The organism is Metabacillus sp. GQ13, assembly GCF_059758525.1.
Genome location: NZ_JCAXET010000020.1, coordinates 57672 through 105689, shown reverse-complemented (window position 1 = coordinate 105689; position 48018 = coordinate 57672). Strand labels below are relative to the sequence as shown.

Below are 48018 nucleotides of genomic sequence, written 5' to 3'. Positions count from 1 at the left end.
AAAAATGTTTGAAAAAACACTTGAAATATTCTTTTAAAATTGTATAATAATCTATGTCATAATTGTCTGGTGGCGATAGCGAAGAGGTCACACCCGTTCCCATGCCGAACACGGAAGTTAAGCTCTTCAGCGCCGATGGTAGTTGGGGGTCTCCCCCTGTGAGAGTAGGACGTTGCCAGGCTTCAAATTGATCCGCAGTAGCTCAGTGGTAGAGCTATCGGCTGTTAACCGATCGGTCGCAAGTTCGAGTCTTGCCTGCGGAGCCATTTGCTTCCATAGCTCAGTAGGTAGAGTACTTCCATGGTAAGGAAGTCACCGACCGTTCGAGTCAAAACCTTGGAAAGACAAGACTTTAAGCTAGTTTGTGTTAAGTGGTCAAGATGACACCCTCACAGCTATAAACTTCACAACTTTACATATTGAATGATACAAACCACTTTTCTTATGAGGTAAAACTCACTAGGAAGGTGGTTTTTTTGTGTTATTAAGATTTGCTTACAAAGAATTTTACTCTGATAAGGAGCTCCAAGGATTAAAGAAAGAGACCTCTCTGAAAGCTTATGATTTCCTTTTCAGTGACTTCATGGAGTGGTGTGAAAAAGAGGAAGTAACCCACGTTGAAAATATCACCTCAAGGACACTCAAGAAGTATCTCACATATTGCAAGAATGAGCGTGAAAATAACAACTCATCTTTGAATACAAAAGTTAAGCTTTTCAATACGTTCTTTGCTTTCTTGATGGATGAGAAGCTTTTGGATGATAACCCCACGAAACAAATAAAGAAGTTCCAAGAAGATATAACGATTCAGAGCTTTTCAGATAATGAAGTTCAACAAATGCTTTCCCACCTCAGAAGGAACAGAAGAAGAGAAAATGACTTGCATTCAGTAAGGAACTATACAATTTTTTGCTTGTTGCTGGGAACTGGAATGAGGATTGGTGAAGCTGTCAACCTCAAGTGGTCTGACATTCATTTTAATCAGGGTTATATCACTGTTTTTGGAAAGACGAGGAGACAAGAAGTTGTTCCAATGACTGAGAAGGTTGCTCTTGAGTTGTCCTATCTTAAAACGTTCTATGAGAGTAAGTTCAAGAACGTCTCTTCTCACGTATTCGTTAACCAGCAAAACAAGCCAATAACAGTAAATGCTATTAAGTGCTTTTTCAAGCGTCTCTCTTCAATAATGGAGTTCCGAGAAGCCAGAGTAAGTGCTCACACTTTGAGACATACGTTCGCACGAAAATTTATTGAGAATGGTGGAGATGTCTCTGTTTTGAGTCGTATTCTCAGACACCAAAACTTACAAACAACTTCTCGTTATTTAGCTTTCTTCTCAAATAAACTTGCTGAGGATAATAACAAATACAACGCTCTGAAGGATTTTAACTTATGAGAGAACTCTTCAAGAAGCTCTATAAGTGCAAGCTCAAAGGGATTCACAAATATGAGGTGTCAACTCACAAGTGTTTACGTTGTGGACATAAGAAGAGGAGTGAGAGCTATGGGAGAAGTTAATGAGCAAGCTGTTCTAAACATGGTTTCAATGGGGTTCACTGTTGAGGAAATAGCTGTTTTATTTGAGTATTCGACAAGAGACGTTAAAAGGGTTCTTAAGGAGGAATATAAGTGACTGTTGACTGGTTCGAGTGGGTTGAATTGTTATCAGAAGCCAAGGAACTTGGATATTCACCAAATGAGGTAAGTGCTATCATAGAGCAACTCAAGAACAAGTAAATAAAATAGAAAGAGCTACCTCTCCAAGTTTGGTCGCTGGGAAGAGATAGCTCTTGAGTAAATCTGAGGTTGTGACCTCTTCTCTATTATACAAGATAGTAGACTGGTTCAGCAACCTCCAAACAATGGAGGAGAAACCATGCAAGAGCTGAGAAAATACATAAGCTTTGAAACCGTAAAGGAAATGGATGAGACAGTGAACAAGGCTCTCACAAGCTATAACTTAAAGGACAGTGAAAGAGCTGTCCTCTTTGTACTGGCTCAATACAGTTGTAAGTTTGTTGGAGTATCATACATGAAGGTGAGTAAGGTTGCTGAAGGAGTTGGACTCTCCGAGAGGACTGTCAAACGCTGTCTCAAGGCTCTTGGTGAGCTGGGTATCATTACAAGAGTAAGCCAATTGAGAGTTGTCAGAGGTGGCTGGGGAGCTTCCATTACGGTTATAAATAAAGCTGAATGTCATCTCGAATTGTCACAACGTAAAGAGGTTGCAACTCCAGAGGAGACAAGCACTCAAGAGCCAACTCTAAAAACTGAAACCATTCTTTCTAAAGCTAAAAAAGCATTAAAGATAAAAGAACGTAAAGAAGACGTTGAACTTGATTATTCATACTTAGAGAACTCACATATTCCAGAGGAGTTTATTCAAGCTGTTAAGCCATTCATAAGCACAGCGAAGGAAATATACACTCTCTGGGGTAAAGTTCTTCTGACATCTAAAAAGTACGCTCCAGACGTTCTTGATTACACTGAGATAGGTATTCAAGCATTTAAGCAAACTGTTTTCGCTCATAAGCTCAACAAAATAAAGAAAGACTTCAAAGGTTATTTCTGGGGAGTACTAGCTGGTATGTTTTCAGTTGAACAGAGAAGAGCTTCAAGGGTTGAATTGTGGAACTGGCTCGAATAATATTAAATACTTCCTTTCTCGGTGTTATAATTTATATTAAATTACCTTAACAAAATTGGGGAAGAGGGGAATCTAATTGGATTTAAGTTATAAATATAATGCTTATAAACACGCTATGAGTTTCGAGTCGACTTATGGTTATTATGAAGGGCTTTATAAAGTGAGAGATAACCCAACTATTTGGAGGTACATGGATATCTCTAAGTTGGAATCTTTATTGAGTAATAAAGCTTTGTTTTTTGCTAAACCAAGTGCGTTTATAGACCCACTTGAAGGAAGTTATTCAAAATGGGATATTGAGGAATTTAAAGACAATGGTGAAATTACACATGAAACTTCAAGGGAGTATATGAGGAAAATTCAAGAGTTTTCAGCTATCTCATGTTGGCATATGAATGATCACGAGTCAGCTGGTATGTGGGATTTATACTTGAAATCTGAAGATGGTATTGCAATAAAAACAGATTATAATAGTTTGCTAAACAGTATTAGGGATTTACGATATAGAATTTTCTCTGGCAAGGTGCAGTATATAGACTTTCATAAGGAAATGACGAGCAGAAATATTTTTGACACACTATTTTATAAAAGAAAATCATTTAACCATGAAAATGAACTAAGATTTTTAATTATTGCAGGGTTTAGGGAAGATCAGTATAAATTAGAAAAGATTTTTCATGGAGAAGATATACACTATAAAAAGTGGCAATCCAAAATGGATAAGCTGGAAGAAAAGTCTTATAACTTTTCCTATGAACATGGGACTATGCTTGAATGTGACCTTAATGAGTTGATTAGTAAAATATACGTCTCCCCAAGAAGTTCTAAAGAGTTCGTTGATGAAGTTAATTCAATGGTTAAGAAACATGGACTGGATCATGAGAAAGTTGTTCAATCAGACTTGTATAACGACTTTATTTATTAAGGAGTTAAATTTATTTTTAATTGAATTATAGTTTAGTTTGTATAGGTTAAGAACTTATAAGTTAAATTCACAAGGAGAATCTAGTAATTATGGCTAATTTAAAAAGTAGAAAATTTTGGTTCTCAGTTGGAGCTGTTCTTGTTGCTCCAGTTATACTCAACTCAACAATATTTCAATTCACAACTCCCTTAACTTATGGAGATGGAGATGAATGGCTTTCCTTTTGGGGAAACTATTCTGGTGGTCTAATAAGTGCTTTTGTGGCTTATTTTATTGCTAATACTCAAATAAAGAAACAGTTGGAAATTGATAGACAAAAAGAAAATAATTCAAGAATAATTAACCAGCTCCCAGCCTTGATAAGGGTTGAGATTGAATTGGAAAGAATAATAGTTTTTTTAGAAGAGGTTACATCAATAAGGGAATTTACAGAAAAAGAAGTAGGTAGATATGAGAGTGACATAGGTAATTATTATGTAGATTTACTTAATGAGGAAAACTGGCATTACTTAGAACACATCATTAATATTGATTTGCAAATACAATTAATAAAATGCAAAGAGTTTTACAAGGACTTTACAGAAGGATTAGCTTTTAACCTTCAGGTTGCTACTGATAGAGCAGAAGAGCTTGCTATAATGACAGATCGTTTAAGTTCAGTAAATAAAAAAGATTCTTCATTGGAAAGAGACTTTCACTCTGTATGGGATGAGAGAGTTTTAATGAGAAGAAAGAAAATAGCGGGATGGAAAAAACTTGAAAATGAAAACTACCTTCAGACTATTAGAGAACTACTTAAACATGTTCAAATAGAAATTGAAAAAGCAAAAAGTAAGAAGGAAGCTTTTCAAGATACTAATTGAACTAACTTGTAAGTATTTTAGTTTAAGCATTATTGTTTAAAAGGGGAAGAGTAAATGTTCAATAAAAAGAAACAAATCTTTTGGATAACCTTCGCAGTTGTTCTTGTTGTACCAGTTATTTTGAATTTGACTATTTTTCAGTTTGGAACTCCCTTAACCTATGGAGATGGTGACGAATGGCTTTCTTTCTGGGGGAACTATGCTGGTGGCATTTTAAGTGGTCTCGTTGCTTTTGGTGTTGCTAAAATAACCTTGAATGAGGATAGAAAGAAACACAGCTATGATTTAAGGGTGAGCCAGTTACCTTCAATGATTAGAATAAAAATGGAAATGGAAAAAATCAGAGCGAACATTAAGAAAGCATATAAGCAGAAAGCTGACATCACAATGTGGAGAGGAGATAGAAGAAGTAATTTTAATGTTGAGGAATATCCTCTCCATGTTGAGCTATTAAACCAAGAAAAGTGGTCTTATATAGACAAGATTCAAGATATTGATTTACAAGTTAATCTCATTGAGATAAAGGAATTTTACGATACATTTTCTAATTCGCTTGTTTATGATGGTCTCTTTGAAAAGGAGAGATTAGCTGAGGTGGTTATTGCAATTGGCTTAAACCTCCCAGACTATAACTCAGACAACACACCACTTGAACAAGCTGAAAAGTATAGAAAAATAGAAAATGAGTTATTGTATCATGACCATACAAGGCAACAGTGCTGGAAAAAGCTTGAGGAAGGTTTCGAGCAAACTATTGAAGATACATACCAAGATTTATTGAACGCAATTGAAGAAGTGAAACAAGAGAAAGCAAAGTTTGAACAAAGATAAACAACGCCACCTCATTGGTATTTATGTAATAAATAATTACAGCAAACGAGCATTTTTATTTGAGTTGTCCTTCCCTTGGTGTGATTGAAAGTGGCATATGCTTGAATAACCTTCTAGGGTGGAATTAGATTGAGCACACTAATGAGCACAGCTTCAGAGCCAGTCTTGAGGGTAGCTCTCTTGAGGTTCTAGCATAAGAACAAGAATAAGAATTGGAACAAAAACAAAAAGGAGCTGTTAGCTCAGAAGGTTAGTCTCAGAATACGAGCTTTAAATATATGAGACAGAAATAAAAAGAGACTGTAACTAATTTACTTCAGCTAGATAGTAAGAACTTATGAGCCAGAATATGAGCTGGAACTTGTTAGTTATAACTTATTGATGGGTAGAGAGTGAGCTGGACTTCAGAACTTACTCCAAAAAGTAGACTCCAAAGGTTAAAACCTCCCCCTCGATATGGTCACTTTCCAGTATAACTCAAAGAGAACTATGTCTCTGATATATGAACAGTTCCCTCATTAGTACACCCCACAAGAACACTCAGAGCCAGCTTCTTGTCTCTTTGATTCGATTCAGAGTATTTGACTGCATAAGCTACGTCTTGAGGAAATTCTGAAGTCACCTTGAAGAGACCACTTCCCCAGCTGGAACACCCTTATTAGACCACTTCCCTCACGACTTAAAAGACGGAATATTGATATAGAGCCATTCTTTAGACCACTTTCTATATGAGGAAGTAGTCTGGAGAGGTTACTCTCTGGAGTTCCCAGCTCAAGGAAATAACAAAGAATAAAAATGAGTTTACTCTCTGGAGGTGACAGCTTCTCTCTTCTTTTGGTTGCTATGAGGTGGACTCTCTGGAGCTACCTCTGGGAATTCAGCTCTGGAGTTCATATGAGAGACAGCCAGCATTCTCGACTCCTTCTCTGAGCCACCTTGAGAGCTTCTCTCTTGTGTTGGTGCTATGAACAAGGACAACGCTGGAGCTACCTCTGGGGATTCCTCTGAGGTGCTTGGATAGTTCCCAGCTCAAAGGGATAGTATGAGCCAGAGCACTGGAGAGAGTACCACACAAGAGCCAGCACTAGAGACCCAGCTCACAGACAGAACACGAGGAGAGCACTGGAGAGGACACTGAGAAGGCTGTCTCATTAGTACCATGAACAAGGTAAGCTCCAGAGGTAGCACAAGAGAGGAGCTGTTGAGGTGGCTGGCTCATATACCACAAACAAGGACACTCTCTCTATTCTTTGTATGGCTTATGTATTGGCTCTATGAGGAAGCTCATGAGGTGCTGATGGGTTTTTATGAGTACAACACAAGAGCACAACACGAGAGAAGGAGAGCTGTCTCATGTATATGATGAAGGGTGTCACTGGTTCATAATACAAATAAAGAAAATAAATAATAAAAAGATATTTATTCAGAGTAAAAGTGAGGAGGACTGTCAAGGGAGCACAAAGTTAACTCAAAGTTAAGCTAAATATTCTGACCATAGGGGGGTATTAACATAACACATGGTGACATTTTTACAAAGTATGAAAACAAATAAGTTTTTCCTAGTTATTACCATTAGAGTTCCACCTCTTGAGGTCACGCTCTGAAGTTCTCCTCTGGAGTCCAGCTCACACTCCACCACCAACAAGCTCACCTCATAAAGAAGCCAGCTCATATATTTTATTAAATTATTTTCACGAATAAAATTTTCTCAAGTACACCACTCAAGAGGTGCTCTCATTGTCTCCCACTCAAGGACACTTCTCTTTATTTTTGAACTAATGATATAGCAAAGATAAAAAAAGAGGTTGACTCCAAGAGTTCCCTCTTCATGCAACTTATTTTTATTTATTTTATATCCTTGATTCAGATAAAAAGGAGTTGTACTCAAAGTTACCTCATTTTCAATTCCTTTGGATTCCAATAATAAAAAGAAAATAAATGTATTTACGAGATGGAAACAAAAAGACCCTTTTTAGTTACTCCCTTTGAGCCAGCTTACTTATAAGATATAAGAAGTTTTCCCCCTCCAAAAGCGCCTTCGTGCTTACTCTCCCAAGGGATAGAGACACTTTCTAACTGGGTCATATTTGATACCGGGAAACAATTCAGACAATTCTATAAGTAAACTAATTGAGGTTAAGTGAGCTAGTTATAAGATATAAGAAGCTTTCCTTTGTCAAAAGTGCTCTCAAGCTTACTCTACCAAGGGTTTGAAGCACTTTTTAAGTGGTTCATATTTGATACTGGGAAGGCTCTAACTGGGTCATATTTGATACTGGACTACTTTACTCGGAATAAAATGACTCTATTTTTCTGACCATAGGGGGTACTTACAAAGTCACACCCAGCCATATTTACAAAGTATATTTTACGATTAAAAAGCTTCCCTTTGAGCCAGAACCCCAGAGGAAGCTCTCAGAGCCACTCAGAGAATCTTTAAGCCTTCAGAGTGTAATTGGTTAAGGTGAACTTAAAAGGACACTTGTGAGTCATTCTGAGAGGTCTTATTCTAACCCATAAAAAGAGGTCACACTTAACTGGTATATATAATGAAGAAAATATTTTTAAAAGTTATTTATTATAGAAGGAACTTGGAGAAGTAGCTCCTGAATAACTCCAAAAGACAGCTTGAAATTAATTTAGAAAAAAAGTTTGAATATTTTTGAGCCTTACTCTCCCAAGGGGTTCGAGCTTATGGAGTTCCACTGAGATAGAAAAAACCAGAAGTGTAGGCTCAATTCCTTAGCCACTACTGGCACATCTATTATGTAGGGACTTTTAAAGAAATGTCACACTTGCTTCATAATATATATGAAGGCACAAAAAGGAAGCCACACCTTAAATTTTTTATACTAAGGTTGAAAAGAGCACAAACCATCTAGCTCTTTATGAGCTGGCTTCTTTTACTTCTCTCTGTTAGTTTACTCCTTTAATTTGTATTGTCTGAAGCATACAAAGCTGGGAACTTGCTTTAAAGTTCCACTAATCAGCTCCTTTTGGAGCATTTAACTTCTTTGTGAGATAGCTTGCCACGACCTCCCCCCAAGGAGCGAGCGAGTGATTCTCACACCCTATTAAATTTTAATTCATTGTTTTTAATTATCTTTCAATCATTAACTCTAATATATGTCTTTGAAGGAGCTTGACGAAGCTCTTTTTCTTTTGGAGAAAGGTTGAAATAAATACAACAAAATGGAGGATTGATTGAAATGTTACAAATTAGAGAGACAAAGAAAACAAAAAGATTCGAGCTTGTAAATGAAGCTGGTGAAGTAGTTCAAAAGGTTTGTCAAACTTGTGAGCGACTGAAGCTCACTGAGGACTTTGGGAAATACGCTGAAAGACTTCTGAGACCAGATTGCAAAGATTGCTTTAATAAGAAGCAAAGAAAATTCCTTGCTGAAAACAAAGACAAAAAAGCTGTTTATAGACAAAGAGCCAGAGCTGTTGAGCTAGGACTTCCAAGCTTATTCACTGAAGAGGATTTCCAAGAGCTAAAAGCTTTTGCTGGTGGTCATTGTATGTTGTCAAATGAGAAGGTTGACTCTCTCCAAGTTGACCACGTTCAAGCTCTCTCAAAGAAAGGACTTGGAAGCACAAAAGGAAACATGATTCTTGTTTCTGAGAAGGTCAACCAAGCTAAAAGAGCTTTAAGCTTATTCGACTTCCTCAAGAGTGAACGCTCAAAAGGTCTTATTGATAAGGAACAACTGGAAAGAACATTAAAATACTTGGCTCAAGCTAATGACTTGGAGCTGGCTCGCTACATTCACTTTCTAAGAGATATGGAGGAGCTAGCAGAAAAGCAAAGAGCCTTCTGGGGGTGAATGTAGTGACAATTGAAATTTATGTTGATATTAACAAGATTCTAAAGAGTCGAGGAATGAGCTTGACTCAACTTGCTAACAAGACTGGACTTGAGAAAGGACACTTGAGCAAGATTTGTTCAACAAAAGCTATTACGTTTATAACGCTTAACAAGCTTGCTAGTGGACTTGGTGAAAAAGACCCTATGAACTTATTGAGCGTGAAAGAAATACAAAAACAAAACTAACTTAAATGGAGAGTGATTTTAAGATGAATTTACTAAACGTATTCAAAACTAAAACTAAGACGGTTGAGACTAATGGAGCTAAGCTTCAGAAGGCACAAGAAGAGCTTAATGCTTTACAAACTGAGCAAAGTCAAAAGAGCACTGAGAAGTCACAAGTTCAAAACGCACTTGGGGTGATTCAAGCCAGCTTGATTATTGATTTCAAAGATTCAGAAGCGAAAAAAAAGAAAGCTCTTGCTGAAAAGAAAATTGCTGAGCTAACAATTGAGATTAACGAGCTTGGAACGAAAATTCAACAAGTTACTGAGAAGGTCACAGAAGCTCGAAAGGCTGTTGCCAAGTCAAAGGGTGAAGTATTCAAACAAGAACGTGTGAAAGAAGCCACAGCTACTAAGGTAGCTCAGAAGCTTGCTCAAGAGTTTAACAGTTTCAAAGAAGGAACTAGCTTCAATGGTCACGATTGGAACAGCTGGGCTGAAGCTTATGGCTACACAGTGAATAACGAGCGAGTTGTGAGTCCGTTAATTGGCATGACTAACAGCTACCATAAGAAGCTCGTTAATGAAGCTGAAGTTATTCCAGTGTTAAGAGTTGAGAAAGCAGAAGTTGAGGAACTTTCCCAAGAGAAAGCTGATGAGCTTACTCAGAAAGTCTTTGCATACGCTCAAGAGCTTCTTGAAGCTGAAGGGATTGAATTGAAAAAGAAAAGTTACTAATTGGAGAGGGTTGATTCCCTCTCTATTTTAATTCAATAAATTGCATAAAAACTCAATGGGGTGAAGTTATATGTTCAAGAAAGGAGCTGACAATTCAACGATTAGAAAGCAATACATGGAGAGGGAAATGGAGTTATTGAGATTTTCTTTGGAACGTGAAAGCGAGATGAGAAACTTTCTTTCCAAGCATGAGCTTCAAATGATGAAGTTACAAACAAAACTGAGTAACTAACATAAACAATTCAAGCTGTTCGCCAGCGGGAGAAGAGAGGAATGGAGAAGATGAATTTTAATGAGATGACAATTGATGAAGGAGTGAGAATGGGAGGACAATTCAAGACTCCCTCAAGAGTACGCTCTGATGAAGCATACAAGAGGATAAGAGGGAACGAAAATAAAGAGCACTTTACAAGTGTTTCTGATAAGGAGTGTTCAATGGTGTATAAGACAATAAACCTTGAGCAAGCTGGAGCACTTTTAAATATGTTCGCTTACATGGAACTTGGTGACAGTGGCTTTTTGAAATATGAGGGGAAGAAGCTTGGAAAGACAGAGCTTGGAAAACTCATGAGAAAGTCAGAAAGCACTATGAAGAGGATTCTTGGAGAGGTTGAAGCTTTTGGATATATTGAGAGCCATAAAGAAGGAAGAAGGAACGTTTATTCAGTGAGCACTCAGCTGGCTACACGAGGAGAAAGAGTTGGTGGAGGTTACTTCACTAAACTTTATATTAAACGCTTGAGAGACGCTCTGAAGGTCTTGACGCTTCAAGAAGCTGGGTTATTGTTCTTTATGATTCCACACTTTAACACAAGAGGTTTTGTCCTTTGCTCTAACCCTTATGAGCTGGACTTCCAAAAGGTAAAGCTTTGGGGTAGAGAAGAGCTTGCTGAAGCTTGTGGGTTGTCACTGGTTCAAGTAAAAAGATTGACAGCCAGCTTAAAAAAGAAACAAGTCCTTCTTGAAGTTACAACTCATAGAAGTGCAATTATTTTAAGCCCAGAGCTGATAAGCAGAAGCACTCAGAAAGTAAGCGTTCATGAAATTGGAATGATTCTGAGAAATGAAGTCAATGGCTCTGAAGTCACTTGGTAATAAAACAAACGAGGTGAACACTATTGGAAAACATTAAAAATAATTATGAAGCTCTCTTAAGGGAGTATGAGACAGCCAGCAACTTCTTTCAAGAAACTGGTTTGACTCGTTTAATGGCTCATTCACTGGAGAACTTGGAACGGTTTGAAAGGTCATTCATTGAGTGTTACTCGATTGAGGAGCTTATGAAGCTTCAAGGTGAGTTTAATGCTCAAGGACTTTTAATAGTTTAATAACACAAAAAATATGAGGTGATTGATTATGTTAAGCAAAAAAGAAGGACAGAGACTCAATGAAATTCTTGAGAAGGCACTTAGCAAAGACAACGAAGGAGGTTTAAGTGCTCAAGAGGTGAAAGAGCTTCAAGCAATACTCAAGAAGCTGGAGACTGAAAGAAACAAAAAGAAAGCTGAAGCTTCAAAAGAAAGCTTGAGTGAGATTATTTCTTATTCAATGGATATTACACTTGCTAAGACAGCTCTTGAAATGGACAAAAAGAGAAAGTTTAGCCAGCTCTCTCTCAAGGACAAAGCGAACGCACTAACAGAGAGCTTCAACAAGCTTGAGAAGTCCAAAGCCTTTCAGAAGCTCTCTAAAGAGCAAGCTCAGAAGCAAGAACAAGATGACTTTGAAGCTTTGTACGCTGAACATTCCAAAAAGTTTGGAAATGACTTGGACTTGAACTTCAGTGAGAGAGACCTTGAAGCTGACTCAGAAATGAGTGAAAAGGATAAAAAGTTTTATGAGGATTATGTCAAGAAAGTTGGCTACTCAACAATATAAAAACTCTGGGGAGATTGCTGAGAAGCATCTCCCTTGTTAAATACTCTGGAGGTGAAAAAGGATGGCGAAAGGAGATTACATTAAGAAAACTGGAAAGTTCCCAAAGCTTGAGCCAGAAATTCAAGAGCTAATTCTTGAAGCTGAAGAAGCTAAGGAAGAAGCCAAAGAAGAAAAGCTCCAAGAGCTAAAGAAGCAACTCAAGAAAGTTCCTAAAATATGTGGGAGTATGCAAGGCACTGGAAAGATATGTTTACGCTCTCCGCTAGAAGGTTCGAGCAGATGTAACGTTCATGGAGCACGCTCAAGCGGAGCTATTACAGAAGAAGGGAGGAGAAAACAAATGGCAAATTTAAACCCAAAAGCAAAATTGATTCATGGTGCTTATTCAGCTGACTTGAAAAACAGCTTAACAACTGAAGAGGTGACTCTTTACAATGAAACTGTTGACTGGTTCTTTGAGGAGACAAATGGAGATATTGACCCAATAAACTTGTCTTTACTTGACCGCTATGTCATGAACTTCATTAAGCAAGCTCGGAAAGATTCAGCAGACTTTTTGAATGACTCACCAAGCTATAATGATTTTGAAATTAAGATGGTGAGATTCTCTGAAAGTTTGGGTCTTAATAGAAAGTTCAAGCTTTCCAAGGAGAACAAAGACAACGCTTCTGGAATTGACTTGTCTATGATTTTCGATATGGGAGACAAGGAAGAGAAGTAATAAAAGACATGTTCACTGGCTCTCCTCTGGAGAGTCTTTTTGAGTTTGGCAAGGAGGAGGAAATAAATGGACTTTGCACAAAAGATTAAGCTTGTTGTTTTGCTGAAAGACTTGGAGCAACTTGCAAAGGAAGCTGAAGAACTGGCTCAAAAGACTGGCTCAAGAAACATTGAAAAGTTAAACTCAAAGGACTTTGAGGAAAGCTCAACAATAGAAAAAATGGCTGACACACAAGAGGAAGTTGCTAATGATTTACGCTCTCAGCGTGACAGAGTTTTGAAGTATATTGAGACAGAAGCTCCAGACGTTTTTGAAGCATTAAAAGAGCCTTGTTATGATGTTTGGAAAACTGTTGAAGGCTGGGAAACAGAACGAGAAAGAAAAAGTCGTAAAGTAATTGAAAGGTTAATGAGTAAGCTTGACGAGGAATAAAGCCAAGGAGGTGGGAGCTTTGGAAGCTTCAAAGGTAATTGAGATCGCCAACGAGCTGGGAACACTCTTGGAGTTGTTAAAAGCCAAGTATGACCACTATAAAGAGCTTTACTCTCACTCGAATTTGGAGCACAAAGAAGAGAAAGCTATGGGATATTACTGGGAGATGGTTGACACTGATAAGCAACGTCAAAAGATTGTTGCTCTCAGAGCTGAAACCATTAAGCTTCACCCAGATTACCCAGACTTTGAGAAGGTGTTTAACAGCACAACTCGAAAAGCTGAGACGCTTCTCAAAGAAAACAAATAATAATAATGAGCTGGAACAACTAAAGAGGAGACGCTGAAGGCTTCACAGCTGGAGTCAGACTCTTTGGAAGTTCTATCTCTCAATCAAAGCTCAGAACGAGCTTAAAACTTTGAAGGGGGTTGATTCGTTGAAAATTCAATACGTTAATAAGGTGAATGTTTGGAAGCTGGCTCACAAAAGCTTTATTTTCATAGCACCCCAAAAAGGAAAAACTCAAGAGGTCAAAGACAACCTTCAAGAAATAATTGAGATGGTTATAGCTCAAGAGGAATACTCTGAGGTGTTCACAAAAACGAGCATTGGTTGTATTGCTATTGAAGTGGAAGGGAAAATAATTGATTTTAGAGAGGGTCAGCTAATTAAATAAGCTGGCTCTTTTTTTATGCTCTTTAATAAAAGATGGCATTTCTTGTTAAAAAAAGTGTCGGAAAAACACTAATTTTTATAGTAAGATAGAGGAGGAATGATAATTTAGAAGGTACAGGAAGCGGTGTAACAAAAAAATGAGCACAAATCTATCAAAACAAAAAAGGGAAGGCTTATTGGAGAATATTAATCAAATCAAATCTTTTATTGAAAACAATTCAAATGATGAAAAGGGAAGGCAATTATTAAGCTACTTAGGTGAAATCCAAAAAGATATTAAAGGTAAGAAATATGGACTTGTTTTTGAGGAGCACAAAGAAAGCATAGATAAGATATTGAAAGAAAGTATCCCTGTTATAACTGAAGAAAGAGATTTGTTTATAAATAACGGAGGAGATATGAACTTTTTAATCGAAGGTGATAATCTCGCTAGCTTAGAGATATTAACAAAAACACATAAAGAGAAAATCGACTTAATCTATATTGATCCTCCATATAATACTGGAAATAAAGACTTTATTTATGATGATGAATTTGTTGATAAAACCGACGTGTTTAAGCATAGTAAATGGTTATCATTCATGGAAAAAAGATTAAAATTAGCGAAGAAAGTACTGTCAAAAAACGGTGTAATCTTCATTTCTATTTCAGAAAAGGAACAAGCTCAATTAAAACTTACTTGTGATTCCATTTTTGGAGAATCTAATCTAATTAGTAGTATGATTTGGCAAAGAAAAACTGGGGCATCTGATGCAAACGGGATTGCAACGATAACAGAATATATATTAGTTTATATGAAAAATGCGGAGAATGCAGAACGGGTTTTCTCGAAAAATTATGATTCATATGATATAGATCGCTATCGAGCAACAGATGAATTTTATAATGAACGTGGACCGTATTATCTAGATAATTTAGATAGAGGTACTATACAATACAGCGATAGTATGAACTACCCAATTGAATGTCCTGATGGAACTATTGCTTATCCTAATGGTAGAACGGAGTTTGAAAAAGATGGTTGGTTATGGAAGTGGAGTGAAGAAAAAGTAAAGTGGGCTAGGGATAATAAGTTTATTGAATTTAGACCTTCAAGTAACAAAGCAAATGGATGGGCTGTTTGTTACAAGATTTATCTAAAAGTTGATAACGAAGGTAATCCAATTGATAGAGGCGCTCCTTACAAAAATTTAATCTTAAATATTTTAAATGCAGAAGGCACAAGTGAAATGAATAAAACCTTTGGGAAAAAAGTATTTACTAACCCAAAACCTTCAAAACTAATTAAAACTCTGATAAGCATGATTGAGGATAAGAATATCACGGTATTAGACTTTTTTGCTGGTTCTGGTACAACAGGCCAGGCAGTAATTGAACTTAACAAAGAAGACGGTGGGAATAGGAAGTTTTTACTGGCTACTAATAACGAAAACAATATATGTAGAGAAGTAACTTATGAAAGAAACAAACGTATTATTAATGGCTATAAGTATAAAGGTAAGAAAACTACCACATTGTACGAAAAAAAGCTTACTTTTACCGAACTTAAAAGAAGTGCAACCCTAATAGACGATATTAACAAAATTAAAGAACAAGAAGGAGATAACTACGACGAAATAAAGGCAACAGTAAAAGACGGCTATTTAATGTTAAATGGCAGTAAAAGCTATGAGGGTTATACAGAAGGAATTAGAGCCAGTCTAAAATACTTTAAAGTAGAATTTCTACCTATTTCTGAACGTTTTTATTATGAATACGCCAATGAACTCTTAAATTATATTAGGGAATTAGTTGAATTGGAAAATGCTATTGATTTTACTGAAAACAAAGAAATTGCAATTATTTTAACTGATAGAGAATTAGAAGGATTAATACAAAATAAAGAACTGAGAGAAGAATGTAAAGTAATTTACCTAGGACATGATGTCCTTCCAAACAATGAACAAGAAGCTCTTTTCAACAAGTACAAGATTAAAGTTAATATTATTCCAGATTACTATTATAAAGATAAAAGGGGATAAGAAACGTGGGACTTGCAACATTCCAAATTAAAGCTGTTGGGGAAATAATGGAAAGCATGATAGATTCAAACAAAGAGGTTGTTTTTAAAAGTCCGACTGGTTCGGGGAAAACTATTATGCTTACACACTTTATGAGTGAGTATGGAAAGGGATCTTTCGGTAATATTTTTGTGTGGTTGACTCCTGGAAAGGGTGACCTTGAAGAACAAAGTAAAGAGAAAATGGATAAATATATCCATAACAGCCAAACTAAACTTTTGCCAGACGTTATGGCTGACGGATTTAAGGAGAATGATTCCTGTTTTATAAATTGGGAGAAGCTAACCAAAAAAGGTAATAACGCATTGAAAGAAGGAGAAAAAGCTAACTTTCAAGAGCATATTGTACACGCTCATAATAATGAACTTGAATTTATCATAATTGTGGACGAGTCTCACCAAAATGATACATTGAGAGCGGATGATATAATAACCCTCTTTAATCCAAAAAAGATTATAAGAACTTCAGCAACTCCAAAAGATTATTCAATCGCTACACTTATTGAAGTAAAAGATGAGGACGTAATTGCAGAGGGTCTTATAAAAAAAATGTTAGTAATTAATGAGGACTTTGGTCATTCAGTTGAGGTAGAGAGCCAAGTGAGTTTCCTTCTTGATAAAGCTTTAGATAAACATCATGAATTAAAGTTAGCTTTTGAAGAAAGAAAATCAATAGTCAACCCTTTAATCGTTGTACAACTCCCTAACAATAGTGAAGTCATGCAAGATGAGGTTGAGCGTTATTTAGCAACCAAAGATGTTACCTATGAAAATGGTTTATTAGCAGTTTGGTTGAGTAAGCAAAAACAAAACCTTGAAGAAATCGAAGAAATGGACGCAAAACCCATTGTTGTAATTATAAAACAAGCAATCGCAACTGGCTGGGATTGTCCACGAGCACATATTCTAGTAAAACTTCGAGAAAACACAAGTGAAACATTTGAAATCCAGACTATTGGTAGAATTAGACGAATGCCAGAATTAAAGCACTATGAAAACGACTTACTAGATTCTTGTTATTTATATACCTTCGACGAAAAATTTACAGAAGGTGTTAGATTACATTTTAGAAAAGGTGCGTTAGACGCTATAAAATTATTCTTGAAAAAAGAACATAGGGAAATCACTTTAACCAGTGAGCAAAAATCTGTAATTGGAATATCTAAGGACGCAACTCAATCATTGAAAACAATGTTACTTTATTACCAGAAAGAATATGGAACGTCTACAAAAACAGTAGAAAACAAGACCCGTATGCAGACAAAGGGTTATATCTTCTCTGAAATGATTATTAAGAATACTTTTACAGGTCAAATACATACTTTAACCCTTCAAGAATTTAAAAATCTCGGAAGCGTAGATATGATTGAACCATTAAACACACACAAACATGGACGTGAATATCACAATCGTGTAAGTACATTGGGTGTAAAATTGAGTTTACCTTATGAACAAATGAATACAATTATTCGTCGTTTATTTGATAACAATGTTCGCTTTGAAAATAAGATTTTACGTTTAGATACGAGAGAAGTCTATGCTTTTGTGATTAACAATTTCGAAAAATTAAAAGTAGACTTTCGTTTGGCTATGTCGAGTCCTATATTTCAAACTTCATTTGCTTTACCAGTGATATCAGAGAAAGAATTTCGAATTCCACAAGAAGTTTTATTCACTTATGATTCAAAAAACAAAGTCCAAAGGGAATATGAAAGTAATGTGTATAAGGGGTATCTTTCTTCAGCTGAGGTTCGTTCAGATTCAGAGAAATCTTTTGAGAAGTATTGCAATGAGTCTGATGACATTGATTGGATTTATAAAAACGGGGATAAAGGAAATGAATATTTATCTATTGTCTACCAAGATAATTCGGGAAAACAAAGGTCATTCTATCCAGATTATATTGTTTCAAAAGACGGAGAAATATGGATAATTGAGACTAAAGGTGGATTTAATAGAAGTGGAGAAAGTGAGGATATAGATAAGTTTTCTCCTAAAAAGTTTGAAGTTTTAAAAAGTTATTTGAATAAGCATAACTTAAAGGGTGGGTTTGTAAGAAAAGACAAAAGTAATAATGAATTGTTCATTTGTATAAATACATATAATGACGATATTTCAAGTGATGAATGGCAATTGTTAGAAGACGTTTTGTAAACCTCACAAGGATATATTAAGAATTGGTTGAGAGTCATTCATTGGCTCTCTTCTTTTAAGATGGGAAAAATGAGCTGGCTGACTCAAATGGATGTTGCTGAGAAGCTCTCTGTTGCATTTATCTTTTCTGAGTTGGGTAACTGGTCAATTAATTGCTTCACAGAAAAACCTCAACTAAGCTGTCTTTTAAACTTTAACCACCTTAAAAGATGTTATACTCATCATAAATGACCAAGGAGGTGGGGGAAATTAGCAAGAGCACTGTTTCACTTATTCGAGTTTGGCACTCCAAGAGGGAAGGACATAATTACTTTAATGTTAAAATTGAAGGTCTTAATGTAATGCTTTCAGTTAATGAAAACAAGCAACCAAAGAGTTATTCTCGAATTAAGGAATGGATAGAGTCTGACGAGCCAGAGATAAACCCTATTTTGTTCTCTAATAATGAAGATTAATTATTTAAACAGCTCATTAATTTTGCTTAAAAATGCTCCTCGAAAAGCTCAATTCTAAAAAAATATGCTGGTAAATTGCTTGAGTTACAAAGTTTTACACACGAATAAAAACTTTTTTAAAAAAACTTTTAAAAACCCCTTGCAAATACTTTGAGACCCCTTTATAATAAATCTTGTTCGCTTCACAAGGAAAGTGGTTTTGTAAAGCTGAAGGCTTCAAATCTTGCTTCCATAGCTCAGTAGGTAGAGTACTTCCATGGTAAGGAAGAGGTCACCGGTTCGAGCCCGGTTGGAAGCTTAGACAAAGAGAAAAAAATACTTAAATGGCCCGTTGGTCAAGCGGTTAAGACACCGCCCTTTCACGGCGGTATCACGGGTTCGATTCCCGTACGGGTCACCATATTGGAGGATTAGCTCAGCTGGGAGAGCATCTGCCTTACAAGCAGAGGGTCGGCGGTTCGATCCCGTCATCCTCCACCATTTTTATTGCTAAACATTACACCTAGATTTTGCCGGTGTAGCTCAACTGGTAGAGCAACTGACTTGTAATCAGTAGGTTGGGGGTTCAAGTCCTCTTGCCGGCACTGTTTCACATATATGGAGGGGTAGCGAAGTGGCTAAACGCGGCGGACTGTAAATCCGCTCCTTTGGGTTCGGCAGTTCGAATCTGCCCCCCTCCACCATTTACATAAAAACAATTATGATAAACGATGAAAAATGGTATCCATTTCTCAAATTGTTTATCTTTGATTATGTTTAGAGAGTTATTTGAATAAGTTTTAAAAGCTTGCTAATAATAAGCTTACATAAAAGGTGAAATGCAATCAGTCACTTATAATCTCAATTTATTTAAACATTTTTATTGGGCTATAGCCAAGCGGTAAGGCAACGGACTTTGACTCCGTCATGCGCTGGTTCAAATCCAGCTAGCCCAGCCATTTTTATTTTATTTATTCTCATTTTTTAGAATGATGAATGAGCCATTAGCTCAGTTGGTAGAGCATCTGACTTTTAATCAGAGGGTCGAAGGTTCGAATCCTTCATGGCTCACCTTTTTGCGGAAGTAGTTCAGTGGTAGAACATCACCTTGCCAAGGTGGGGGTCGCGGGTTCGAATCCCGTCTTCCGCTCTTGAAAAAGTAAAAATGTCCTTGGGGCCTTAGCTCAGCTGGGAGAGCGCCTGCCTTGCACGCAGGAGGTCAGCGGTTCGATCCCGCTAGGCTCCACCAATCTATATACATACAAACATAGACTACTGTCTATGTTTTTTTATAGTTTCAAAATATATAAAATCTAGAAATAAGATAGTGAGTCTACATTAGGTTACAAAAGTGTACTGTTGTGAGATTCTATTTATCTAGACATAAGCAAAGCTTCTTAGTTAAACATTCAGTCACACGTTGATTTTTCGGTATTTTGAACTAGTAACTATGATCCAGAATATACTGAATGAAATCTCCTTTGAAATAAAAAAACTTTAAATGTAAATACATATTTCTACCTCTTTGAGTCATCCTTTACATTAGGAAAGATAAGAAGGAGGTTAATATTCAATGAGAAGGAACATATCAATAATTGGTATGCCTATGGATCTTGGACAGACGCGCCGTGGTGTTGATATGGGACCTAGTGCAATAAGGTATGCTGGAGTAATCGAAGAGCTCGAAGCATTGAATATTAAAATTGAAGACCGTGGTGATATTGAAATCGGCCGCCCTGCAATGGAGACATCAAGTGATGGGTTAAGGTATTTAAAAGCGGTTCTGAAGTCCAATCAAAAATTATCCTCTGTTGTAGATAAGATTATTGAGTCCGGGTCATTTCCGTTAGTCCTTGGAGGTGATCATAGTATTGCGATCGGCACACTAGCTGGTGTATCCAAACACTATAACAATTTAGGAGTCATTTGGTATGATGCACATGGTGACCTTAATAATTTGGAGACTTCTCCTAGTGGAAATATCCATGGAATGCCATTAGCCATAAGTATCGGAATCGGTCATAAGGATTTAGTCGAAATTGAAGGGTTTTCTCCTAAGGTTAAACCTGAGAATATCGTCATTATTGGAGCACGCTCCCTTGATGATGGGGAGAAGAAACTAATTAAGGAAAAGGGCATAAAGGTATATACAATGCATGAAATTGACCGACTTAGTATGACTAGGGTCATGGAAGAGACAATAGACTATTTAAGGGAGAAAACGGATGGTGTTCATCTATCTTTAGATCTAGATGGATTAGATCCACAAGATGCTCCAGGGGTAGGGACTCCAGTTATTGGAGGAATAAGCTATCGGGAAAGTCATTTAGCTATGGAAATGCTTGCAGAATCCAAAATAATTACCTCCGCAGAATTTGTTGAGGTTAACCCCATCTTAGATGATAAGAATAAAACAGCAGCAGTTGCAGTTGCATTAATGAGTTCATTATTTGGTGATAAGCTTCTTTAATAAAGAATTTTTTTCTAAAAGTTTGTTCGATATTACAAGGTAATATCGCCCTTTAATCTTTTATTTGAAATTAGGAGCTATTCTAAAAGGAGTGGCTGAATCATTTAACGAAAAGAGTATGTAGACAAGCTAAATGCATATAGATGTACTCGAAGAGCGAAATCAGCCTTAAAGGGCTAATAAAAGCCCTTTATTTCTCGTTTTAATTCTGAAGTTTTAAATAGTTGTAAACTTTTCCCCTAAAGTTCCCCAAAATTTGTTAAAATGTTTTTAACAAACATAACTAGCTGTATTCATCCTCCATTTAATGTAGACAAGGTAAATCAAACTAGATAAAGAACGGTAATAAAAATTTAATTAAAAAAAATGAAACTAAATGAAACCCTTATACGTATATAAAGAGACCCGCAGAGTGCGGAGGTATGGTAAATGGAAACGATAGTAAAGATGCGGATAAAGCAAGTAATGAAAGGCGATCAAAATGCATTTGCTGATATAGTTGAATTATATAAAGATAAAATATATCAATTATGTTATCGAATGCTAGGAAACACCCATGAGGCAGAGGATATAGCTCAAGAGGCTTTTATTCGAGCATATGTTAATATTCACACTTTTGACATGAATAAAAAGTTTTCGACTTGGTTATACCGAATTGCAACGAACTTATCGATTGATCGAATACGTAAAAAAAAGCCTGATTATTACCTTGATGCAGAGGTTGCTGGAACAGAAGGTTTAACTATGTACTCCAAAGTTGCTGCAGATGCTGCATTACCTGAAGATGAGATTGAAACAATGGAACTTCAACATACTATACAAAAAGAAATTTTGAAGCTTCCAGATAAGTATCGAACGGTTATTGTCTTAAAGTATATTGATGAGCTATCATTAATCGAAATAAGTGAGATTCTCGAAATCCCAATTGGTACAGTTAAAACTCGTATTCACAGAGGAAGAGAAGCCCTTAGAAAGCAATTAAGGCATTTATGATGAGGTGAGAAAATATGAGCTGTTCTTCTGAAGTTATTCAGCTTTTGCATAAATATATGGATCATGAATTATCTAGTGATGAAGAGAAAAGGGTTAAAATACATCTTCAAACTTGTGAGGAGTGTTCCAAACGGTTTCATGAGCTCGAAAAAGCTGTTGCATTTGTTCAAAGTACATCACATATTGAAGCACCTAAGGATTTCACCCAAGCTGTTATGAATAGTCTTCCAAAGGAAAAGCGAACTGTCTCATGGAATCGTTGGCTAAAAGGCCATCCTATGCTTGTAGCGGCATCTTTGTTTGTTATCCTTATGACAGGGAGCCTATTTTCTGCGTGGAATGAGGATCAACACTTTAGTGTCTCAAAACAGTCCAATTTAGTTGTAGAGAACAGTAAGGTTACCGTTCCGGAGGGTGAAGTGGTGAAAGGTGATGTAACAGTTAAAAATGGATCGTTAAAGATTGAAGGTACAATTGAAGGTGATGTAACAGTTATCAATGGTGCTTACTTAGCATCAGCAGGGCATGTTACTGGTGAGATTGAGGTAGTAGATGAGATGTTTGAGTGGCTCTGGTTCCACATAAAGTCCCTCTCACAGGATGTAGTAGGGTTCCTCCGCTAACACATAGACAAAAAAGCTACTTTTATAGAAAATGCGTCATACTGCCTTCTATAAACAAGAGGTCATCGTAGTGATGGCCTTTTTACTTTTCGATTTAGAAAGGATATAATAGGATAGTTAATAAATAACCCTTATTTAAGGAATATAAGTGTAGTAAAGTGTAGCTAAATCCACGTGCGTGACTAGGTCAAGGGCGAAATCCTTGCACTTTTCTATCTATAAAAGAGTTTAACTCATGGAGGACGAGAGAATGGGATATGAGGATATACCAATATTGCATTACCTCGGCATAGCTGTTGATATTCTCCTTGTGTGGTATGTCATCTATAAATTGATTATGGTCGCTAGGGGAACCAAAGCTGTACAGCTATTAAAAGGAATTACCGTGATAATTGTAGTCCGAATGTTGAGTTATTATTTAGGATTAAGCACATTGCAGTGGTTAATGGACCAAGCCTTAACATGGGGATTTCTCGCGATAATTATCATTTTCCAACCAGAGCTGCGCAGAGCATTAGAACAGCTAGGTAGAGGTCATTTGTTTTCTCGAGGTGGTGCACTTGGAGAAGAGAATTCCGAGATTACTATTGAGGCTATTATTAAGGCTACTGAGTATATGGCGAAGCGTCGTATTGGTGCTTTAATGTCTATTGAAAAAGAAACAGGAATGAGTGATTACATAGAAACGGGGATACAACTACAGTCTAGGATTTCCTCTGAATTATTAATAAACATCTTTATTCCTAACACCCCACTTCATGACGGGGCAGTGATTCTACAAAAGAATCAAGTAGCAGCTGCCGCTTGCTATTTACCGTTATCAGAAAGTCCCTTTATATCAAAAGAACTTGGTACAAGACATCGAGCTGCAATAGGGGTAAGTGAAGTGACTGATAGTCTAACAATTGTTGTATCTGAAGAGACAGGCAGTATCGCGGTTGCTAGAAATAGCGAACTACATCGGGATTTATCGTCAGATGATTTAAGAGAGATTCTTCAAAAGGAATTAAATGCAACAACTAAAGCTGTTTCCTCAAACCGTTGGCAATGGAGGGGAAAGAAAAATGGATAAGTTGATAGAAAATCGTTGGGTAATGAGAATTATTGCCTTATTTTTAGCGTTGATGCTGTATGTTTCAGTTAATATTGATTCAAGCACTCCAACCAATCAGCCAAAACCTCTGTTCGGTACGTCAACTGCTTCAGACGAGGCAATTGTCACGGATGTGCCAGTGGTTACATATTTTGATCAAGAAAACCTCGTTGTAACAGGTGTTCCTGAAACAGTAAATGTCAATTTGGAGGGTGTAACTAGTTCTTTAAAAAAGGCTAGACAGTTAAAAGACTTTGAAGTTTATGTGGATCTTACAAACTTATCAATTGGGACGCATAGAGTTAAACTTAAGTATAAAAACTTGGCAAATGACCTTAAAGCTAGTATAACACCAGTTACCATTCCGGTGACTATTGAGAAGAAGGAAGCTAAGGACTTTCCAGTGGAGGTCGATTTTCTAAATGAAGATAAGCTTGAGGAAGGTTATACACCAGATCAACCAATTGTGAATCCGAACAGTATTCATGTAACAGCATCAAAGGAAATAATTGATCGAATCGCAAGTGTAAAAGCAACAATTAATCTTGACAATGCAAAAGAAACGGTAAATAAGGAATCGACGATAACTATATATGATGATGAAGGAAACATCCTACCGGTTGAAGTAGAACCATCGGTTGTCGATGTCACTGTACCAATTAAAAGTCCAAGTAAGATTTTGCCTTTTAAAATTATCCGAGAGGGAGAGTTGGAGAAAGGTTTAAGTATCTCAAGCATTGAACCTGATCCAAAGGATATAACTGTATTTGGCCCATTGGACGTTTTGGAGCAGCTCGAATTTATTGACGGAGTAATCGTGGATTTAAGCAAAATTAAGAAGGATACCGTATTAGAGGTCGATATTCCTGTACCAGAAGGGATAAATAAATTAAGTCCAGAAAAGATTAAACTCAATATAGATGTAGATGAACAAGAGGAAAAGTCGTTTAATGATCAGGAAATTAAGGCAGTCGGGCTATCAGAGAATAAACAGCTCGAATTTATTGACCCTGAATCTGGTGTGCTTGATGTGAAGATCTTAGGCGTATCAAGTGTCATAAAGGATATAAAAGCATCTGAAATAGAATTATATGTAAATTTATCAGACCTAAGTGATGGAGAACATGAAGTAGATGTTCAAGTAAATGGACCTCAGAATATTACATGGTCCTTACAACAGGAAAAGGTAAAAGTGAAAATTTCTTCAGCCTCATAAGGCAGAATAGATAAAGGAGCGATACCAATGGGAAAGTATTTTGGTACAGACGGAGTACGAGGAATTGCCAATAGTGAATTAACGCCTGAGTTGGCTTTTAAAATAGGTCGATTCGGTGGGTATGTATTAACAAAGGATACAGATAGACCTAAGGTGATTATTGGTCGGGATACTCGTATATCAGGTCATATGCTTGAAGGTGCACTTGTTGCAGGACTCCTATCAATAGGAGCGGAAGTTATGCGCTTAGGTGTTATCTCAACTCCAGGTGTAGCATATTTAACAAAAGTATTAGGTGCACAAGCAGGCGTTATGATATCAGCTTCACATAATCCAGTCCAAGACAATGGTATCAAATACTTTGGTCCAGACGGTTATAAATTATCTGATGAGCAGGAGCTTGAAATTGAGGAATTAATGGATCGTGAAGAAGATACACTACCTAGACCAGTTGGAGAACAGCTAGGACAAGTTAATGACTACTTCGAAGGCGGACAAAAGTATCTTCAATTTCTGAAACAAACAGTTGATGAAGACTTTACGGGGATTCACGTAGCATTGGATTGTGCACATGGGGCAACCTCTTCACTTGCAACACATTTGTTTGCAGACCTGGATGCAGATGTTTCAACAATGGGTACATCTCCAAACGGACTAAATATCAATGATGGGGTGGGTTCAACACATCCTGAAGCAATGTCAGCGTTCCTAAAGGAGAAAAAGGCTGACATCGGTTTAGCTTTTGATGGGGATGGCGATCGTCTTATTGCAGTTGATGAAAATGGTGAGATTGTTGATGGCGATCAAATCATGTATATATGTGCTAAATTCCTAAAGAGTGAAGGTCGATTGAAAAAGGATACAGTTGTTTCCACAATTATGAGTAATCTTGGCTTTTACAAAGGACTGGAAGAACATGAAATTAATAGTATCCCTACTGCTGTCGGTGACCGTTATGTCGTAGAAGAAATGCGAAGAAATGACTATAACCTCGGTGGAGAACAATCAGGTCATATTATTTTTCTGGATTACAACACGACAGGTGATGGATTGTTAACAGGTTTACAACTTGTGAACATAATGAAGAGTACGGGTAAACCATTATCTGAGCTAGCGAATGAAATGAAGAAATTTCCACAATTACTTATCAATGTGAAAGTGACCGATAAATACCATGTTACTGATAATGAAAAGGTAAAGCAAATCATTCAAGAAGTTGAGCAGGAAATGGACGGTAACGGACGTATTCTAGTTCGACCTTCGGGTACTGAGCCATTAGTTCGAGTTATGGCAGAAGCTCCAACAGAAGAACAATGTCGTGTTTTTGTTGAGCGAATTGTAGGAGTAGTTAAACAAGAAATGGGTATGGAATAAGTATTGAGAGGCGGGGATTCCTCGCTTCTTTTAATAGCACCATGCATTTTATAACATATAATATCGTAAGCAATTCATTATGAATTGTTAGTGATTGGAAAAAAGTGATTGACGAATTATTTTAGTATGAGGTATTATTAAATTTGTGTTTCTACAAAAAATAGAAGGGAGCATCAAAGTAGGTTCATATAAATTAAAGCGCCTGAACTAAGTGGACGAAGATAACTTAGTTGACGAGGATGGAGGTTATCGAAGTTTCGGCGGATGCCTCCCGGTTGATTGGTTACAACCGAAAGTTTTTCCTTAAAAGCAAAGAGGTAACTTTTTGTACAAAGGGAAAAACGTAGCCTTCCAAAATATAAACATGTGTGAGGGGACAGAGAATGTCTCCGAAAAGACTTCCTGTCCCAAAGTTCACACTATGGGAGGAAACTTATAATGTGCGGAATCGTAGGATTTATTGGACAACAAGACTCTAAAGAAATTTTATTAAAAGGGTTAGAAAAATTGGAATACCGTGGATATGACTCTGCTGGGATCGCAGCAATGAATGTTGAAGGTGTTCATATTTTTAAGGAAAAAGGCCGAATAGCGGACCTTCGCCAAATTGTTGATACAAAGGTTGAAGCATCAACTGGTATTGGACATACAAGATGGGCGACACATGGTGTTCCTAGCCAATTAAATGCACACCCACATCAAAGCACAACAAGTAGATTTACCCTTGTGCACAATGGTGTTATTGAAAATTATGTGATGTTAAAAAAAGAATATCTTCAAGATGTTCAATTAATAAGTGATACAGATACAGAAGTAATTGTTCAAGTGATTGAACAATTTGTAAAAAAGGGATTAGAGGTTGAGGAAGCGTTCCGTCAAACGTTATCAGTCTTAAAAGGCTCATATGCTATCGCGCTTTTAGATGAGCAAAATCCTAATATGATTTATGTTGCAAAGAACAAAAGTCCACTTCTAATTGGTTTAGGTGATGGTAGCTTTAACGTTATTGCTTCAGATGCAATGGCTATGTTACAAGTAACTGACCAATACGTAGAGATTATGGACAAAGAAATGGTCTTTGTTGAACGTGAAACGGTAACAATTAAAGATCTACAAGGAAACGTTATTGAACGTGCACCTTATAAAGCTGAGCTTGATGCTAGTGATATTGAAAAGGGCACATATCCTCACTACATGTTGAAAGAAATTGATGAGCAGCCTTTAGTTATGAGAAAAATTGTAAGTAAATACCGTAATGAAAACGGTGGTTTATCAGTTGAGCAGAATATCATTGATGCTGTGAATGCAGCTGATCGCATCTACATCATCGCAGCAGGAACTAGTTACCATGCGGGTCTTGTTGGTAAACAGTTCATTGAAAGTTGGGCTAAGATCCCAGCTGAAGTGCACATTGCAAGTGAATTTTCTTACAATATGCCGTTGCTATCAGCTAAACCACTCTTTATCTTTATCTCACAAAGTGGTGAAACAGCGGATAGTCGTTCAGTACTTGTTCAAATTAAAGAGCAAGGTCATAAAGCACTAACAGTTACAAATGTTCAAGGATCTACACTATCTCGTGAAGCAGATTATACGCTTTTATTACACGCTGGTCCCGAAATTGCGGTAGCCTCTACAAAGGCATATACAGCGCAATTAGCGGTACTATCTATTCTTGCAGCTGTTGCAGCAAATGGAAAAGGGCATTCTTTAGAGTTTGATTTAACGAAAGAACTGGGGATTATTGCAAATGCAATGGAAGTTCTTTGTGATCAAAAAGAAGAAATGGAAGCTATCGCACGTGAATATCTCTCAACAACACGAAACGCATTCTTCATTGGTCGTTCTGTAGACTATTATGTAGGCCTTGAAGGATCTTTAAAACTGAAAGAAATCTCTTATATTCAAGCGGAGGGATTTGCTGGAGGAGAGCTTAAGCACGGTACAATCGCTCTAATCGAAAATGGTACACCGATTATTGCATTAGCTACTCAAGAGCATGTAAACCTAAGCATTCGTGGTAATGTAAAAGAGGTAGTAGCACGTGGAGCGAACCCATGTATTATTTCAATGAAGGGCTTAGAAGAAGATGATGATCGTTTTGTTCTTCCAAGTGTCCACGAGCAACTTTCACCACTAGCAGCAGTTGTTCCATTGCAACTAATCTCATACTATGCCGCACTTCACCGTGGTTGTGACGTTGATAAACCACGTAACCTGGCTAAGAGTGTGACTGTTGAGTAAGAGGAAATAGTAGATTGTTATGTTTGTGTCTCTTCGCAACCAAGTTCTTCCCTATGTAATTCAAGTTCGTACCTGCTGTAATTAAGTTGGTATCTGAACAGGAGAGAAAGTGGGAGCAATTACAACATTTTGTATGCTTATTTTAGAAGGATCGGGAAACGTACCGTTGGTACGTTATCTCGGTTCTTTTTTTGTGTGATGAAAAGGGTGAAAAATCGTGATAGAAAGGTTTGAACAAATAGGGGATAAGTTGTGAATAAAGTGAAAGGAAAAGAGAAGGGAATACTGCTATATCAATAGAATATACACAGATTAGGGATAAGGTTAGTGGAAAAGCATGGGGAAGAGCGAAGAAATGTTAGATATCAACAGGTTATAAACAAGTAAGAAAAAAGGCGTGAAGAAAAGCCTGCAAAAAAGAATGATCAACCGTCTTTTTAACCTTAATCCGTACTCCTACTACGGAAGAACTTAATTACATTTTCACCTTCCTTTCTATTCCAATTTCGGTACGGTTTTTGCCCGAAAGGGTGTTTTTTATGGAAGAACTTGAATTACAGAAAAGAGGTAAGGTTTATGGGTGAGAAAGAGCGTGGAGGCAGGCGGGAGAAGGGATTGAGGGGAATTGAAGAGAAGAAATGGGGAGATACCAACTTAATTACAAAAGGACAGTTTGTAGGATTGAAATAAAGTCGTACCGTTTATAAAAAAGATGTATCGTTTTGAATAAAGTTATACCGGTTGTAAAAAAGTTGAACCGTTTTACCCCTTTGGATTATAGTGATCTAAAGGGGTGTTTTTTATGTCTTAAAGAACTAGAACATCTAAAGTCGAAAAGTGGATTAAAGAAGGTCGTGGCTCTGGAATTGGAGCTGATTATAAGCCATGGTTAAATATTCAAGATATCTCTTCGTTAGGAAGATCCACTCGTTTAAAAGGTATTAAAACAAATAGGCAGCATGAATTTTTATCCGATTTGGAACGAAACCACTTTTATTTAACTGAGTATTCAGATTTCGTTGTTGATATTCGAGAAGAATATCCTTTATTACCGTTGGAAGAAACGATTGTCATTGCAGATGAGTTAGGTATTAAACATCCTACAGACTCAAAAACGAATGAGCCAGTTGTAATGTCAACGGATTTTTTATTAACAGTAGATAAGGGTGAAGGGTTAGTAGAACTTGCTCGGACAATAAAAATGAAGGACGAGCTTTTAAAAGAGCGAGTTCTTGAGAAGTTTGAAATCGAGAGAGTTTATTGGGAACGAAGACAAATTGATTGGGGCATAGTAACAGAGCTAGAAATTCCCAAAGAAATGGCGAGGAATAATTGAAAAATTACGGAGACGATTACTTATTAAGTAATCGTCTCTTCTTCATATATGACTAAATACTGCGCAGTAACTATTTCCATAATTTCGGAAGATATAAACGCCAATACGAAATATATTTGAATTCACTAAACCGAAAATTATATAGGTATGAGTCTAAAGGGGAAATTGTTGGTTGTATAGGTATTGAAATTATTAGTTTAAATAGGTGCGGAATTAAACATATTGCAGTATCTCCAGTCAAAAGAGGAAAAGGTATTGGTAGTAAAATGGTTAAATATATTTCTGATAAATATCCATTGATTATTGCTGAAAAGAATAAAGAAGCCGTTGTTTTTTATCGAAAATATGGTTTTAAAATAACATGCCTTGGTGAAAAGTATCCAGGTGTCGAGAGATTTCTAGGAAGTATAAAAAACAATGACCTTATTGAACGTGTGCAGGTTAGTTGAACAAGGAAATACAAAAAAGAACTGGGATGATAATGTATTGGTTGTTTGGCGAAAAAAGAGTCACACGTCGTCTGCCTCAATGAAATTTGTAATGGATGAAGTTACCTTGCGACTGTGTTTAGCTAAGAAGGGCGAGACTGGAAGCTGGTAATCGATATTTCCAGTTTCTAGACATTTTCATTTTTTGTAGGCTGCATTGCTACATGGCTGTCTATAGTGGCAAGTTAGTATAAAAAGAATGCTTAGGACGCATATAACCATTCTGACTAGTGTGTGTTGGAACAGTTCGGAGGGACTTCTGTTTAAAAATTGTTAAGATAAAACAAACCTAAGGGTCTAGCAACTCGACTCTTAGATTTGTTTCCATCTTTAAAAATATGTTATCTATTTCTGATTGTTTTCGTTTGGTGATCATCCCGGTCATTGTTCTGATTGTCATTTTCGTCATCATGTTGGTCATCATCGTCTTCCTTGTGATTCTCCACATGGATGGTGAGGTCTGGCTGTCGGCCGAAACCATCAACCTCAAGGCGATCTTTGAAAGCCTGGATGACAGCGAACGCACTGCTGTCGGCAGTATCCAGCATACCATGGAAATTCACATATTTGATTCCGTGTTTCTCCCCGTAATTACCGGCATGGTTATGACCATTAAAGTAAGCTACTACGTTGCCCGCAGACTCAAGCTCCAGCATGATGTCAGCATCATTCCATGCGTTGTGCTCATTCGCAGGATATACCGGATGATGGCCAAGCACAACCACTTTTTCACCCTTTTTCTTTGATTTTTGAAGCACGTTATGTAACCATTTCATTTGTTCCGGACCGACTCCACCGTTCCAGGTCTGGGCGTTGTTTGCCCCGGTTGCCTTCAGTTGGTTAAAAAACTGTTCGGATTGCTGGTATTTCGGAGTTCCCGGTTCGTTGGCATACAGGCTCATATCGTTTGTATCCAAGACGATGAAACGCCATCCATCTTCCGCGAAGTCATAATATTGATTCTTCATGCCCAGAATGTCTACCGTCTGGTCGGATGAACTATTCGGGTAGTCGTAGTCATGGTTCCCTAACATATGATATTTTTTGCTATTTATCTGATTGAAATATGGAAGAATAGTGTCGAAACTCTCCCTGTTCCTGTCAATTAAATCACCCGTCTGAATGGTGAACTCCAGGTCGTGTTTATTCAGTTCCGCCGTTGCATCCTGCAGTTTGCTGATGGAATTGCGGTAAAAGCGAACCCCATTTGTATCACAATCACAATATTGAATATCGGAAATGAGGCCGAATTCAAAAGATGGCTTTTGATGTTTGCGTTCGTTTTTTTCTGCAGAGGCAGACGTGCTCGTGAATAAAGATAGCCCCAATGCGACACTGGCACCCGTAAACACCAGTTTTTGTGCCAGGTTTCGTTTTCTTAGTTTGGTTTTCATGGATAATTCTCCTCTCAATTTATCATTGCTTTTTCATGATAAAGTATAAAATGGCAGAAGTGTTTCCATTTACCAAAACTTTAAGAATCGTTAAATTACTTAATGTGGCATTTACAAACTTTTATCGAGCGTAGAATAAAGAGAGGGCATGACAAGCGCCAGCGAACAATGAAACCAATATCCTGATTTATCAAACGGAGGAAGGCAATACAAAAATAGATGCTCGTTTAGAAAATTAGACAGTCTGGATGACACAAAAGGCAATTGCTGAGCTTTACCAAAAAAGGTGTCAAAACAATAAACGAACATATAAAGAACATTTATGCAGAAGGAGAAATACAAGAATAGGCAACTATCAGAAAAACCGAATAGTTCAAACAGAGGGGAAGAGAGAGGTTGAACGTGAGGTATCCCTTTACTACAAATATTGATATTTTTATAGGCCATAACTTCTAATAAATTGTTCGAATGGTAGTTTAAAAAATAATAAAGAACCTCATTTAGATGCGTTACGGTGAACCGTACCATAAATAGATGTAAAACAGAGGGTGGAAATCCAAATTAATCAATATATAGTAGAAGAGTTGGGTAAAAGACAAGTATATTGAGAATAAAAATTAAAAGGGCTTGAAGAGTTATAAAATGTAAAAGCCTTTATAAATTAGATGGATTTAGTATCAAAGTTTAATGATTAAACGATGATCGTATCAACGTAGTATCTATCTTATATGACTGCCGTGCCAGTACAAGGATATCCAAAACAATACAAGAGCAAAAACTGGATGAAGTGCACCAGCAATACCGTGTCCAGTATAATACTTGACATAAAAAAGCGCGAACAACCCAAAACTTCACTCGGTCATTTTCCACGGTAACTTACCGATAAAACCAAGAATAAACATTCTTTTGGGAAACGGTGAACCGTTTATATTCTAATGAGATACATACTCCATAATCGGGCGCGTTTATTCTGCTTTCTCGAAATACGTGTAAGATAACCTATCATACTTATAGAATTACAATCTAGGATTCGATCCAATGATCCCTAATGGATCATAATTTAAATTAAGTGGGGGATTCTATTGGAATTAGATGTAAAAAGGAAATTTAAGAAAGTTTCAACGTTATTGGCTTCGGTAGGGTTAGCCACAGCATTAGCAGTAACATCGACTGCACCTTCGGTAGAAGCAAAAACATCTAAAAAAGAGTTCATCCTAGAAGAGGCAACAATTGAAGATTTACAAAAGGCGTTGCAATCAGGCAAAATCACTTCCAAACAATTAACGAAAATGTATTTGGATCGCATTGAAAAGTACGACAAAGGGAAAATCAATTCGGTATTGGAAGTCAACCCTATGCATTAGAGATCGCGGAAGATATGGATGAAGAGCGTAAAGGGAATGTAGGCCCACTTTATGGGATTCCTGTTTTGGTTAAAGACAATATCGATACTGCTGATGGCATGCATACCAGTGCAGGTTCAATCGCCTTGAAAGATCATTTTGCTAATGAAGATTCCTTTGTTGCGAAGAAACTTCTTGAAGCAGGTGCGATTATCATTGGGAAAGCGAACATGACAGAGTGGGCCAACTACATGACCAACGGAATGCCGAGCGGTTATAGTTCAAGAGGAGGGCAAGTATTGAATCCTTATGGACCTGGCATTTTTGCAACAGGGGGTTCTAGTGCAGGTACCGGTGCAGGGATCGCTTCGAACTTTGCTACCATAGAAATCGAACAAGAGCAAAACCCATATGTATCAAGGATTTAGCTCTTTTTCTAACTTCCTAAAGTGGCAATTATGTTAACTAGATTTGTATAGAGTATTCATTTGATACTTGTAAACAAAGACATGAATGCATGCTTTTTTTCATACTGTAAGTTGGAGGTGGAAAAATGGGAAGAGTAGCTTACCGAAATGCAGACATTAACTTAATGGCAAGGATGATGAGAGCAGAAGCTGTAGGCGAAGGAATACAAGGAATGTTATATGTTGGAAATGTAATTGTTAACCGTGCTGTAGCAGATTGTACTGACTTTAATAAATTAAGAACAATTAGAGATGTCATTTTTCACGTACAAGGTGGAAATTACTCTTTTGAAGCTGTTCAAAAAGGTAATGTATTTTATCAAAGAGCAAGAGATTCTGAAAGAAGATTAGCAAGGAAGAACTTGGAAAATTGGAGACAGCACCCAGCGAAATATTCTCTTTGGTACTTTAATCCTTCTGGTCCGTGTCCTCCAACATGGTACGACCAACCTTTTACTGGTCAATTTAAACAACATTGTTTTTATGAACCAGCTCCAGGAACATGTGACAGTGTTTATCGATGACAAGTTTGCTCTTTGAGGAAAGATTCGAATATTTATAAAAACTAAAATTAAACCTTTAGTAATCGTATTTACCCAAGAAAGATTGTAAAATATTATACTTAAACTATCGTATGCTTTAATTTAAAAAACAGCTAAAAGGATCTTCCAATGGGTCTTATTCCCGTCAAGTAGACAAATTAATAAAACGTTCACTTATTAGGCAGCCTTAGCTCTTTATTCAGTAGGACTAAGGTTAGTTGAATATGATTCAAACGTAAATTTTAGAGGTAGAGCAGTTATTATTGTAAATGCTTTTTCACACAATAACTAAGTATTATAAGGAAAAGGCCACCTGTGAATAGGTGGCTAAACTTCAGATAACCTTATATGATACTTTTACATAGGTCTAAGATTAAGTATTTTTTGTTTCGATTATTTTTGTTCCGCAAAATAATGGCCTATCGCAATAACTGTAATGCAATAGGCCTTAATTAGTCTACTTTATCACCAATTTCCATAAAATCAATAAATGAATATTCAACACGAGGAGGTACCTCCGGAAAAACCTTGCGCTTAATTAAGCAATCTGTTTCTAGTTTTATGAAACAAAGAATGAGATATTTCCAACGTCCGAAAGTATATTTTGTGTATAGGCAATCCATATACCTCTCTCTGTTCCATTATAAATTCTTTATCAAAACGTCTTTACATATTCTAGCCATCTTTTCACCTGCTTTTTGCTATTAAGTACAAAAAAATGTACTACGGCAATTTTTATTGCCCTCTTTAAAAAAATGAGAATTGGTTTTATTCTAGTGTATGTAACAAAATTACTCAATACAACAAGTTGATAGGCAAACGGTGTAATAAACAGAATCTGGACATCTCAGTGTGAAACTGCTGATATGGAACGAGTGTTCTATCTCATTGTTGGACCCATACTTTTGACCCCAGTTCTAGATAAATTCAGCCCGATAAAATGTGAGTAGGTCACTTAGGATAAATTGACAGCTAAATATTCACCATGATATAGTTAGCTTGCTAAATACATTTTAGTAGTGGAGGCATACCTATGAACGATAAGGTTGATTGCGATATTCGTCTGTCATTAGATAAAATTTCATTTCAAATGCGTCGAGATTATAGTGAAAGTCTTAGAGAACTTAATCTTTATGTAGGCCAAGATAATTTACTCTCTCGTTTGTGGTTAGGTGATGGGATAACACAAATGCAATTATGTGAACATTTAAAATGTGAACCGCCTACGGTAACAAATATGGTTAAATCATTGGAGAAAAACGGATTTATATACCGTAAACGTGATGAACTAGATTCAAGGGTTATGCGAATTTATCTAACGGACCAAGGCAAAGATTTAGAGAAACCGGTCGGGTTTAAATGGAAACAGCAGCAAGAAAAATTACTTCATTCAATCTTACCGGAAGAACGCTTAATCTTAAGGGAACTTATGAAGCGAATGGAGAGAAACTTGTTCTAAGTTTTCTCTATGTATATATTTAGCATGCTAAATAATTGTTTTGCAACCTAAATATATACTATTAATAGTAATAGTATACGCGACAATTTAGTAAGGAAATCAAAAGAAGGACTGTAATTGATGAATAATTACTAGTTAATTACTAGTTAATTAGTTAGTAAGCTAAATATACTTGGTTTGCCCCTATCTACTGAAAGGTGATTGGAACTAAATGACCTCAGGCTCTTTTAGTTACTTAGAGCCTATTTAAAACAAAGGAGAAGAGATACATGAAAAAAAGAAAAGAGATGCAACTAGCACTACAAATGGTTTCGGGGTACGGAGCCGAATTCAGCGCTTGGAGAATGCCTGGCACAGACCCAGCAGCTTACACAAATACGGATCGTTATGTGGAGGGGGCTAAATTAGCTGAAAAGGGAAAATTCCAAATGATCTTCATCGCCGATACCCCTGGATTATACAATGACTTAGGTCCACAGACTCCTATGTTCCCTATGGATCCTATGTTAGCTCTAATGGCTGTAGCCAGAGAAACGAAACATATTGGGCTTGTTGCTACCCTCTCAACGACATTTAATTATCCATATAACATAGCACGTCAGTTCAAAGCACTGGATGTTATAAGTAATGGGCGTGTAGGATGGAATGCGGTTACCACATCCAATCCAGCAGCGGCAGCAAATTTTGGTGCTCAGATTGCCAATCGCAAAGAACGATATGACATGGCTCATGAATCCATACAAATTGTCCAAGCATTGTGGGGGAGTTGGGAACAAGACGCGTGGACGTTAGATGTAGAAGGAGGGAAATTTGCCGACATGAGCAAAATTCGGCCTATCAATCTTGAAGGGCAGTATTATGCATCTCGTGGTCCTTTGCCAATCCCCCCCTCTGAGCAAGGTCAGCCAGTTATTTTCCAAGCGGGCGGAGGGGAAGAAGGATTGGAATTGGCGGGGAGGTACGCCTCTGGTGTCTATGCTAACCCTTATGACATTGAGTCTGCTCGTGAACATAGGCAAGCGCTTCGACAAAGGGCAGCTCGTTTTGGACGGAATCCCGATGACATCAAGATGTATGCAGGCTTTATGTTTTCAATAGGTTCAACTGATGAAGAAGGTTTAGAACGACGAAGACAGCTTATGAGTTTTAATCCGGAGGAGATTCCAAGTAGGGTAAGTTACCTTGCTTCCATGGTTGGCTTACCACTATCGGTGCATACGGTAGATATTGATCAACCATTAGCAACTGACATGTTGAAAAAGGCATATGCCAACCCAATGGATCCACGTTCCCACAGAGCTTTAGAGTTGCTGAGACAAGGGCTATCCATTCGAGATGTTCTTGCCCATGGGGTTATTAACTATCATCCAGTAGTTGCAGGTACCCCCGTACAAGTTGCTGACTTCTTGGAAGAATGGTTTTTGGCTGGTGCATGTGACGGCTTCTCAGTTGTTCCGGATATAGCCTATGATGGAGTTGCTGATTTTGTGGAACTGGTTGTCCCAATTTTGCAGGACCGCGGTTTGTTCCGCAGGGAATATGAAGGAAAATCATTGCGCGAAAATATGGGAGTTCCTTACCAATACGGAAGGCTGAAAGAAAACAATAATTAATAGAGGAGAGGATTCAAATGAATAATACCCTTGAATTGCTTCATAATCATACATCCATTCGTTCTTTTACAAATCAACCACTGACAGAGGAACAACGAGATGCAATCTTTAAGGCAGCTAATCAAACTTCATCATTCAGTCTACTACAAGTGGTTTCTATCATTAGAATTACAGATCCAGAACTACGAAAAAAAGTGATGCAACTCTCTGTAAATCAACCTTATATTGAAGAAGCAGCAGAGTTTTGGATTTTTTGTGCAGATTTTAACAGGAATCATGAAATTGCACCCAAGGTAGACCTTGACTATATTGAATACCTGTTAATAGGTACATTCGATGCTGGGCTAATGGCTCAAAATGCTTTAACTGCAGTAGAATCAATGGGACTCGGCGGTGTCTATATCGGTGGAGTAAGAGCTAATATTACAGAATTAACCGAGGTGTTAAATTTACCAAAGTATGTGATTCCTTTAGTAGGGCTATGTATAGGACATCCTGCTGGAAAGAAGCCTGGACTAAAACCACGTTTGCCTCAATCGATGGTCATGTTTGATAATCAGTATCAACCACTAGATGAAGAAAAATTAGCAACTTATGACCAACAGATGCGTGAATATTACCAAAATCGCCCTGTTAAAGCGCCTTTCACAGTTAAGAAAGTAAAGGGATGGAAAGATCATATTGAGGAACATCTTGATAGAAGCAGACTGCCCTTTATGCTTGGGTATTTAAACAAACAAGGATTTGCTAAAAAATAATCTGATATTAATTAAAATTGATTTACGAGGAGATACAAAGTGAAGAATCAATACAATACGGGTGCCATTATGGCATCGCTGCTTATCTGCGGTTTCGTCGGAATGTTCAGCGAAACTGCCCTCAATATTGCAATGACTAATCTAATGGAAGTATTCCAAATTTCGGCCGCAACCGCCCAGTGGTTAACAACTGGGTTCTTGTTGACTCTAGGCATTTTAATGCCAATGAGTGGTTTGTTGCTACAGATGTTTACGACAAGGCAGATGTTCACAGGTTCACTCATCAGCTTAATCGCTGGTACATTAATTGCGGCGCTCGCGTTCAATTTTGAAATGTTGATGTTCGCCCGAGTTTTACAGGCAGTAGGCATGGGGTTGTTGCTTCCACTCTTGTTCAATACAATTCTTGTCTTATATCCGCCTGAAAAGCGGGGTGCGGCAATGGGATTCGTCGGACTTGTTATCATGTTTGCACCAGCGACCGGGCCGACCATAGGTGGTCTATTAATCGAATATTTAACATGGCACTACATCTTCTGGTTCTCGCTGCCACTTTTGGTTATAGGGTTGTTGATAGGGCTGAAGTATTTGGAAAACGTTACAGATGTCACAAAGCCTCGGATCGATCTACTATCTGTCTTGTTGTCAACAATCGGCTTCGGAGGAGTTGTCTTTGGCTTCAGTAAGGCGGGCGAAGGAGCTGAAGGTTGGAGCAGCATGGTCGTAGTAACATCAATCATCGTTGGGCTTGTTGCACTAGTATTGTTCATATTGCGGCAGAACCATATGTACGATCCAATGATGAATCTGAGCGTTTTCAAGTATCCGATGTACGTTACTGGGCTGCTTCTAGTACTGTCATGTATGATGATTATTATGTCGAGCATGATTATTCTGCCGATGTTTCTGCAGACTGGTGCAGGACTATCTGTTTTCATAGCAGGACTTATGCTTTTGCCAGGCAGCGCGTTAAATGGTATCCTGTCACCACTAGTGGGGCGTTTATTCGATAAATTTGGACCGAAATGGCTCGTGACTCCTGGCCTCGTTCTCGTTGCAGTCATGTTATGGTTCTTTACCACCCTATCTCCTGTTTCTTCAGTGGCCTTTATCGTGGCTTTGCATATCGGGCTCATGGTGGGGGTATCCATGATTTGGATGCCTGCTCAAACGAACGGACTAAATCAATTGCCACCGGAATTATACCCTCACGGCACGGCAGTCTTAAACACCCTGCAGCAGGTTGCAGGCGCGATTGGAATAGCTGTAGCAATCAGTATCCTTACGGGTGGTATGGAGAAATACTTGCACGGCTCCACCGATCCGACTAGGCTGACCGAAATAGCAAACGCTATGACAGCAGGATCACAAAGCGTGTTCTTTTTCACGTTGATCATTGCATTAATTAGCTTGATTCTGGCATTCTTCATTCGCCGCGTCGTAGTCAACCACAAGGTGATGAATTCGCCACATTGATGTTTTGTGGAACGAATCCCTTGTCTATTTCTTTTAAAAGCGTTTAACTAATGGAAGGAAAAATTGGGTGTCGGTAGGAATTTCATGAGCTGGTATCGACCGGGTATGTCCATTGTGAAGAAAATTACCTTAAATAATAAACGGGGGCATTGATCAAGTAGGATCAATGCTCTTTTTAGTTTAGCTAAAGGGCTGCATCCCTGTAATAAAAGAAATAGCAAAAGACAAGATTGTGAAGGGATGTACTTCAACTTACGGGTGCTTGAGTTGAATACCAGGGGTTGCTTCGGTAATCCTTTTCTTATTCGAATACGTTTAGTTGAAGAAGAAATGCTTTATTTTATTGAATAAATAGAGGGTTTTTGATAATAAATATCGAAAACATTCATTGTTAATTCGAATGTAGTCTGACAAAATAATCCTAAAGTATCATGGAGGTAGAAATGAAGTAGGTAATAAACATGATTAATCCAAGTTCGAAAGTGGCTGGAGTTTTTAATAAAGCAATAGTCATTTTCACTGTTTTGATAACAACTAATTTACAATGTAGCATTTTGATTTTATTCATTAAAAATAAGGAGTATCATGTATGCAATCAAAGGATTATAAGTTTACAATAGTCAAAGCTAATAAAACAGATTTAGATGTAAGAAAAATGATGGCTGAAATTTTTGCAGAAGGTTTTTCACAATGGCTTATCTTTTTTTCAAAGGATAAAAACGTTATTGCAAAGGCTTTTGCTCATATGTTTATTTTAGATCAATTTTATGTAGCTATAGAAAATGGCGAAATTGCTGGTATTACGGCATGTACAGATGGTAACAAAAAATCGGTAAGATTAAATAAAAAAGAGTTGAGAAAGCACTTAGGTTTCTTCAAGGGAAGCATGGCAGGAATGTTTTTAAAAAAGGAATTTGAAGCTCCTTATAAAAACTTCCCTCCAAATACTGGATCGATTGAATTTGTTGGAACAGCTCCTGAATTCCGTGGACAGGGTGTAGCATCTCAAATCATCCAACATATCATCGAACATACACCGTACAATGATTACGTCATTGAAGAAGTTGCAGATACGAATACACCGGCAATGCGATTGTATAAGAAACTGGGTTTTGAAGAGTACAAAAGAAAGCCTCTCCAGGAAAAGATAGCCAAGAAAATTGGAATCAATAATTTTTTGTCTTTGAAGTATGTAAAAAGATAAGGATTTTCTTTTGAAAGATTGCGGAAAATGGGGGAAACCCTTGCATAGAATAGAAGAACAGTATGATGCATGGGAAAACGCAGTAAATAGACGTAAAGTAAACGAGTTAAAAACAGGCTATTGCTAATAAGTTATATGATATTCATACACCAATGACTAATATATTAGGGTATATAGAATCAAACGAATTATCTTCAGAGAAAAAACAGAGTATATTAATAAAAAGAGGGGCTCTGAGATTAAAAGTATTATTCGAATATTTCTTCGAATTGTCTATAAAAGAATTCGAAGATGATCCGTTAAAGATTGAAACAATAAAATGAAACAATTTGGTTTTAGAGATCTAAACTTTAGGAGAGATGGTATGAAAGTTTTATATTCTTCACTTTTGCTTTTAGGTTCATTTTTTATTGGAGGTTGCCAAAGTAATCAAGAAAATCTGATGGTTCTTTTAGATGAAAAGGTTACTGAGGTGAAAATATCCAATTCAAGTGGAGTTGGCAACATGAATCAAGATAATATTCTTTCTTTCGATGATAAACAATCAATTAAAATATTTGATAAAGCGATTAGAACCTCAGTTAAACAGAAATCAGATATGAATGAAACAAAACCTGATTTTGATGTAATGATTGAATATAAAGAGGGGCTTCCTGTTCATGCCATTCATTTATGGTTAGGAGAGGAGAATGAAAAAAGTACCCTGATGTATATGGTAGGAGAAGGAGAAACGTACTTAACATCGTCGAATAATACAAATCAATTAAGGGAATTAATACTCTTAGAAAAATAAGGGGTGTTTGTGTTAGCCATTTTTAGGCAGTAAGGAATTAGATGAACCTTTAGATAACAAATTGTGTTCTCAAACGAGCATATTACAGAATGACAATCAATTGAACTGTACTGAATGGGATCAAAATTTTTGAAGCCAAAAACAATTGGTGAGATCAATTCCGATTATTGGTGTTAGTCGTACTGGTTTTTTAACCATTAGTTCTACTGTATATGAGCTCGAACTAACTAGATTTTTTTTCATACTCTACTACATATAATGGATTACTTTCACGCCATTCCGCGTATAGAACATCTTTATAAGTAGTAATGTTTTGCATCGCTAATTGTTCTTTTAACCATTTTTCATCAGATCCAGCTTCCTTTAAATTATTGTATACAACTTCCCCATCTAAAATAAGTGTAATGGGTAAATGAACAGGCATAGAAGGCAAATGTAAATCACTATTTTTGGGAGTATCATATTCTGACTTTGGCAGAACACTAACCTTACCATTAGATTCCATAATGGCATATTCTACTTCTTGTATGGAAAAGTATCCTTGTTGTCTTATAAGACTTTGTAAACTATTGATATCCAATTTGGTCTTTTTTAGAACATCATATTTTATGGTTCCTTGATTAATGATTATATTAGGTTCTCCTTCAAGAAGCTTTCTAGTTCCTTTAAACTTTTGGGTAAGCATTTCGATAACATATATTATGGCACCCCAAGATAAGATAGAAAATGCTATATGACCAAAATTTATTTTATCATCATATATGGCATTACCCACGAGTTCTCCCAAAATTAATGCAGAAATAAAATCAAAAGGAGTAAGTTGTGAGAATTGAGTTTTTCCTAAAATTTTTATGATCACAAATAATAAAACAAAGCCAAATAATAACTCAGATACAATTGATAAATACTCATTCATTTCCTTCATCCTCAAAAATATACTTTTCAACATTATTGGCTTTCTATTTTAATATATACCTAAATTGGATGGAATATTAACTAGAACCTTATGTGTATGCGCCCTATTTTTTTGATTTGCTAAACTTTCCCGATCAGCCAGAGGTATTGACTCCAGCCATAAGTTGTATGTTTTCAAAGGCTAGTCCTAAGTCTATTGAAACGAATGCTACTAATTTCAAAATTACTTAAAGGTCGCTTTTTACCTAACCAGCCAGTTAAATAACGTTGATTGTTTACAAAATCAACTTCATTTGGTCTGAACGAGTTGAGGTAATCTTTTGCTAACATATAAGAATAAATGAAATGAACTTTATGTAGTTTGTTTCAATAACAGATTCGTTTGATAAGGGATAGAAACAAACTTTTCTAACAAAAAAATTGAAAAGAGCAACGTTCACTTTCAAAACGTTGCTTCTTCTACATTGATATCCATTACCGAAGGAATAAAGATTAGCTTAATGAACATACCCCATTTTGTGCTATGTTTCTCCACTCTTATCATTCTAGGCTCCCTACATAACATGCTGTAGCTATCCTTTCTTAATTGCAATAATTCTTAATCGTTGATAATCAGCTACCCATATACCATCTTTATATAAATCTGATTGGATCTTGTTTTTGATTTTTCCATAAATAATCGCTTTTTCTTCTTTAGTGAACTCAGGGAAAAAATCGTCCGCAAAACTATCTAACCAATGATTTAATCCTTTTTCTCCATCAGTTAATGGGGTAGGTCTATCAAAGTGATGAGCATAGGATACTTTAAATCCGGACTGCTCAAGAATCGCACTATATTCCCCTATACTTGGAAAATACCAAGGATTTCTATCCGTTACATTCATTCCATATTCTTGAGAAAGTACCTCAGTTATTCCACGAATAACGGTTTGAACATTTCCTTGTCCACCAAATTCAGCTACAAAGCGACCTCCTGGGTGTAAGGTTAGCCCAACCGATTCAACCACATTGGCTTCTTGTTTCATCCAATGTAGGGCTGCATTCGAAAAAACAGCATGATACTTTTCATTTGTTCTAAATGTTTCTCCATTTTCAACAATGAATGGGATTTGAGGATACTTTTTACGTGCCTTCTCAATCATATCTTCTGAGAAATCATATCCAGTCACGATAGCTCCTGACTTAGAAATTTCATATGAAAGATCGCCCGTTCCACAACCTAAATCAAGTATTTTCTCACCCTTTTGTGGTTGAAGTAGTTCAACTACGCCCTTACCAAAACTAGATACAAAGCTTAATTTATCATCGTACAAATCTGCATTCCAAACATTCATAGAACTCATGTATAACACCCCTTATTTTTTTGAATTATGATATTTTCATCATAATCTATAAACATCTATACGCATAAGATATATAATCTATTATATTGATAGCTTCAGGCTATGGAGGGATAATATGGACATGAGATTATTTGAGTATGCACTCGAAATTTATAAAACAAAGAGCTTTACAAAAGCTGCTTCCCGTCTTCATATTGCACAGCCATCTTTAAGTAAACAAATTGCAAAATTGGAAACAGAACTAGGTGTATATTTGTTTGTTCGAAAGCCTGGTTCCGTAGAGCCAACTCCCGATGGTTTATGTTTTGTAAAACAAGCTGAGAAGATCTTACAAATGCGCGATGATCTAAAACGTGAGATTCTTGAGCGAAAAGAAGGAATAAGAGGTGAATTAAAGATTGGCTCAACGGCTATTACAGGGGGACATATTTTGCCACCACTGCTTAGAATCTATAAAGAGCAGTACCCAAATATCTGCATTCAGCTAATTGAAGAATCAACAGAAAGACTAATCGATTTAACAGCGAAGGGCTTAGTTGATATTTCTATATTGTCACTTCCCGTAGAAGATTCTCGTTTAAGTACGAAATCAATACTTACGGAACCTCTTTATCTTGTGTTGCCAAAAGAACCAAAGCAATGGATGCCAGAAAAATTAAAACAGATGGTATGTTCTCCTGAATTGCTCAAACAAACTGCTTTACCTATTGAGGATTTTGCCAATTGTCCATTTGTTTTATTGAAAAAAGGATATGGTTTTCGCCGTACAGTATTTGAGCTATGTGCAAGTGGTAGATTTGAACCACAGATTGCATATGAAACTAGTAGCATTGAAACAGCTCAATCTCTTGTTGGACATGGGCTTGGCCTAACGGTAGTTCCTGAAATGATTGTTCATGGAAGCGCTTATCAAACCTCCCTTGCTTATATGAAATTAGAGTCAAGTCCTACCCGTACACTAGTGTTTACATATAACAAGGAACGCTATCTTAGTATAAATGCCAAAGCTTTAATAGAAATTTATGAAAAACAGCAGACTTATCTATCCTAAAAGTAGTTAAGAAAACGAACGATAGCATGCAAACACTAGTTGGAAAGGATTATTTTGAAATTAACTTTTTAAAGGGTATAATCCAACTCTTCACCTATATCGGTGGGAAGAATAATCCGTACGGTCGTACCTTTATTTAGTGTGCTTTTTACATTTATTGATCCATTATGTAGCTGTACCAATTGTTTTGTTATTGCCATCCCAAGTCCAGTTCCACTACCAGAGTCGCTTGTATTCGTTCCACGGTAGTAGCGGTGGAAGAGCTTGCCGAGAGTTTCCTTGTCCATTCCTATGCCATTATCTTCAATCGTAATAATGATAAGATGCCGTTCGATAGGTGAAATGGATATAGTTATGGTCGTTCCGTTAGGATTATACTTAATAGCATTCGCAATTAAATTATCAATGATTCTTTGAAACCATCTAGTATCAATCGCTGCTAAAGTTGTTTCATTATGAGGTAGAAATACAAGTTCTTTATCACTATTAGCCGGATCGTTAACGTAATGGATAATAATTCGTCGAATATATTCGTTGATATCTACCATTTCTTTTGCAATAGGAAGTCCTTGATTTTTTAGCCGAAATGTTAAGGTAAGGTCTTCAAGTAATTCCATCATATAGATCGACTTTTCGTCTATGATACCAGAAAATTCCCTAGTTTCAGCTTCAGTCCAAGAGTAATTTTTAGACTTTAGCATTTGGGCATATCCAGATATGGATGAAAGTGGTGTTTTTAAATCATGGGATAGACCGCTAATCCATTCTTCTCGAGTTTGAGCCATTTTCTTACGTTGTGTTTCGTGTAATTGTAAGGTCTCGGTTAAATGTGAAAGGGTTGATATCATCTCTTTATATAAGCGGTACGACCTTTTTAGTTTACCTCTTTTATTTAACATGACCGGATGTTGATGAATATCAAGTGGCTGTTCATAGAATCCACTACCAAGGTTCTGAATCCATTTCATCATTGTAATCAATGGAATCCCAAATTTACGGGCATACCAGAACGTACAAAATAGTAATAAAAGGATTAACAGGACAAACATAACGATAAAACTATTATTGATTGTATTAAACAGACCTATTTCTAGATTTAAGGTTGAATTCGGTTTGTCTATACCGACAATAATGGTTTGCTCAGTCTCTGCATCAAAGTATGCAGCCACTGAGTCCGCTGCAGTTTCTGATAAGGTATGAATATCCTGTACCGAGTATGTAATAGCTTCCTTATCCTTCCCGTATGCATCTACCACTTTTCCGTTAGAATTAAGCAATTGAATCCAAGCTTCTTGCTCATCAATTTGTTGAAGTGTCGTAGCAGAAAGATGAAGATGCTGATCCTTCCAATTGATGTCAGGCTTAACCTCATTGAGCAGATTGGTCGCAGGACTTGTTTTACCGAATAAAAGCAACAAAGGCTGACTATAATACGTTTCATCATCTAATATCCAATGTGTGTATTCTACAGAGTCAGTGCTATTATTAAGTATGAAAGTAGCCAGTTCACTTTCCTTAAAATGTGAAGGAACATGTTTAGGACTATTGTAAGACCCAATGACATCACCTTTTGTTGTGAGGACAAGCAGCATTCCATTCTGATTCTTTGCAAGTCGTTTTAAATCATCATCAAAGATGGCCTTTTCTCCTTGGAATGTGATTCGATTATAAAAGAAGAAACTATCTGCGGTAGATAAATCCTCTTTAACCTCATCATTCGTTATAGAAAAACCGATGATCGCCCAGATGAATAGTAACATGATGAAAAGTAAGACAAAAATAAGAATAAATTGTATAAAAAACTGGACAATAAAACGTTTATGAATGTTCATCGATTCCACCATCTGAAACAAATTTATAACCAAGTCCTCTTACATTAATAAGATGACGTGGCTTACTTGGGTTGTCCTCGATTCTTTCTCGAAGTTTTCTAATGTGAACCATTACCGTGTTATCCTCGCCTAAAAATTCTTCACCCCACACTTTTTCATAAAGCTGACTTTTACTAAATAGCTGATTTGGATGTTTACAGAAGAAAAGTAGTAGTTGATAAACTTGAGCAGGCAGATCTACTATCTTTTCATTTACAGTTACTTCCCCGGATCGTATGTTTACGTGAATCCTTCCATAATGATAAGACGTTTGGGATGTATGTAATACCTTTCCAATATGACGACGTAAGTGAGCTTTTATCCTTGCTACGACTTCAAGTGGATTAAAAGGCTTTGTAATATAGTCGTCGGCACCTAATGCAAATCCAGAAAGTTTATCCAAATCAGTTGATCGTGCTGTAAGAAAGAAGATGGGGGCATCAGTGGTTTCCCTAATTAGAGGACAAATTTCAAAACCGCTACGATTTGGCAGCATGACATCCAAAAGGATTAAGTCGTATTTTTTTGTTTTACATAAGTCGAGAGCAGTTTCAGCTGTACTTGCAGTATCTATATATTTGAATTCTTCCCTTTTTAAAATCGTTGTTAGCATATGTAAGATTGATTGTTCATCATCTACAATTAATAATTGTTTCTCTTGCATAAGGTCACTCCTTCTCTATATAAATATTCTATCATTTCCGTACAAACAATCTAGGAGAATTAAGGAAGAATTAAGGTTTCGTTTATGCTGACATAAGAAAGAATACCTATAATAGAGAAATAGAGAAAAAGCTATTTTCAGAAAGGAAGAACTCCAAAATGTTTATTTTAGGTAAAAGGGAATTTATAAGCTTATTCAAAGGAACTAAATCGATTATTGTTGTAGTTATTTTATTAGTTACTACCTATTACTCGGCAAAGTTTGCAAATGTATTAACGTCTGTAATAGATCTTACGGCAAAGGAATCTGAAAATGTCCATACAGTCGGTATTCTTACCCTTATCTTGTTTTTCGGACAATTATTTGTAATGGGGCTATCACACGATAGCATCAATAGGGAGACACATGAACGTACGATACGATTTTTAGTTACAAGAACGTCAAGAACCTCTATTATTCTAGGGAAATTTTTCGGTATTTGGTCTTTTTGGTTCACTTGTCTAACGATATCCTTTTTGCTAATTAGCATATTTGCGCAAAAAATAGATGTCTTTATTTTTTCTCAGACAATGAGTTTATTAACCTATCAAATAGCCTTAACAATCTTACTTTCGGTTCTTATTCCTAAGCCTGGGTTTACGATGTTTCTTGGGATTGTAGTAGGATTGTCCTTTCCGATTTTTGGATTGTGGGTTGCGTTTACATCAAATATATGGGTAAGTTGGACGAAATTTATGACCCCGTATTATTATTTGTCTAGAGATGATTATACTTTTTTGGTAATTGTTTTATTAGCAGGTATGATGATCGTTATTGCCAATATGGTTTTCAAAAGGAGGGAATGCTGATGAATGCCATCGAAACAAAACAGCTAACTAAATCGTATGGTGCAGTACAG

Annotated in this window: 44 protein-coding genes, 10 tRNA genes, 1 rRNA gene and 2 pseudogenes (1 of these 57 cut by a window edge); 50 read left to right on the top strand and 7 right to left on the bottom strand. The window is 36.8% G+C overall.

Annotation, left to right across the window (positions count from 1 at the left end; translation table 11 throughout):
• The first annotated feature begins 65 nt into the window (after window positions 1-65).
• From rrf to AC6CHR_RS21380, 8 genes are all read left to right on the top strand, one after another.
• Window positions 66-181 (top strand): 5S ribosomal RNA (rrf, locus tag AC6CHR_RS21415).
• Between the two features lie 10 nt (window positions 182-191).
• Window positions 192-266 (top strand) — tRNA-Asn (locus AC6CHR_RS21410).
• Between the two features lie 212 nt (window positions 267-478).
• Window positions 479-1396 carry a tyrosine-type recombinase/integrase gene (locus AC6CHR_RS21405; RefSeq protein WP_498251057.1) on the top strand — a complete coding sequence of 306 codons (918 nt, stop codon included), beginning with the start codon at window positions 479-481 and terminating at the stop codon, window positions 1394-1396.
• A 108-nt stretch (window positions 1397-1504) separates the two neighbouring features.
• Window positions 1505-1633, top strand: coding sequence for a hypothetical protein (locus tag AC6CHR_RS21400; protein ID WP_498251056.1), 129 nt, complete (start codon window positions 1505-1507; stop codon window positions 1631-1633).
• 243 nt (window positions 1634-1876) lie between these two features.
• Window positions 1877-2647 carry a helix-turn-helix domain-containing protein gene (locus AC6CHR_RS21395; RefSeq protein ID WP_498251055.1) on the top strand — a complete coding sequence of 257 codons (771 nt, stop codon included), beginning with the start codon at window positions 1877-1879 and terminating at the stop codon, window positions 2645-2647.
• Between the two features lie 76 nt (window positions 2648-2723).
• Entirely contained in the window at window positions 2724-3572 is an 849-nt protein-coding gene (locus AC6CHR_RS21390; protein ID WP_498251054.1) for a DUF2971 domain-containing protein, read from the top strand.
• 89 nt (window positions 3573-3661) lie between these two features.
• The gene (locus AC6CHR_RS21385; protein WP_498251053.1) at window positions 3662-4435 is read left to right on the top strand and encodes a hypothetical protein; all 774 of its coding nucleotides are present in this window, start codon (window positions 3662-3664) and stop codon (window positions 4433-4435) included.
• 54 nt (window positions 4436-4489) lie between these two features.
• Window positions 4490-5266, top strand: a complete 777-nt coding sequence (locus tag AC6CHR_RS21380; protein ID WP_498251052.1) for a hypothetical protein — start codon at window positions 4490-4492, stop codon at window positions 5264-5266.
• An 801-nt stretch (window positions 5267-6067) separates the two neighbouring features.
• Here the strand turns inward: AC6CHR_RS21380 and AC6CHR_RS21375 are convergent.
• Window positions 6068-6244 (bottom strand): hypothetical protein, encoded by a 177-nt coding sequence (locus tag AC6CHR_RS21375; protein WP_498251051.1) that lies wholly within the window; start codon window positions 6242-6244, stop codon window positions 6068-6070.
• 2231 nt (window positions 6245-8475) lie between these two features.
• Between AC6CHR_RS21375 and AC6CHR_RS21370 the strand changes: the two genes are divergently transcribed.
• From AC6CHR_RS21370 to AC6CHR_RS21220, 31 genes and pseudogenes are all read left to right on the top strand, one after another.
• Window positions 8476-9093: a hypothetical protein gene (locus AC6CHR_RS21370; RefSeq protein WP_498251050.1), complete on the top strand. Its 618-nt coding sequence runs from the start codon at window positions 8476-8478 to the stop codon at window positions 9091-9093.
• Between the two features lie 5 nt (window positions 9094-9098).
• A complete protein-coding gene (locus AC6CHR_RS21365; protein ID WP_498251049.1) occupies window positions 9099-9320 on the top strand; it encodes a helix-turn-helix domain-containing protein in 222 nt (73 codons plus the stop codon).
• Window positions 9321-9343: 23 nt separating this feature from the next.
• The gene (locus tag AC6CHR_RS21360) at window positions 9344-10036 is read left to right on the top strand and encodes a hypothetical protein (protein ID WP_498251048.1); all 693 of its coding nucleotides are present in this window, start codon (window positions 9344-9346) and stop codon (window positions 10034-10036) included.
• Window positions 10037-10106: 70 nt separating this feature from the next.
• Window positions 10107-10268 (top strand): hypothetical protein, encoded by a 162-nt coding sequence (locus AC6CHR_RS21355; protein WP_498251047.1) that lies wholly within the window; start codon window positions 10107-10109, stop codon window positions 10266-10268.
• Window positions 10269-10309: 41 nt separating this feature from the next.
• The gene (locus AC6CHR_RS21350; protein ID WP_498251046.1) at window positions 10310-11131 is read left to right on the top strand and encodes a hypothetical protein; all 822 of its coding nucleotides are present in this window, start codon (window positions 10310-10312) and stop codon (window positions 11129-11131) included.
• Window positions 11132-11154: 23 nt separating this feature from the next.
• Window positions 11155-11364, top strand: a complete 210-nt coding sequence (locus tag AC6CHR_RS21345) for a hypothetical protein (protein WP_498251045.1) — start codon at window positions 11155-11157, stop codon at window positions 11362-11364.
• Between the two features lie 28 nt (window positions 11365-11392).
• On the top strand, window positions 11393-11914 hold the full coding sequence (locus AC6CHR_RS21340; RefSeq protein ID WP_498251044.1) for a hypothetical protein: 522 nt from the start codon (window positions 11393-11395) through the stop codon (window positions 11912-11914).
• Window positions 11915-11975: 61 nt separating this feature from the next.
• The gene (locus AC6CHR_RS21335; protein ID WP_498251042.1) at window positions 11976-12635 is read left to right on the top strand and encodes an HGGxSTG domain-containing protein; all 660 of its coding nucleotides are present in this window, start codon (window positions 11976-11978) and stop codon (window positions 12633-12635) included.
• Between the two features lie 66 nt (window positions 12636-12701).
• Window positions 12702-13067, top strand: coding sequence for a hypothetical protein (locus AC6CHR_RS21330; protein ID WP_498251041.1), 366 nt, complete (start codon window positions 12702-12704; stop codon window positions 13065-13067).
• Window positions 13068-13086: 19 nt separating this feature from the next.
• A complete protein-coding gene (locus AC6CHR_RS21325; RefSeq protein ID WP_498251040.1) occupies window positions 13087-13377 on the top strand; it encodes a hypothetical protein in 291 nt (96 codons plus the stop codon).
• A 127-nt stretch (window positions 13378-13504) separates the two neighbouring features.
• On the top strand, window positions 13505-13744 hold the full coding sequence (locus AC6CHR_RS21320) for a hypothetical protein (RefSeq protein ID WP_498251039.1): 240 nt from the start codon (window positions 13505-13507) through the stop codon (window positions 13742-13744).
• Window positions 13745-13919: 175 nt separating this feature from the next.
• Window positions 13920-15764, top strand: a complete 1845-nt coding sequence (locus tag AC6CHR_RS21315; RefSeq protein ID WP_498251038.1) for a site-specific DNA-methyltransferase — start codon at window positions 13920-13922, stop codon at window positions 15762-15764.
• A 5-nt stretch (window positions 15765-15769) separates the two neighbouring features.
• Entirely contained in the window at window positions 15770-17956 is a 2187-nt protein-coding gene (locus AC6CHR_RS21310; protein ID WP_498251037.1) for a DEAD/DEAH box helicase, read from the top strand.
• A 680-nt stretch (window positions 17957-18636) separates the two neighbouring features.
• A tRNA-Thr gene (locus AC6CHR_RS21305) sits at window positions 18637-18709 on the top strand.
• 27 nt (window positions 18710-18736) lie between these two features.
• A tRNA-Glu gene (locus AC6CHR_RS21300) sits at window positions 18737-18811 on the top strand.
• A 4-nt stretch (window positions 18812-18815) separates the two neighbouring features.
• Window positions 18816-18891 (top strand) — tRNA-Val (locus tag AC6CHR_RS21295).
• 31 nt (window positions 18892-18922) lie between these two features.
• Window positions 18923-18995: transfer RNA gene (locus tag AC6CHR_RS21290), tRNA-Thr, on the top strand.
• A 15-nt stretch (window positions 18996-19010) separates the two neighbouring features.
• Window positions 19011-19094: transfer RNA gene (locus tag AC6CHR_RS21285), tRNA-Tyr, on the top strand.
• A 180-nt stretch (window positions 19095-19274) separates the two neighbouring features.
• Window positions 19275-19349, top strand: a tRNA-Gln gene (locus AC6CHR_RS21280).
• Between the two features lie 39 nt (window positions 19350-19388).
• A tRNA-Lys gene (locus tag AC6CHR_RS21275) sits at window positions 19389-19461 on the top strand.
• Window positions 19462-19468: 7 nt separating this feature from the next.
• Window positions 19469-19540, top strand: a tRNA-Gly gene (locus AC6CHR_RS21270).
• Between the two features lie 23 nt (window positions 19541-19563).
• Window positions 19564-19639: transfer RNA gene (locus AC6CHR_RS21265), tRNA-Ala, on the top strand.
• A gap of 324 nt (window positions 19640-19963) precedes the next feature.
• Window positions 19964-20860, top strand: coding sequence for an arginase (gene rocF / locus AC6CHR_RS21260; RefSeq protein ID WP_498251036.1), 897 nt, complete (start codon window positions 19964-19966; stop codon window positions 20858-20860).
• 429 nt (window positions 20861-21289) lie between these two features.
• Complete coding sequence (gene sigW / locus AC6CHR_RS21255; protein WP_498251035.1) at window positions 21290-21853, top strand: RNA polymerase sigma factor SigW; 564 nt, start codon at window positions 21290-21292, stop codon at window positions 21851-21853.
• A 14-nt stretch (window positions 21854-21867) separates the two neighbouring features.
• On the top strand, window positions 21868-22476 hold the full coding sequence (locus tag AC6CHR_RS21250) for a zf-HC2 domain-containing protein (protein ID WP_498251034.1): 609 nt from the start codon (window positions 21868-21870) through the stop codon (window positions 22474-22476).
• Window positions 22477-22726: 250 nt separating this feature from the next.
• Window positions 22727-23548: a diadenylate cyclase CdaA gene (gene cdaA / locus AC6CHR_RS21245; RefSeq protein WP_498251033.1), complete on the top strand. Its 822-nt coding sequence runs from the start codon at window positions 22727-22729 to the stop codon at window positions 23546-23548.
• Complete coding sequence (locus AC6CHR_RS21240) at window positions 23541-24785, top strand: CdaR family protein (RefSeq protein ID WP_498251032.1); 1245 nt, start codon at window positions 23541-23543, stop codon at window positions 24783-24785. Before cdaA ends, AC6CHR_RS21240 begins: the two co-directional genes overlap by 8 nt.
• A 27-nt stretch (window positions 24786-24812) precedes the next feature.
• On the top strand, window positions 24813-26159 hold the full coding sequence (gene glmM / locus AC6CHR_RS21235) for a phosphoglucosamine mutase (protein WP_498251030.1): 1347 nt from the start codon (window positions 24813-24815) through the stop codon (window positions 26157-26159).
• A 438-nt stretch (window positions 26160-26597) separates the two neighbouring features.
• Window positions 26598-28403, top strand: a complete 1806-nt coding sequence (glmS, locus tag AC6CHR_RS21230) for a glutamine--fructose-6-phosphate transaminase (isomerizing) (RefSeq protein ID WP_498251029.1) — start codon at window positions 26598-26600, stop codon at window positions 28401-28403.
• An 841-nt stretch (window positions 28404-29244) separates the two neighbouring features.
• Window positions 29245-29733: pseudogene (locus AC6CHR_RS21225) on the top strand (TnsA endonuclease N-terminal domain-containing protein); the annotation flags it as partial.
• A gap of 62 nt (window positions 29734-29795) precedes the next feature.
• Window positions 29796-30188: a GNAT family N-acetyltransferase gene (locus AC6CHR_RS21220; RefSeq protein WP_498251061.1), complete on the top strand. Its 393-nt coding sequence runs from the start codon at window positions 29796-29798 to the stop codon at window positions 30186-30188.
• A gap of 380 nt (window positions 30189-30568) precedes the next feature.
• Here the strand turns inward: AC6CHR_RS21220 and AC6CHR_RS21215 are convergent, their stop codons facing one another.
• Window positions 30569-31621, bottom strand: a complete 1053-nt coding sequence (locus AC6CHR_RS21215) for a metallophosphoesterase (protein ID WP_498251028.1) — start codon at window positions 31619-31621, stop codon at window positions 30569-30571.
• A 1211-nt stretch (window positions 31622-32832) separates the two neighbouring features.
• Between AC6CHR_RS21215 and AC6CHR_RS21210 the strand changes: the two are divergent.
• Together AC6CHR_RS21210 and AC6CHR_RS21205 are read left to right on the top strand one after the other, a co-directional pair.
• Window positions 32833-33365: pseudogene (locus AC6CHR_RS21210) on the top strand (amidase family protein); the annotation flags it as partial.
• Between the two features lie 152 nt (window positions 33366-33517).
• Window positions 33518-33955, top strand: a complete 438-nt coding sequence (locus tag AC6CHR_RS21205; RefSeq protein WP_498251027.1) for a cell wall hydrolase — start codon at window positions 33518-33520, stop codon at window positions 33953-33955.
• 470 nt (window positions 33956-34425) lie between these two features.
• Here the strand turns inward: AC6CHR_RS21205 and AC6CHR_RS21200 are convergent, their stop codons facing one another.
• Window positions 34426-34596 carry a winged helix-turn-helix transcriptional regulator gene (locus AC6CHR_RS21200; RefSeq protein ID WP_498251025.1) on the bottom strand — a complete coding sequence of 57 codons (171 nt, stop codon included), beginning with the start codon at window positions 34594-34596 and terminating at the stop codon, window positions 34426-34428.
• Between the two features lie 410 nt (window positions 34597-35006).
• On the opposite strand from AC6CHR_RS21200, the gene AC6CHR_RS21195 reads away from it, so the two are divergent.
• From AC6CHR_RS21195 to AC6CHR_RS21170, 6 genes are all read left to right on the top strand, one after another.
• On the top strand, window positions 35007-35432 hold the full coding sequence (locus AC6CHR_RS21195; protein ID WP_498251024.1) for a MarR family winged helix-turn-helix transcriptional regulator: 426 nt from the start codon (window positions 35007-35009) through the stop codon (window positions 35430-35432).
• 287 nt (window positions 35433-35719) lie between these two features.
• Window positions 35720-37045: an NtaA/DmoA family FMN-dependent monooxygenase gene (locus AC6CHR_RS21190; protein WP_498251022.1), complete on the top strand. Its 1326-nt coding sequence runs from the start codon at window positions 35720-35722 to the stop codon at window positions 37043-37045.
• A gap of 17 nt (window positions 37046-37062) precedes the next feature.
• Complete coding sequence (nfsA, locus tag AC6CHR_RS21185) at window positions 37063-37803, top strand: oxygen-insensitive NADPH nitroreductase (protein ID WP_498251021.1); 741 nt, start codon at window positions 37063-37065, stop codon at window positions 37801-37803.
• 69 nt (window positions 37804-37872) lie between these two features.
• A complete protein-coding gene (locus tag AC6CHR_RS21180) occupies window positions 37873-39279 on the top strand; it encodes a DHA2 family efflux MFS transporter permease subunit (protein WP_498251060.1) in 1407 nt (468 codons plus the stop codon).
• A gap of 589 nt (window positions 39280-39868) precedes the next feature.
• Window positions 39869-40483: a GNAT family N-acetyltransferase gene (locus tag AC6CHR_RS21175; RefSeq protein ID WP_498251020.1), complete on the top strand. Its 615-nt coding sequence runs from the start codon at window positions 39869-39871 to the stop codon at window positions 40481-40483.
• A gap of 364 nt (window positions 40484-40847) precedes the next feature.
• Window positions 40848-41276 carry a YhfM domain-containing protein gene (locus AC6CHR_RS21170; RefSeq protein WP_498251019.1) on the top strand — a complete coding sequence of 143 codons (429 nt, stop codon included), beginning with the start codon at window positions 40848-40850 and terminating at the stop codon, window positions 41274-41276.
• 223 nt (window positions 41277-41499) lie between these two features.
• Here AC6CHR_RS21170 and AC6CHR_RS21165 read toward each other — a convergent pair whose 3' ends face one another.
• Together AC6CHR_RS21165 and AC6CHR_RS21160 are read right to left on the bottom strand one after the other, a co-directional pair.
• Complete coding sequence (locus AC6CHR_RS21165) at window positions 41500-42192, bottom strand: DUF421 domain-containing protein (protein WP_498251017.1); 693 nt, start codon at window positions 42190-42192, stop codon at window positions 41500-41502.
• Between the two features lie 571 nt (window positions 42193-42763).
• Window positions 42764-43534 (bottom strand): class I SAM-dependent methyltransferase, encoded by a 771-nt coding sequence (locus AC6CHR_RS21160; protein ID WP_498251016.1) that lies wholly within the window; start codon window positions 43532-43534, stop codon window positions 42764-42766.
• A gap of 115 nt (window positions 43535-43649) precedes the next feature.
• On the opposite strand from AC6CHR_RS21160, the gene AC6CHR_RS21155 reads away from it, so the two are divergent.
• Complete coding sequence (locus AC6CHR_RS21155) at window positions 43650-44585, top strand: LysR family transcriptional regulator (RefSeq protein WP_498251015.1); 936 nt, start codon at window positions 43650-43652, stop codon at window positions 44583-44585.
• A 68-nt stretch (window positions 44586-44653) separates the two neighbouring features.
• Here AC6CHR_RS21155 and AC6CHR_RS21150 read toward each other — a convergent pair whose 3' ends face one another.
• Both AC6CHR_RS21150 and AC6CHR_RS21145 read right to left on the bottom strand, forming a co-directional pair.
• Window positions 44654-46417, bottom strand: a complete 1764-nt coding sequence (locus tag AC6CHR_RS21150) for an ATP-binding protein (RefSeq protein WP_498251014.1) — start codon at window positions 46415-46417, stop codon at window positions 44654-44656.
• Entirely contained in the window at window positions 46404-47120 is a 717-nt protein-coding gene (locus AC6CHR_RS21145) for a response regulator transcription factor (protein WP_498251013.1), read from the bottom strand. The genes AC6CHR_RS21150 and AC6CHR_RS21145 overlap by 14 nt, the downstream gene beginning before the upstream one ends.
• 158 nt (window positions 47121-47278) lie before the next feature.
• Between AC6CHR_RS21145 and AC6CHR_RS21140 the strand changes: the two genes are divergently transcribed.
• Together AC6CHR_RS21140 and AC6CHR_RS21135 are read left to right on the top strand one after the other, a co-directional pair.
• Window positions 47279-47968 (top strand): ABC transporter permease, encoded by a 690-nt coding sequence (locus AC6CHR_RS21140; RefSeq protein ID WP_498251012.1) that lies wholly within the window; start codon window positions 47279-47281, stop codon window positions 47966-47968.
• Window positions 47968-48018, top strand: the beginning of a protein-coding gene (locus AC6CHR_RS21135; RefSeq protein ID WP_498251011.1) for an ABC transporter ATP-binding protein. The gene runs 855 nt beyond the window's last position; only the first 51 of its 906 coding nucleotides appear in the window; it begins with the start codon at window positions 47968-47970; its stop codon lies beyond the right edge, outside the window. The genes AC6CHR_RS21140 and AC6CHR_RS21135 overlap by 1 nt, the downstream gene beginning before the upstream one ends.

Excerpts from the sequence above, each read along its gene's own strand:
- AC6CHR_RS21400 (WP_498251056.1), top strand. The coding sequence starts at position 1,505 with ATGGGAGAAGTTAATGAGCAAGCTGTTCTAAACATGGTTTCAATGGGG.
- AC6CHR_RS21395 (WP_498251055.1), top strand. The coding sequence starts at position 1,877 with ATGCAAGAGCTGAGAAAATACATAAGCTTTGAAACCGTAAAGGAAATG.
- AC6CHR_RS21385 (WP_498251053.1), top strand. The coding sequence starts at position 3,662 with ATGGCTAATTTAAAAAGTAGAAAATTTTGGTTCTCAGTTGGAGCTGTT.
- AC6CHR_RS21380 (WP_498251052.1), top strand. The coding sequence starts at position 4,490 with ATGTTCAATAAAAAGAAACAAATCTTTTGGATAACCTTCGCAGTTGTT.
- AC6CHR_RS21370 (WP_498251050.1), top strand. The coding sequence starts at position 8,476 with ATGTTACAAATTAGAGAGACAAAGAAAACAAAAAGATTCGAGCTTGTA.
- AC6CHR_RS21360 (WP_498251048.1), top strand. The coding sequence starts at position 9,344 with ATGAATTTACTAAACGTATTCAAAACTAAAACTAAGACGGTTGAGACT.
- AC6CHR_RS21355 (WP_498251047.1), top strand. The coding sequence starts at position 10,107 with ATGTTCAAGAAAGGAGCTGACAATTCAACGATTAGAAAGCAATACATG.
- AC6CHR_RS21350 (WP_498251046.1), top strand. The coding sequence starts at position 10,310 with ATGGAGAAGATGAATTTTAATGAGATGACAATTGATGAAGGAGTGAGA.
- AC6CHR_RS21340 (WP_498251044.1), top strand. The coding sequence starts at position 11,393 with ATGTTAAGCAAAAAAGAAGGACAGAGACTCAATGAAATTCTTGAGAAG.
- AC6CHR_RS21335 (WP_498251042.1), top strand. The coding sequence starts at position 11,976 with ATGGCGAAAGGAGATTACATTAAGAAAACTGGAAAGTTCCCAAAGCTT.
- AC6CHR_RS21330 (WP_498251041.1), top strand. The coding sequence starts at position 12,702 with ATGGACTTTGCACAAAAGATTAAGCTTGTTGTTTTGCTGAAAGACTTG.
- rocF (WP_498251036.1), top strand. The coding sequence starts at position 19,964 with ATGAGAAGGAACATATCAATAATTGGTATGCCTATGGATCTTGGACAG.
- sigW (WP_498251035.1), top strand. The coding sequence starts at position 21,290 with ATGGAAACGATAGTAAAGATGCGGATAAAGCAAGTAATGAAAGGCGAT.
- AC6CHR_RS21250 (WP_498251034.1), top strand. The coding sequence starts at position 21,868 with ATGAGCTGTTCTTCTGAAGTTATTCAGCTTTTGCATAAATATATGGAT.
- cdaA (WP_498251033.1), top strand. The coding sequence starts at position 22,727 with ATGGGATATGAGGATATACCAATATTGCATTACCTCGGCATAGCTGTT.
- AC6CHR_RS21240 (WP_498251032.1), top strand. The coding sequence starts at position 23,541 with ATGGATAAGTTGATAGAAAATCGTTGGGTAATGAGAATTATTGCCTTA.
- glmM (WP_498251030.1), top strand. The coding sequence starts at position 24,813 with ATGGGAAAGTATTTTGGTACAGACGGAGTACGAGGAATTGCCAATAGT.
- glmS (WP_498251029.1), top strand. The coding sequence starts at position 26,598 with ATGTGCGGAATCGTAGGATTTATTGGACAACAAGACTCTAAAGAAATT.
- AC6CHR_RS21215 (WP_498251028.1), bottom strand. The coding sequence starts at position 31,621 with ATGAAAACCAAACTAAGAAAACGAAACCTGGCACAAAAACTGGTGTTT.
- AC6CHR_RS21205 (WP_498251027.1), top strand. The coding sequence starts at position 33,518 with ATGGGAAGAGTAGCTTACCGAAATGCAGACATTAACTTAATGGCAAGG.
- AC6CHR_RS21200 (WP_498251025.1), bottom strand. The coding sequence starts at position 34,596 with ATGGATTGCCTATACACAAAATATACTTTCGGACGTTGGAAATATCTC.
- AC6CHR_RS21195 (WP_498251024.1), top strand. The coding sequence starts at position 35,007 with ATGAACGATAAGGTTGATTGCGATATTCGTCTGTCATTAGATAAAATT.
- AC6CHR_RS21190 (WP_498251022.1), top strand. The coding sequence starts at position 35,720 with ATGCAACTAGCACTACAAATGGTTTCGGGGTACGGAGCCGAATTCAGC.
- nfsA (WP_498251021.1), top strand. The coding sequence starts at position 37,063 with ATGAATAATACCCTTGAATTGCTTCATAATCATACATCCATTCGTTCT.
- AC6CHR_RS21180 (WP_498251060.1), top strand. The coding sequence starts at position 37,873 with ATGGCATCGCTGCTTATCTGCGGTTTCGTCGGAATGTTCAGCGAAACT.
- AC6CHR_RS21175 (WP_498251020.1), top strand. The coding sequence starts at position 39,869 with ATGCAATCAAAGGATTATAAGTTTACAATAGTCAAAGCTAATAAAACA.
- AC6CHR_RS21170 (WP_498251019.1), top strand. The coding sequence starts at position 40,848 with ATGAAAGTTTTATATTCTTCACTTTTGCTTTTAGGTTCATTTTTTATT.
- AC6CHR_RS21165 (WP_498251017.1), bottom strand. The coding sequence starts at position 42,192 with ATGAATGAGTATTTATCAATTGTATCTGAGTTATTATTTGGCTTTGTT.
- AC6CHR_RS21160 (WP_498251016.1), bottom strand. The coding sequence starts at position 43,534 with ATGAGTTCTATGAATGTTTGGAATGCAGATTTGTACGATGATAAATTA.
- AC6CHR_RS21155 (WP_498251015.1), top strand. The coding sequence starts at position 43,650 with ATGGACATGAGATTATTTGAGTATGCACTCGAAATTTATAAAACAAAG.
- AC6CHR_RS21150 (WP_498251014.1), bottom strand. The coding sequence starts at position 46,417 with ATGAACATTCATAAACGTTTTATTGTCCAGTTTTTTATACAATTTATT.
- AC6CHR_RS21145 (WP_498251013.1), bottom strand. The coding sequence starts at position 47,120 with ATGCAAGAGAAACAATTATTAATTGTAGATGATGAACAATCAATCTTA.
- AC6CHR_RS21140 (WP_498251012.1), top strand. The coding sequence starts at position 47,279 with ATGTTTATTTTAGGTAAAAGGGAATTTATAAGCTTATTCAAAGGAACT.